Annotated in this window: 55 protein-coding genes (1 of these 55 only partly in view); 44 read left to right on the top strand and 11 right to left on the bottom strand. The window is 34.8% G+C overall.

The annotated features are described in order from the left end of the window. Nucleotides 1-8: 8 nt before the first annotated feature. The 3 genes from B9N53_RS08025 (at nt 9) to B9N53_RS08015 (ending at nt 1,790) form a co-directional block, all read left to right on the top strand. Nucleotides 9-836, top strand: coding sequence for a hypothetical protein (locus tag B9N53_RS08025; protein ID WP_094204475.1), 828 nt, complete (start codon nt 9-11; stop codon nt 834-836). Nucleotides 837-903: 67 nt separating this feature from the next. After that, entirely contained in the window at nt 904-1,398 is a 495-nt protein-coding gene (locus tag B9N53_RS08020) for a Panacea domain-containing protein (protein ID WP_094204474.1), read from the top strand. Nucleotides 1,399-1,400: 2 nt separating this feature from the next. After that, complete coding sequence (locus B9N53_RS08015) at nt 1,401-1,790, top strand: type II toxin-antitoxin system PemK/MazF family toxin (RefSeq protein ID WP_094204473.1); 390 nt, start codon at nt 1,401-1,403, stop codon at nt 1,788-1,790. Between the two features lie 100 nt (nt 1,791-1,890). Here the strand turns inward: B9N53_RS08015 and B9N53_RS08010 are convergent, their stop codons facing one another. After that, entirely contained in the window at nt 1,891-3,195 is a 1,305-nt protein-coding gene (locus B9N53_RS08010; protein ID WP_094204472.1) for a cell wall-binding repeat-containing protein, read from the bottom strand. A gap of 35 nt (nt 3,196-3,230) precedes the next feature. Further along, the gene (locus tag B9N53_RS08005) at nt 3,231-3,779 is read right to left on the bottom strand and encodes a hypothetical protein (protein ID WP_094204471.1); all 549 of its coding nucleotides are present in this window, start codon (nt 3,777-3,779) and stop codon (nt 3,231-3,233) included. 314 nt (nt 3,780-4,093) lie between these two features. Between B9N53_RS08005 and B9N53_RS08000 the strand changes: the two genes are divergently transcribed. Beyond that, nucleotides 4,094-10,561 (top strand): G5 domain-containing protein, encoded by a 6,468-nt coding sequence (locus B9N53_RS08000; protein WP_094204470.1) that lies wholly within the window; start codon nt 4,094-4,096, stop codon nt 10,559-10,561. Between the two features lie 112 nt (nt 10,562-10,673). Here B9N53_RS08000 and B9N53_RS07995 read toward each other — a convergent pair whose 3' ends face one another. Further along, on the bottom strand, nt 10,674-11,522 hold the full coding sequence (locus B9N53_RS07995; RefSeq protein ID WP_094204469.1) for a hypothetical protein: 849 nt from the start codon (nt 11,520-11,522) through the stop codon (nt 10,674-10,676). 300 nt (nt 11,523-11,822) lie between these two features. Between B9N53_RS07995 and B9N53_RS07990 the strand changes: the two genes are divergently transcribed. Further along, nucleotides 11,823-16,235, top strand: coding sequence for a leucine-rich repeat protein (locus tag B9N53_RS07990; RefSeq protein ID WP_094204468.1), 4,413 nt, complete (start codon nt 11,823-11,825; stop codon nt 16,233-16,235). Between the two features lie 146 nt (nt 16,236-16,381). Beyond that, nucleotides 16,382-17,260, top strand: coding sequence for a ribokinase (gene rbsK / locus B9N53_RS07985; RefSeq protein WP_094204467.1), 879 nt, complete (start codon nt 16,382-16,384; stop codon nt 17,258-17,260). A gap of 244 nt (nt 17,261-17,504) precedes the next feature. Here the strand turns inward: rbsK and B9N53_RS07980 are convergent, their stop codons facing one another. Next, on the bottom strand, nt 17,505-18,491 hold the full coding sequence (locus B9N53_RS07980) for an LLM class flavin-dependent oxidoreductase (protein ID WP_094204466.1): 987 nt from the start codon (nt 18,489-18,491) through the stop codon (nt 17,505-17,507). A 198-nt stretch (nt 18,492-18,689) separates the two neighbouring features. Between B9N53_RS07980 and B9N53_RS07975 the strand changes: the two genes are divergently transcribed. The 7 genes from B9N53_RS07975 (at nt 18,690) to B9N53_RS07945 (ending at nt 28,021) form a co-directional block, all read left to right on the top strand. Beyond that, nucleotides 18,690-19,544 carry a polyphosphate kinase 2 family protein gene (locus tag B9N53_RS07975; RefSeq protein ID WP_094204465.1) on the top strand — a complete coding sequence of 285 codons (855 nt, stop codon included), beginning with the start codon at nt 18,690-18,692 and terminating at the stop codon, nt 19,542-19,544. 31 nt (nt 19,545-19,575) lie between these two features. After that, a complete protein-coding gene (locus B9N53_RS07970; RefSeq protein ID WP_094204464.1) occupies nt 19,576-20,436 on the top strand; it encodes a beta-carotene 15,15'-monooxygenase in 861 nt (286 codons plus the stop codon). A gap of 110 nt (nt 20,437-20,546) precedes the next feature. Then, entirely contained in the window at nt 20,547-21,983 is a 1,437-nt protein-coding gene (locus B9N53_RS07965; protein ID WP_094204463.1) for a UDP-N-acetylmuramoyl-L-alanyl-D-glutamate--2,6-diaminopimelate ligase, read from the top strand. A gap of 638 nt (nt 21,984-22,621) precedes the next feature. Next, complete coding sequence (locus B9N53_RS07960) at nt 22,622-23,767, top strand: double-cubane-cluster-containing anaerobic reductase (protein WP_094204462.1); 1,146 nt, start codon at nt 22,622-22,624, stop codon at nt 23,765-23,767. Between the two features lie 188 nt (nt 23,768-23,955). After that, nucleotides 23,956-25,416 (top strand): flippase, encoded by a 1,461-nt coding sequence (locus tag B9N53_RS07955; RefSeq protein WP_094204461.1) that lies wholly within the window; start codon nt 23,956-23,958, stop codon nt 25,414-25,416. A 599-nt stretch (nt 25,417-26,015) separates the two neighbouring features. Beyond that, on the top strand, nt 26,016-26,744 hold the full coding sequence (locus B9N53_RS07950) for a LytR/AlgR family response regulator transcription factor (RefSeq protein ID WP_035109425.1): 729 nt from the start codon (nt 26,016-26,018) through the stop codon (nt 26,742-26,744). A gap of 155 nt (nt 26,745-26,899) precedes the next feature. Then, nucleotides 26,900-28,021 carry a GHKL domain-containing protein gene (locus tag B9N53_RS07945; RefSeq protein ID WP_158520796.1) on the top strand — a complete coding sequence of 374 codons (1,122 nt, stop codon included), beginning with the start codon at nt 26,900-26,902 and terminating at the stop codon, nt 28,019-28,021. 175 nt (nt 28,022-28,196) lie between these two features. On the opposite strand, the gene B9N53_RS09445 is transcribed toward B9N53_RS07945, so the two are convergent. Then, nucleotides 28,197-28,397, bottom strand: a complete 201-nt coding sequence (locus B9N53_RS09445) for a hypothetical protein (protein WP_158520795.1) — start codon at nt 28,395-28,397, stop codon at nt 28,197-28,199. Between B9N53_RS09445 and B9N53_RS09615 the strand changes: the two genes are divergently transcribed. The 12 genes from B9N53_RS09615 (at nt 28,333) to B9N53_RS07885 (ending at nt 36,187) form a co-directional block, all read left to right on the top strand. After that, nucleotides 28,333-28,797 carry a type II CAAX prenyl endopeptidase Rce1 family protein gene (locus tag B9N53_RS09615; RefSeq protein ID WP_420485236.1) on the top strand — a complete coding sequence of 155 codons (465 nt, stop codon included), beginning with the start codon at nt 28,333-28,335 and terminating at the stop codon, nt 28,795-28,797. The genes B9N53_RS09445 and B9N53_RS09615 overlap by 65 nt on opposite strands. Before the next feature lie 8 nt (nt 28,798-28,805). Next, nucleotides 28,806-29,249 carry a hypothetical protein gene (locus B9N53_RS07935; RefSeq protein WP_094204458.1) on the top strand — a complete coding sequence of 148 codons (444 nt, stop codon included), beginning with the start codon at nt 28,806-28,808 and terminating at the stop codon, nt 29,247-29,249. Next, nucleotides 29,233-29,484, top strand: a complete 252-nt coding sequence (locus tag B9N53_RS07930; RefSeq protein ID WP_094204457.1) for a hypothetical protein — start codon at nt 29,233-29,235, stop codon at nt 29,482-29,484. The genes B9N53_RS07935 and B9N53_RS07930 overlap by 17 nt, the downstream gene beginning before the upstream one ends. Next, on the top strand, nt 29,481-29,897 hold the full coding sequence (locus tag B9N53_RS07925) for an ABC transporter transmembrane domain-containing protein (RefSeq protein ID WP_094204456.1): 417 nt from the start codon (nt 29,481-29,483) through the stop codon (nt 29,895-29,897). The genes B9N53_RS07930 and B9N53_RS07925 overlap by 4 nt, the downstream gene beginning before the upstream one ends. Beyond that, a complete protein-coding gene (locus B9N53_RS07920; protein ID WP_094204455.1) occupies nt 29,848-30,171 on the top strand; it encodes a hypothetical protein in 324 nt (107 codons plus the stop codon). Before B9N53_RS07925 ends, B9N53_RS07920 begins: the two co-directional genes overlap by 50 nt. After that, complete coding sequence (locus tag B9N53_RS07915) at nt 30,149-31,033, top strand: ABC transporter ATP-binding protein (protein ID WP_094204454.1); 885 nt, start codon at nt 30,149-30,151, stop codon at nt 31,031-31,033. The genes B9N53_RS07920 and B9N53_RS07915 overlap by 23 nt, the downstream gene beginning before the upstream one ends. After that, nucleotides 31,017-31,766, top strand: coding sequence for an ABC transporter permease (locus B9N53_RS07910; RefSeq protein WP_158520793.1), 750 nt, complete (start codon nt 31,017-31,019; stop codon nt 31,764-31,766). Before B9N53_RS07915 ends, B9N53_RS07910 begins: the two co-directional genes overlap by 17 nt. Before the next feature lie 497 nt (nt 31,767-32,263). Continuing rightward, a complete protein-coding gene (locus B9N53_RS07905; protein ID WP_275542215.1) occupies nt 32,264-33,220 on the top strand; it encodes an AEC family transporter in 957 nt (318 codons plus the stop codon). A 107-nt stretch (nt 33,221-33,327) separates the two neighbouring features. Beyond that, nucleotides 33,328-33,798: a PTS sugar transporter subunit IIA gene (locus B9N53_RS07900; RefSeq protein ID WP_094204451.1), complete on the top strand. Its 471-nt coding sequence runs from the start codon at nt 33,328-33,330 to the stop codon at nt 33,796-33,798. Next, nucleotides 33,791-34,066 (top strand): PTS sugar transporter subunit IIB, encoded by a 276-nt coding sequence (locus B9N53_RS07895; RefSeq protein WP_094204450.1) that lies wholly within the window; start codon nt 33,791-33,793, stop codon nt 34,064-34,066. Before B9N53_RS07900 ends, B9N53_RS07895 begins: the two co-directional genes overlap by 8 nt. Before the next feature lie 24 nt (nt 34,067-34,090). After that, nucleotides 34,091-35,449, top strand: coding sequence for a PTS ascorbate transporter subunit IIC (locus B9N53_RS07890; RefSeq protein ID WP_094204449.1), 1,359 nt, complete (start codon nt 34,091-34,093; stop codon nt 35,447-35,449). Between the two features lie 27 nt (nt 35,450-35,476). After that, complete coding sequence (locus tag B9N53_RS07885) at nt 35,477-36,187, top strand: transaldolase (RefSeq protein ID WP_094204448.1); 711 nt, start codon at nt 35,477-35,479, stop codon at nt 36,185-36,187. Between the two features lie 288 nt (nt 36,188-36,475). Here B9N53_RS07885 and B9N53_RS07880 read toward each other — a convergent pair whose 3' ends face one another. Together B9N53_RS07880 and B9N53_RS07875 are read right to left on the bottom strand one after the other, a co-directional pair. After that, entirely contained in the window at nt 36,476-36,811 is a 336-nt protein-coding gene (locus tag B9N53_RS07880; protein ID WP_094204447.1) for a type II toxin-antitoxin system RelE/ParE family toxin, read from the bottom strand. Further along, nucleotides 36,808-37,116: a type II toxin-antitoxin system RelB/DinJ family antitoxin gene (locus tag B9N53_RS07875; RefSeq protein WP_094204446.1), complete on the bottom strand. Its 309-nt coding sequence runs from the start codon at nt 37,114-37,116 to the stop codon at nt 36,808-36,810. Before B9N53_RS07875 ends, B9N53_RS07880 begins: the two co-directional genes overlap by 4 nt. Before the next feature lie 620 nt (nt 37,117-37,736). Here B9N53_RS07875 and secA point away from each other — a divergent pair. From secA to B9N53_RS07820, 11 genes are all read left to right on the top strand, one after another. Further along, nucleotides 37,737-40,466 carry a preprotein translocase subunit SecA gene (gene secA / locus B9N53_RS07870; protein WP_094204445.1) on the top strand — a complete coding sequence of 910 codons (2,730 nt, stop codon included), beginning with the start codon at nt 37,737-37,739 and terminating at the stop codon, nt 40,464-40,466. Between the two features lie 82 nt (nt 40,467-40,548). After that, nucleotides 40,549-41,644, top strand: a protein-coding gene (gene prfB / locus B9N53_RS07865; protein WP_192867312.1) for a peptide chain release factor 2 whose coding sequence is annotated in 2 segments (ribosomal slippage) — nt 40,549-40,620 and nt 40,622-41,644 — 1,095 coding nt in all. Because the reading frame shifts where the segments join, the coding sequence is not laid out codon by codon here. A gap of 40 nt (nt 41,645-41,684) precedes the next feature. After that, nucleotides 41,685-42,803: a HipA domain-containing protein gene (locus tag B9N53_RS07860; RefSeq protein ID WP_094204443.1), complete on the top strand. Its 1,119-nt coding sequence runs from the start codon at nt 41,685-41,687 to the stop codon at nt 42,801-42,803. A gap of 64 nt (nt 42,804-42,867) precedes the next feature. Beyond that, nucleotides 42,868-44,259 carry a beta-Ala-His dipeptidase gene (gene pepD, locus B9N53_RS07855; RefSeq protein ID WP_094204442.1) on the top strand — a complete coding sequence of 464 codons (1,392 nt, stop codon included), beginning with the start codon at nt 42,868-42,870 and terminating at the stop codon, nt 44,257-44,259. Nucleotides 44,260-44,273: 14 nt separating this feature from the next. Then, on the top strand, nt 44,274-44,597 hold the full coding sequence (locus tag B9N53_RS07850; RefSeq protein WP_094204441.1) for a DUF1292 domain-containing protein: 324 nt from the start codon (nt 44,274-44,276) through the stop codon (nt 44,595-44,597). Beyond that, the gene (locus B9N53_RS07845) at nt 44,587-45,423 is read left to right on the top strand and encodes a Cof-type HAD-IIB family hydrolase (RefSeq protein WP_094204440.1); all 837 of its coding nucleotides are present in this window, start codon (nt 44,587-44,589) and stop codon (nt 45,421-45,423) included. The genes B9N53_RS07850 and B9N53_RS07845 overlap by 11 nt, the downstream gene beginning before the upstream one ends. Beyond that, nucleotides 45,416-45,856 carry a peroxiredoxin gene (locus B9N53_RS07840; RefSeq protein ID WP_094204439.1) on the top strand — a complete coding sequence of 147 codons (441 nt, stop codon included), beginning with the start codon at nt 45,416-45,418 and terminating at the stop codon, nt 45,854-45,856. Before B9N53_RS07845 ends, B9N53_RS07840 begins: the two co-directional genes overlap by 8 nt. Further along, nucleotides 45,849-46,784, top strand: coding sequence for a TIGR01212 family radical SAM protein (locus tag B9N53_RS07835; protein ID WP_094204438.1), 936 nt, complete (start codon nt 45,849-45,851; stop codon nt 46,782-46,784). The genes B9N53_RS07840 and B9N53_RS07835 overlap by 8 nt, the downstream gene beginning before the upstream one ends. Before the next feature lie 44 nt (nt 46,785-46,828). Continuing rightward, nucleotides 46,829-47,251: an ATP-binding protein gene (locus tag B9N53_RS07830; RefSeq protein ID WP_094204437.1), complete on the top strand. Its 423-nt coding sequence runs from the start codon at nt 46,829-46,831 to the stop codon at nt 47,249-47,251. Between the two features lie 464 nt (nt 47,252-47,715). After that, nucleotides 47,716-48,189 (top strand): site-2 protease family protein, encoded by a 474-nt coding sequence (locus B9N53_RS07825; RefSeq protein ID WP_094204436.1) that lies wholly within the window; start codon nt 47,716-47,718, stop codon nt 48,187-48,189. A 35-nt stretch (nt 48,190-48,224) separates the two neighbouring features. Further along, on the top strand, nt 48,225-48,722 hold the full coding sequence (locus B9N53_RS07820) for a M50 family metallopeptidase (RefSeq protein WP_094204435.1): 498 nt from the start codon (nt 48,225-48,227) through the stop codon (nt 48,720-48,722). A gap of 81 nt (nt 48,723-48,803) precedes the next feature. Here B9N53_RS07820 and B9N53_RS07815 read toward each other — a convergent pair whose 3' ends face one another. The 3 genes from B9N53_RS07815 to B9N53_RS07805 all read right to left on the bottom strand — a co-directional run bounded on the left by B9N53_RS07815 (nt 48,804) and on the right by B9N53_RS07805 (nt 50,857). Further along, nucleotides 48,804-49,925 carry an MFS transporter gene (locus B9N53_RS07815; protein ID WP_242432455.1) on the bottom strand — a complete coding sequence of 374 codons (1,122 nt, stop codon included), beginning with the start codon at nt 49,923-49,925 and terminating at the stop codon, nt 48,804-48,806. Between the two features lie 107 nt (nt 49,926-50,032). After that, nucleotides 50,033-50,245: a hypothetical protein gene (locus tag B9N53_RS07810; protein ID WP_094204433.1), complete on the bottom strand. Its 213-nt coding sequence runs from the start codon at nt 50,243-50,245 to the stop codon at nt 50,033-50,035. Nucleotides 50,246-50,305: 60 nt separating this feature from the next. Beyond that, entirely contained in the window at nt 50,306-50,857 is a 552-nt protein-coding gene (locus B9N53_RS07805) for a hypothetical protein (protein ID WP_094204432.1), read from the bottom strand. Between the two features lie 176 nt (nt 50,858-51,033). Here B9N53_RS07805 and B9N53_RS07800 point away from each other — a divergent pair, with 176 nt between their 5' ends. The 4 genes from B9N53_RS07800 (at nt 51,034) to B9N53_RS07795 (ending at nt 52,691) form a co-directional block, all read left to right on the top strand. Continuing rightward, nucleotides 51,034-51,264, top strand: coding sequence for a hypothetical protein (locus B9N53_RS07800; RefSeq protein ID WP_158520792.1), 231 nt, complete (start codon nt 51,034-51,036; stop codon nt 51,262-51,264). After that, nucleotides 51,258-51,329, top strand: coding sequence for a hypothetical protein (locus B9N53_RS09610; protein WP_420485235.1), 72 nt, complete (start codon nt 51,258-51,260; stop codon nt 51,327-51,329). The genes B9N53_RS07800 and B9N53_RS09610 overlap by 7 nt, the downstream gene beginning before the upstream one ends. 541 nt (nt 51,330-51,870) lie before the next feature. Beyond that, nucleotides 51,871-52,038 carry a hypothetical protein gene (locus B9N53_RS09440; RefSeq protein ID WP_242432454.1) on the top strand — a complete coding sequence of 56 codons (168 nt, stop codon included), beginning with the start codon at nt 51,871-51,873 and terminating at the stop codon, nt 52,036-52,038. An 11-nt stretch (nt 52,039-52,049) separates the two neighbouring features. Then, nucleotides 52,050-52,691, top strand: coding sequence for a group II intron maturase-specific domain-containing protein (locus B9N53_RS07795; RefSeq protein ID WP_242432453.1), 642 nt, complete (start codon nt 52,050-52,052; stop codon nt 52,689-52,691). Nucleotides 52,692-52,918: 227 nt separating this feature from the next. Here B9N53_RS07795 and B9N53_RS07790 read toward each other — a convergent pair whose 3' ends face one another. Further along, the gene (locus B9N53_RS07790; protein WP_094204431.1) at nt 52,919-53,374 is read right to left on the bottom strand and encodes a hypothetical protein; all 456 of its coding nucleotides are present in this window, start codon (nt 53,372-53,374) and stop codon (nt 52,919-52,921) included. A 237-nt stretch (nt 53,375-53,611) separates the two neighbouring features. On the opposite strand from B9N53_RS07790, the gene B9N53_RS07785 reads away from it, so the two are divergent. The 4 genes from B9N53_RS07785 to clpB form a co-directional block, all read left to right on the top strand. After that, nucleotides 53,612-54,151: a sigma-70 family RNA polymerase sigma factor gene (locus B9N53_RS07785; RefSeq protein ID WP_094204430.1), complete on the top strand. Its 540-nt coding sequence runs from the start codon at nt 53,612-53,614 to the stop codon at nt 54,149-54,151. A gap of 175 nt (nt 54,152-54,326) precedes the next feature. After that, the gene (locus B9N53_RS07780; protein ID WP_242432452.1) at nt 54,327-54,989 is read left to right on the top strand and encodes a nitroreductase family protein; all 663 of its coding nucleotides are present in this window, start codon (nt 54,327-54,329) and stop codon (nt 54,987-54,989) included. Between the two features lie 160 nt (nt 54,990-55,149). Further along, entirely contained in the window at nt 55,150-56,094 is a 945-nt protein-coding gene (locus tag B9N53_RS07775) for a DnaJ domain-containing protein (RefSeq protein ID WP_094204428.1), read from the top strand. Between the two features lie 18 nt (nt 56,095-56,112). Beyond that, a protein-coding gene (gene clpB / locus B9N53_RS07770) for an ATP-dependent chaperone ClpB (RefSeq protein ID WP_094204427.1) crosses the window boundary here: on the top strand, nt 56,113-57,671 show its 5' portion. 1,027 nt of this gene lie beyond the right edge of the window; only the first 1,559 of its 2,586 coding nucleotides appear in the window; the start codon lies at nt 56,113-56,115; its stop codon lies beyond the right edge, outside the window.

The raw sequence follows: 57,671 nt of genomic DNA, 5'->3' as shown, positions 1-57,671 counted from the left end.
AGGATAGTATGAATTATTTTAATTACTGGATTAGTGTTCTGGTGGTGTTTGCAATTATATTTTTGTTCGCCAGGACGATATCAAATGAAAAGCAAATTGTCGCGTTTTTTTCGAAATTAATCTACGTTGTGATTATTCCGGCGAATATTGCGATTAGTTTGAGTGAGCTTACGTACAAGAATTTCAACATTAAGCTCGGTGTGTTTTTTGTGTATTTGTGGATATTGTCTAAGATTATGACGATGATTTTCCAAATCAACACAAAGGATAAGGATTCGTTGGAACCTGCGTTTATTTTCTCAAATATTATCGTTATGAGGCCGTTTTTGCAAAATGTTATGGACAAGAATATTATGAACAATATGATTATAATTTCTTGTGTGATTTATCTTGTGTATATGCTTTACAAGAGGATTTTCAATGTGACGGACTTTTTGATGGCGATGGGATTTTCCTTAGCTTTTTGTATTTGTGCGATTTACAAGTTTTCATACGTACTAACTCCTCTGAAAATTATTCAATCGACAAGTTCAGTTGTGATCATAATCGCATTTGCACTTGCAATCTCAAGTATTGATATGAAAAGTTTGCTTGATTTGACTTCCCTAATGCTTGCCGTTGTGAATTTGCTGATAATTCCAGTGTTTACATACGTTGTGGTGAGTGCTGTGACGAATAATCAACAGTTGATCAAATCGATAATTATGTATGTTGCGATTGGGCCGTCATTTGTGATTTCGTCTGATTTTTACAAGAAAACCAAAACAAGAATTACGGAGCTTGGATTTTTATTGTCGGTCGTTACGGTGTATGTTTTGAATTATTTGTTCTTTTAAATACCAGAACATATGTTGCTATGTTGTGTTTGAAGTTATATAATGATGTTAATAGGAGGTGTAGAGAATGAAAAAAGAATTTGAAGTTACGAAATATTTGATTTATTCATATGAAAGACAAACTGGCAATAGAATTCAAAGCGAATTAAAATTGCAGAAACTAATGTATTTTTCACAAAGGGAATCTCTATGCTTGACTGGACATCAATTATTTGATGAAGAATTTGAAGGCTGGATACATGGACCAGTGTTGCCATCGTTGAGATATTGCTTAGAAAATTCGGAAGTGTTTGATATCAAAGGCGGATTTTCTTTGACAGAGGAAGAAAAATACGTGATTGACAACACTATTGCTCAGTACGCAAAATACGATGCGTGGTATTTGAGGGATTTGTCGCACGAAGAATATTGTTGGCAAAAAAGCAGGGAAGGATTAACTGACAAGCAACAAGGATTTAATAAGATAAAGCTTGATGATATAAGGGTGGATGCAAATAAGTTGAGACCTTACGATTCGGTTTTTGATATGTATGTAGACGAATTTGAAGATATTGAGGATTAAGTATGAATAATTCTAGTAAAGAATGGTCTATATACAAAGTAAGATTTCCTTATTACAATTCCAAGACTAACAGGATTGATTACAAATCCAGACCATTTTTGATTATAAAGGAAGCTGACGATAAATTTCCTAAAGATTATAACGCACTTCCAGTTTCCAAGATAACAGACAGAAGTAGAAGACATGTGAAGTATGATGTGGCAATCAATAAAAATGATTATCCCAATCTGAATCTAACTCAACCGATTAGTTTCATTAGAATTCACAAAATGCAAACAGTCAATGAAAAGGACTTGTATGCTGCAATTGTAACGGATATTGATGCAGAATATCCCACTCTAGTTGCAAATATCAAATTATTAATAGAAGAATATTATACAAATTTTAAATAGGCGATGGATGTCGCCTATTTTTTTGCATGAAAAAACCCCTTCATCCGTATTCCGGATTTTGGGGTTCAGGTCAAATGTCCTCTTTTAATTCATTTCCGCGTTATTCCAATGGTCTGTAATCTTCTGCCAATGCATCTCTCAAGTAAACGAACAGTTTGTCGTATTCTTTGATTGAATTGTAATATTTGTTGTTTGGAAGTACGTAGTATTTTTTGTAATCTTTTGTGAATGCTTTGATGAGGCCTTTTCCTTGTTTATCCAAAAGTGGCTTGTCGATGTCTAGTCCCGATATCAATATTACTTGTGTGGAGTAATTGTTCTTGGTAACTGTGTTGTATCCACCGATTGTAGTCAATTTGTAGATGGAGTTGGTGTCTTTCATATATTCTCTGACTGAAAGTGGTAGGACGTCTTTTTTCACAAGCAAGATTGGCGCTTTGATTTTTTGTGCAACTGTCGATGATACGAGTGCATCGGCGAATACTTCACCGCTTGTAGTGATGACTTCTGCTGGATTTGCGTTCACTCTCTTAGCGACTTCAACGCTGGATTCGTATCTGTCCACACCTGCAAGTCTTGTGACACGTTTTTTAGTCAGATTTTCGATTTGGTTTTTGACAGATTGATTTACAGATATTTCTCCACCGACGATGGTTACATTGTCGATATTTCCGATTGATTGTATAAATTTTCTCGTAGATTGTGATAATCCTTCGTTACTTACAAGCAAGATTGGGGCGTTTTGGTGTGCTGCAAGACTTGTAGCATACAATGCATCTGCATAATTTGTCCCTGCGGCAAATATCAAATTCGTAGTATTTGAACGTGTTTTCGCAGATTCTGCTGATGTGTCGTAGCGATTATTTCCCATAATTCTAGTGATTTTGGCGTGTGGGAAGTTCTTTCTCAACTTATTTTCAACATTTTTGCTGATAGTATTCACGCCACCCATCAGATAAATCTCGTCCAAGAACATCTTGTCAAGCGCTGATTTCGTTTCAACGGATAATGAATTCTTGCCAGTGTACAAAAGTGGGTATTTGCCCATAGACATATTCGTTGCACTGATTGCATCGGGATATGCGTTGTCATTGACAAGAATAACCTTGTTCGTATTCGCAAAGTAATGACGTTGCACATTAACTGCAGTCTTTGCTCTGTTTTCGCCTTGGAATCTTTGGTGAATCACATTTTTGAACACACCATCTTCGTTAGTGGTGATTTGTTCCTGTTTTTTCTCATTTTCATCCTTAGCCTTTGCATTAGCATCAGATTTTTTTGCAGTATCATTTGCATTTGCTTCAACCTTTTCCGAAGCCCCTTCATTTGGGCTATCCTTGTCTGCAATACTCACCACAGGAAAGCTCAACATACACACAAGCATCAAAGCCACCAATTTTTTCATAAAACACTCCTTATTAATTTCCAACTAACACACGACTAATTCAAAACGATGAAGAACAACAAAGTTGTACCCATCAGAAAACCAATCGCACTCATAACAATCTTCACAATAGCAGCCGTTACAGTAGCCTTGTTCAAAAAAGAAGGCTTAAATTTGTCATACATCACAACGCTGTACACAAACCCCGAAATGACATTCACAATCACACTTACAATCGGCATTCTCGTATTAAACACCGAAGACAGAACAATTGTAATCAAAGTGTACACACTAGCCTTTGCCAAAAACTCTGAATTCGAAACCTTAGTCACCATATCTTTTTTCAGAAAACTTGTCGCAATCCAAAAACTTAACACACAAGAAAAAGGTGTCAGCACAGTCTTCGAAAAATACGACAACGGAAGGGATAAACTCAGAAAATCTTGCGACGAATTAGGAGGACTTATCCTCATCCACAACATAAATGAAAGTAAACTAATTACCCCTGAAATAATCAGCGTGAACATCCACGCACCTTGTTTCTTTTCTATTGTTTTAATATGTTTTTGCAAACGTGAAAACACTTCACCATAAAATTTTTCCATAAAAACTCCTCTTAATTTATACATTTATTATAACCTAGTACAACAAAGCATTCAATAATCGGATTTCATAAGATTAATCACTAAATACATTTTTAAAACAATAGAATAACACGATACAACATTTTAAACACAAAATGAATAAAACAAAAACAAATCGTGCGAAAATTAAGAGAAAAAAGGGGTTTTGTTTGACGTTTGTATTCATTTTAAAGTATAATTTAAGTGGAACAAACTAAATATTTTTAAACTAGTAGTATTTTTCAAAAATAAAATAAATTACAAAGGAATTACAATAATTTAAGGAGGAAAATGTTTTGAAAATTAACAAAAAATTACTCATGGCAGCATTAGCCAGTGCAGTAATAGTATCGGCACCACAAGTGAAAACATACGCCGACACGCAAACAGATGACACACAAGCTGTCACAGAAAAATTAATAGACAATCAACTTGCAAAAGCAGCAGAATCTGCCGAACAAAGCAATTCAGAAAAAGTGCAAGCAGAAACAGAAGCAAACGCAGATGAAAAACAAAACCAACAAGAAAGCTCGCAATTACAATCAGAAAAGGAAACTGATTCCAAAAAAACAGGCTTCGGATCACAAGCATTAAATCATCCCGCACAAGCAACGGCAGTAAGTAATGTGGAAAATGAAGCAGATAATTCTGGACTTGAAGTGTCTGATGAAAAACCTGCAGAAGCACAAAAAGCTGAACCAGCTGAGCCAAACTATTCTGAAGAAGAAAAAAATATAAAAGACTATAGTGGCAGCGAACGTTATAAGCAAACTGACCTCCAATCAGGAGATACCAATCAAAGCTTAGTTAAGACTGATGAAAAGGTAGAAAAAGACGGCTTTAAGTTTGAACTTAAAAACCCATCACCAACTTCCCCAAGTAAGACTGAATATGGTTATGTAATTTCTATCGACAAGGAAACCGGCCAAAGGACCTATACCAAGGTTACTGTAACTGATTCTGGTCTTATTCCTGTAAATCCTGGAGATAAGCCAATGATGAATCAGGGAGATAAGTTAACTGCTGAATCTCCTGGTGTAAGCTACAAACCAATAGAAAATACAGAGTTAACAACTAGTGGGCGACAAAGAAACTTAAATTATGAAGCTAGTGAAGAAACCCTAAAGCATATCAATAACAAGGATAATGACTCTACTTCCTTTGGTTTTAAGGATAATTACACTCAAGCCACCCCGGGAACTAAGTTTTTCGGAAGTAACTTTGCTATAACCTACAAGGTCAACCCATGGCCTAATGAAAATGATAAGCTAGAGCTAATGAAGATAAGTGGCGAATACAATGAAAAAGTATTTGTCCAAGGTCAAGATATCAATACTGGTGTTAAGGTCGACAATATCGATGAAAACGCTAAGAAAAGACTAGTTGGACAAGTCTACAATCCTATAACAGGAGCAATTGTACCAGGGGCAAGCGCCTATATAGGTGATGATGGCAATATCCACATTCAAATGCCTAAGGGTGCTCTCAAGAAGGATGAAAATGGCAAATATGTCGTAGATAAAGAGTCTATTTTCAATAGTCCAGACTACAAGGCCCTTCAAAACCTAGATGTTAAATTCTTTGCTCGTCCAAGAACTTTAGAAGAATTTAAAGGAATTGCAGAAACACCAGATGACAATGGTGAAACTGGAATCTATGTAGAAACAGGTGCAGGAACTGGAACTATTAACCACAAGGGAACTGATGTCACAATCGACAAGCAAGGCATAGATCGCTACGACCACTACAACCTAATCGGTAAGCTTAAGATAAATCTTGATGATACTCGCTACTATAACCAAAGATTTGAAGACGGCAATAACGAAGATACTTCTACGATAACATCTTCAGCTGTAAAACCGGGTGAAGATTTTAAGGTTAAAATTGTACAACCAAATGATCCAACGGAAACTGATAAATCTGCACTAGATATGAATAAGGCTGAAAGCAAAGGAGAAGCTGCAGGTAATATAAACTTAGATTTTATCAATAAGGCAAATGAAGGCAAGGCAGAGAAGGATAAGTGGAAGGTAGATGTAAATCCAAATGATATTTCTAGTTTCACCGTAACTCCACCAAAATCTGCCAAGGCAGGCGACTTTGTTGCAATTCCTGTAGAATACACCTACACTAATGGCTCGAAAGACGTCCACTGGTTCCACTTTGTCGTACAAGAGTCAGACAATAACCTTCCGGAATACCATGCAGAGATTGGTTATAAGGGAGATACCTTAAGTCAAAAACCAGAACTTCCAAGTGATGAAGCGGCGACTAAGAAAAACCAACCAAAATCTTATGAATTAGTAATGCCAGAAGATGGCAGCAAATACAAAGATAGCGCCGGTAACGAATGGACAGATATTAAAGTCGACCCTAATACTGGTGCAGTAACAGCAGTAGTTCCTGAAGACGCTGACATTAAGGGCGGAGAAAACCTCTATGTCAATGTCAAGGTAAATTACATTGATGAAAAAACCGGCGAAGCAAAGGAAGAAATTGTAAAAGCACAATTTATAGCCAGACCGAAGTATAAAAAAGAAGTATCGAAGACATTTACAAGTGAAATACCTTTTGAAACAAAGGTAATTTACGATGATACTTTAGAAATAGGAAAAGTTGTAAAAACTGAAGGTAGAGTTGGAGAAATTGAAACTAGCTTTAAACAGGTAGTTATCAATGGAGAAAAGGGCATAATTGACGCAGATGGTAAATTCGTAAAAGATAAGGAAGCTGTTGAAACTAAAACTATAACCGAAAAAGTTGATGCAGAAATTAGAATTGGTACAAAACCAGCAGTAACTACTGTAACAATACCACCTGATACTGATTATGAAACTAGTGACTCTTTAGAAAAAGGCACAATCCAGTTAGATAAAGCTGGTGAAGAAGGCAAAGTAACAATTACTACAAGCAGAGATCCTGAAACAGGGGAAATAACTACAACGAAGGTTACAACTAAAGAAGCTAAAAACAAAAAAATACTAATCGGTACTAAGACTGAGAATACAATAGTTCACAAAGAAGAAATTCCTTTCGAATATGAAGTTACCTTTGATCCTTCCCTAAAACCGGGTCAAAAAGTAGTTGAGCAAGAAGGTAAACCTGGTAGCAAAACTACTACTTATAATATTGTAAATTCAAAAATTGTAGGAGATCCAACAGTTGAAGAAACCACACCTATTAAGGCTATAATAAGAGTTGGAGACCAAAAATTCACCGGTGAAACAAGTCATGAAGTGACAGAAGAAACAAAATATATAACAATTGTAGAAGAAGACTCAACTTTACCAGTAGGGGAAACTAGAGAAGTTCAAAAAGGTGTACGAGGATCTAAGACAACTAAGTACACACAAAAATTCGAAAATGGTGTACCAGGTGAAGTCAAAGAAGAAGTTGTAAGTGAAACACAACCTGTAAATCGTATTGTTAAAGTTGGTACTAAGACTGTAACAGAACACATTTCTAAGGAAATTACAGAAGAAATACCTTACAAGGTAGAAATAAAATATGATGATACTATGATAGCTGGAACAACTCGTGTAGAAACTCCAGGACAAGCAGGAAGTAAGACAACTGAGTATTATAGAAACCTTATAAATGGTAAGTTTGATGGAGACTTAAATACAAGAGAAGTGACAGATAAGTACAAAGCACCTGTTGATGAAGTTATAGTTGTAGGTACAAAGGTTGCTGAAAACAACAAAGACTACAACAATGATGTTGATGTCGAAATTGAATATGTAAAAGACGACAGTAAATATCTTGGATATGTCGAAAAAGGCGAATTGACAAAAGGTCATGTTGAAACAAAGATTGTCAATAAATTTGACCCAGAAACTGGTAAAATTATTACAACAGAAGAAGAAGTTGTAACTCCAGCAAAACAAAAAATTACTGTCGGTACAAAGGACTTTACTGGAGGATTTAGCCACAAAATAGAAAAAACTCTTCCATTTGAAACGGAAATTCAATTTGACGACACTATGGAAGCAGGAACAAAAGAAGTTACTCAAAAAGGCGTAAACGGAAGTGCTGAACAAACTGTTACTCAAAAATATACAAATGGAGTATTAGCTGAAAAAGAATATTCTAAAGAAGAAACAACAAAAGAACCGATTAAGGAAATTGTAAAAATTGGTACAAAACCAGTTACAAAAGTTGTAGAAAAACCATTCAACACAGAATATGTTTATGACAAAAACCTTGAAGCTGGAAAGACTGAAGAAGTAACTCCAGGTAAAAATGGCAAGGTTACTATTACAACAACTTATGACAAGGACCAAAAGAAGTTTGTAACTACTGAAACTGAAAAAGCTGGTCAAAATAGAGTTGTTAAAATCGGTGGAAAGACTAACGGAACTGAAAAAGTTACAGAAGAAATTCCATTTGAAGTAGAAGTTAAAAAAGATCCATCACTTAAGAAGGGCGAATGGAAGTATGCTACTGATGAAGATGGTAAGGAATTAAGAGGAGAAAAAGGTGAACAAGAAAAGACTCTTACTATCGTTAATTCAAAAGTAACTGAAACATCTGATCCAACAGTAACTAAACAACCTAAGAAAGCTGTAATCTTAGTTGGTGAAGGCACAAATGATGGAACTCATAAAATTACGGAAGAAGTAGATGTTCCATTTGAAACAAAAATAGAATTTGACGACTCTCTAAAACCAGGTGAACAAAAAGTAACCCAAGAAGGTGAACCAGGTAAGAAGAGTAGAGACATAACACTTACAATCCAAGATGGTAAGGTAACAAATACCGAAGAAGGCGAATTTACTCAAACTAAAGCACCTAAAGACAAAATTATTAAAGTAGGTAGAAATACTGAAGGTAAGGTAGAACACAAGGAAGAAATTCCATTTGGTTACAAGGTAGAAGAAGTAGAAGACCTAAAGAAGGGTGAATACAGAATTGTAAAACCTGGTAAGGTCGGAACTAAGATTACAACTTGGACAATAGAAAATTCAAAAGTAGTGGGTGAGCCTACTGAAGAAATTGTTCCTGCAGAAGATGCTCTTATCCAAGTAGGAAAGGGAACTAATGATGGAACTCATGACATAGTTGAAAAGAAAGAAATTCCTTTCGAAACTAGATATGAATATGACGATTCATTAGAACCAGGCGAAGAAAAAGTTGTAAGTGAAGGTTCACCAGGAGAAGCTGAAAGAACTAACACTATCGTAATCAAAGACGGTAAGGTTGTTGAAGTTAAAGAAGGTACGTTCGCTACAACAAAAGATCCTGTTGACAGAGTAATTAAGATTGGTAGAAAACCAACTGAAGGGGAAATCACAAAGAAAGTCGAAAGAGACATTCCTTTCGATACTAAGGTAATCTATGACGAAACCCTAGAAGCAGGTTCTCAAGTTATAGAAAAAGAAGGTAAGCTAGGTAAGGAAGAAGTAACTATCACTCAAAAGGTTAAGGATTCTAAGACAGTTGGTGAAGCTACAGAAACAACAAAGACTATCACAGAAAAAGAAGATAGGGTAGTTAGAATTGGTGTTAAACCAGTTGTAAAAGAAGTTGAACTTGGTCACGATACTGAATACAGATACAATCCAAACCTTAAAGAAGGCGAAACAAAAGTAATCGAAGAAGGTTCAAATGGTTCTGTAAAATATACAACTAAGTTCAACAAGGAAACTGGTAAGCTTGAAGTAATAGAAGAAAGAGTTGAGCCAACAAACAAGGTTGTAGAATATGGTTCTAAGACTGAAGGCGAGTTCAAGTACGAAAGCGAAAAAGCTTACGACATCATCATTAGAGAAAATTCAAATCTTGAAGCTGGAAAGACTAATGTTATCCAAGAAGGTATTGTAGGAAAAACTGAAACTACTGTTAAGATAGAAAACAGCAAGGAAGTTTCTAGAGATACAAAGACAATTACAGAAAAACAAGATAAGATTATCGAAATTGGAACTAAGAATGTTTGTGAAATCCCACCGGTAGATCCAAAGGATCCAACAGATCCGACAGATCCGACAGATCCGACAGATCCAAAAGACCCAACAGATCCAAAAGACCCAACAGATCCAAAGGATCCAACAGATCCAAAGAATCCAACAGATCCAAAGGACCCAACAGATCCAAAGGACCCAACGGATCCAACAGACCCAGGCAAAGATCCAGAACAACCAGGCGAAAAATCAGGAGACAAACCAGGAAAAGATGATCCAAAAGATCCAGGCAAGGAAAATCCAAAAGATCCAGAACAACCAGGTGGAAAAGATCCAAAAGACCCAGAAACACCGGGTGAAGATCCAAAAGATCCAGAAAAACCAGGCGAAGAAGATCCAAAAGATCCAGAAAAACCAGGAGACAAAGATCCAGAAAACCCAATAAAACCAGGAGAAAAGGATCCAGAAAAACCAGGAACACCAGGCGAAAAGCCAAACGAACCAGGAACACCAGGCGAAAAACCAAATGAACCAGGAACACCAGGTGAAACTCCAGAAAACAATGGAAAGACTCCAGAAAACAATGGAAAAACTCCTGAAAATAATGGCAAAACTCCTGAAAACAACGGAAAGACTCCTGACAATAGCGAAGGAGATTCTCCAAACAAACCAAATGAAACACCAAAAACACCTGAAACTACTGAACAAGGAAAACGCAAAGAAAAAGCAGACACTCCTAATAGAGAATCTGCCAATAAATTGCCAAAAGCAGGTAGCGAAAGTGAAATCATGATGCTATCAATGTCAGCATTGATGACAGCAGCAGGATTCGTAGGATTGAAGAAAAAACGTAAAGACAGATAATCTTTAATACAAGGGAAGTCTTATACAATAATCAAACAAAGCCTAACTCAATTGAGCTAGGCTTTTTTGAATGCACACAAAAACCCGACCTCAATTGAGATCGGGTCGAGTTTTATCTAATCATATTTGAAAATGAATTATAAATTAAAATTCCAACCAAAGCTACCAACAACATTTCCAATACGAAGACGATAACTTTGATTACTATTTGTGCGATGAATGATTTCAAACCAACCTTGAAGCTGTCCTTTTCCAAATACAAATCTAGGAAAGTCGCAGAGTAAGCTACCATTCCAGTGAAGCAGCCGATAATGCTACCGATAAATCCTAATGGAGTAAGTATGAACATAAACAAACCATTAATTATCGAAAACACGCCGCCCTTCACATCTCTTGTGCAAGGAGGTGGAGTTGGCCTCATGTGTTTTTTCGTAAACATGTATATGAATCTTGTCATCGCGTAGTTGATTAACGGTACTAAAATCAAAGTCATAATCGAAATCGTAGGTCTGTGGAAAACTTTCGACAATTCTCCAAGAGATCCTTGAGTTGTAACGCTAACCCACACTGCGCTAGTCAAAGCGGCGATCAATCCTGATGTCAAGAATGAATATATGATTCCGTGTTTTGTCGAAGCGTAAAAGTCGTAGATTTTGTCAGCATATACATTGATGAATTTTACGCATTTCAAATACCAATCAGGTGAATCGTTTTGCTTGTAGTTTTCATATTCTTCGTTATCTTCTTTTCGTTCTTTTTTAGTGTATTTTTGATTAATTTCTTCAAAATAATCGTCATTAGATTTTGTGGATTCTTGTGCCCCCGTTATATCTGACACCTTGTTCACATCATCTACATCTTCTACAGGTTTTTCTTCAAAGTAATCGTCAGGTTGAACAATCTTTTCATCCGATACATAACTTTTGAGATTCGATTTAAAATCTTGTTTCTTATCGTCCATGGTTTCCTCCAATTAATATTCTTATTTAATAATATACCCATTTGAAAAATATTAATTCACACTTTTGATTAATTAATGATTGTTTTCAGCGTGGCGTAAAACATTATAATGTAATAAATAAACGAAAAATATATTTATCAAACTTTTACAATTATATTTTTAAATTAATAAAATGTTGATTTTCCAACAAATTAATAATATAAAAAGTTTACAAAAATTTACATAAGGGTATAATAATACGGTAAACATATTGGTTTAACACAGATAGTAACGACTGTTACAAAAAATTAGGAGGAATATATGAATAGAAAAAGAGTTATTTCGTGGATACTCATTTTCGCTATGGTTATAGGATTTGCTCCTGTAAACATATACGCAAGTGATGTTCCACAAAAACAAGAAGTCACTGCAGAAAGTGATTTTGATTTTGATGCAAGTAGTGGAACTATTAAAAAGTACAAGGGTTTATCTACTGATGTAGTTATTCTAGAAAAAATTAAAGGAGTATTAGTAAAAGAAATTGGACAAAGAGCATTTGGTGCTAAGAAGCTTACATCAGTTGTTATTCCAGAAGGGGTTGAAACAATAGGACAAGGAGCTTTTATGGGCAACTTGTTCACGTCTATAAAGCTTCCTTCAACTGTTAAGAAAATTGATAATATGGCTTTTGCAGCAAATGCAAAATTAAGTAAAGTTGAATTAAATGAAGGCTTGGAATATATCGGTCAACAAGCATTTATGAGTGACAAGTCATTAACTGGAGAAGTTATCATTCCATCTACAGTAAAGACTGTTATGACAACTGCCTTCAACAAAACAGGCGTAACAGGATTGTTATTGAAAGGCGACAAAGATTCTAATGCTGTTAATTTACATTCTGGATTAAATGGCGATAAGATAGAATATGTAAAATCAGAAAGTCCTTTCAAGAAGATTAAAATTAATTTTAACTCTTTAGGAACTGCTGAAGCGGACAAATATGTCGATTTGGGTAAAGTGGAAGTTAATGTTAATAGCAAAGAAGAACTTTTAAAATGGCTTGATGATAATATTGACGCAGACTTTGTGGCAAATTATGTAAATAAAGACGACGGTTCAGGTTTAAATGATAAGGAAGTAGAACTTGAAAAGATTTGGAATTTGGATAAATTCGACACATCAAAAGAATTCGAAGTAATTGCAAGTATCGACAAAGAAAAAGCTTCAAAGCTTGAACAAATCGAAGGATATACAGCTCCATGTGTAACTTGTTCAGCTACAAATTTAATGATTAAACTAACTGTTAAACTTGGCGAATCTGAACAACCAGAACAACCTACTACTGATAAATGGTCGCAAGAGGATTTCACTTATGGACAATTCAAATACAAGGGTAGAATGGAAGAAGAATCTTATAGATTTGGAATTACTGGTTTTTCTGAAAAAGGCAAGGCTAAGTTAGCAAAGAATCCTGATTTGGTTATCCCAAAAGAAGTGACTATTGATGGAAAAACAAAACAAGTTGAAGGAATTAACGATAATTCATTCAAGAATCAAAAGATTAATAGCGTAACTTTCCCTAAGACTGATGTGGAATTTATCATCAAAGATTCTGCGTTTGCAAATTCAGGTATTACTAAGGTTACGTTTGAAGAAGGTTTGAAATCTATCGAATCACGTGCATTCCAAGATAATAAGCTTACTGAAGTTTACATTCCAAGCACTGTGTGGAAAACTGGTAGCGAATCTTTCATGAACAATCAAATTAGTAAGCTTGAAATTTCTGACGATGTAAACAGCATTCAAATCGACAACTATAGTTTTGCTAACAACAAACTTCAACTTGTAAAACTTCCTTACTCTATATTTAAGTTTAGGGATTTTGTGTTCAAGGATAATCCTGGATATGAAAATAGCAAGGTTGTAAGACTTGAAACTAGAAATCCTGAACATTTACAATCAGTAACTTATATCGTTCCAGAAAATGATTTTCATAAAGTAGTTTTGGTTTCAAATGTTGACAGAAGTAAACTTTTCAAGGAATTACAAACTGTCAAATCAATTGTAAAATCTGATTATAAACAAGAAAAAATAGACGAATTCGACAAAATATTACAAGAAGCAAAGAGAATTTTCAAGGACGAAAAATCAACACAAAAACAAGTAGACAAAGCTTTGAATGATTTGATTGAAGCTGAGGGTAATTTGAGAAAATCAGCTCCAGACAGATCAAAACTTAGAGATTCTATCAAAAAAGCAGAAGAATTTGTACCAGAAATGTTCGAAAAAGAATCCTTTGATTCTATGAAGAAAGAACTCGACAAGGCAAAGGAAGTCTTGGCTGATTTGGACAAGACACAAGATGAAGTGAAAAATGCGCAAGAAAGCTTGGACAAGGCTGTAGCTGCGTTGGTTATCAACAAAAATGCGTTGTACAAGAAAGAAGACTTCACTTACAAGGACAATGCTATTACTGGATTTAGCGACAGTGGTAAAGTAAAATTCAAGTTCAACAAGAATTTGGTTCTACCAGACACAACTTTAGATGGCAAAGATGTCGAAGTAATCGCAGAATCTGCGTTTGATTTGACTAAGGACAAGGGAGTTAAATTCGGTACAGATACGATAAGTTCTGCTGACGGTATGATTTCGTTAGAATTGCCAAAGAAAGTTAAGAGAATTGAAAAAGATGCGTTCAGATCCAACAACTTCAAAAATGTAGATTTCCCAAATACTTTGGAATTTATCGGAGGAACTGCATTTAATGGAAACAGATTAGAAAAAGTATATTTGCCAGATTCTGTAACTGATGTTGAAGGTGGAGCATTCTCGTTGAATCAAATAACTGAAGTTAGAATTTCTCCAAATATGGAAAAAATCGCAGGCGGAACATTCTCCAGAAACATCAAACTTGAAAAACTTGTAATACCAGAAGGTGTTAAAATTATCGAAGGATCAGCTTTCCAAGGAGCTCCATTAAAACAACTTACTATTTCAAAAACTGTCGAAGAAATCAAGGACAGAGCCTTCACAGGTCATCAACTTGAAGAATTGACAATTCCTGGAAATGTTAAGAAAATTGAAAGACAAGCTTTCGCTCACAATATTAAATGGAAGAGATTGAAGAAATTAACTCTTGAAGAAGGAATCGAAGAAATCGGAAATTCTGCATTCAGATTTAGTTTACTTAATGAAGTGAACTTACCAAAGAGTTTGAAGAAACTTTCAGATGATGCGTTCAAAGATGCTGAATCAACTGATAAGAAACATGTTGTAGTTAATTTGTACACTGAAAATTATGAACATGTGAGATTTAACAATGAAAAATCTTTGAAAAACCAAAAAGTTATATTTAAAGGCGAATTTAAACCAGGAACAATTGAAGAAATTCCAGCAGTAAAAGCAGAAGACATCGAAAAAGAAGTCGTAAAACAAGGTGACAAGATTGATGTAACAGACAACATCAAAAACCTACCAGAAAGCACAACAGTAAAAGACATTACAGACCCAATAATCGATACAAACAAACCTGGTGAATATACTGCAAAAGTAGAATTGACATTTGCAAATGGATCAAAGAGAGTTGTAGAAATACCTGTAGTTGTTGAAAAGAAAGAAACAAAACCAGAAAAACCAGTTGAACCAGAAAAACCAGTTGAACCAGAAAAACCAGTTGAGCCAGAAAAACCAGTTGAGCCAGAAAAACCAGTTGAGCCAGAAAAACCAGATCAACCAGAAAAACCAGTTGAACCAACAGATCCAGCAACACCAACAGATCCAACGACTCCTGTTCAACCAACGACACCAAAAGAAGACATCAAAGACACAGACACACTAGAAGAAATATTTGAAAAAATACCATCAACAAGAATAGCAGGAAAAAATCGTCAACTAACAGCAGTAGAAGTAAGCAAAACACTATTCAAACATGCAGATGTAGTAATCTTAACATCAAGCAACAAAATGGTGGATTCACTTGCAGCATCTCCTAAAGGAATAGCAATCAACGCACCAACATTATTTGTAGAAAAAGATTCAATAATGGATGAAGTTCTTCAAGAAATCAAAAGACTTAACCCATCTAAAATAATAATCGCTGGTGGCGAAGAATCAATCAGTGACGATGTTGCAAAACAATTACAACAATTAGGAATCAAACAACAAAGAGTAGCAGGAGCTGACAGATTCGAAACAGCAGTCAAATTAGGAGAAGAAATCAGACGCAACTCCTCAAACAAAACAGACGTAATCCTAGTAAACGGATACAACTCAATTGATGCATTAACAGCAGGAAGCTTAGCTGCAAAACTAAACATTCCAATACTATTAACAGGATCAGACCAATTAAACAAAACAACAGAAAAAGCATTGCAGAATTGGAACATCCAAAACGTAATAATAGTAGGTGGAAAAACTCAAGTATCAGAAACAATAGCATCACAACTTAAAAATGATGGAGTAAACACAAGTAGACTTGCAGGTAGAACACGTGTAGAAACAGCACTAGAAGTAGCAAAAGCAGTAAACAGTGACCCTGACAAAGTAATATTTGCAAACAAAGATGCATTTGCAGATGCACTACTCGCACCATATCTATCAAACGCCGAAAAAGCACCAATAGTATTGATAGATAAAGACGAAGCGTCAGTATCAGTAAAACAATACTTGAGAGACAATGAAATCAAAAACGGCATCATTTTAGGTGGAGAAAAAAGTATTGAAGAATACAAATAGTATTTAGAACAACAGCAATGTGATTGGATTTTCGAATTCAGTCACATTGTTTTTTTGTCTGAATTACAAAATCTGATTTGTATTGTATAATATAATGTAGATATTTATTAAAATTCTGAGAATTTGTGCAAAATAAGGAGAGATTTATGTCAATTTTAGTTATAGGAAGCGTGAATGTAGACACTACATATAATTTGGAAAATTTCCCAAAACCAGGGGAGACGATATCGTCGCTGTCAAAGAGCAGATCTGTCGGTGGCAAGGGAGCAAACCAAGCGATTGCTTGTCAAAAACTCGGTGGAGATGTGAAGTTTCTTGCATGTGTGGGAAATGATTTGGACGCTGATTTTATTTTTGAAAATATGCGTGAATACGGCGTAGATACATCGAACATCATCAAGAAAGATGTGGACACAGGCACTGCGCTTATAAATGTGGACAAAACTGGTCAAAACGAAATAGTTTTGGATCATGGGGCAAATTACGCGATTACAATTCAAGATATTGACGACAACATCGAACTTTTGGATGAGTGCGATATTTTAATTTTGCAAATGGAAATACCACAAGAAGTCAATGAATACGCGATTAAAAAAGCGAAGGAAAAGGGCGTTTTTGTGATATTAAACCCTGCTCCAAGTGAGTTCGAAGTGGAAGATATATTGGACAAGGTGGACTTGTTTGTGCCTAATGAAAATGAAATTTTGAGATATTCTAGCAAAAATAATTTAAAAGAAGCAGCAGATGAATTGCTGGACAAAAATGTCGGCTCCGTGATAATAACCTTGGGAGAAAATGGCTCCGAGTATTTTTCAAAAACAGAGCACATCAAACAAGAAGCCATCAAAGCAAAAGTCGTGGATACAACATCTGCAGGAGACAGCTACATCGGAGCGATGGCTGTCATGTTAGATCAGAAAAAATCCATCAAAGAAGCGATGGAGTTTGCCACAAAAGCATCATCAAAGACTGTAACCAGAAAAGGATCGGGAGAATCTATCCCAACAATCGATGAAATTATGTAGAACTTTCAGGATTTTCCTGAAAGTTTTGCTTTTTGGGAAAAAATAGTAGATAAACCATCATACACGAATATTGCCATTCACAAAAAGAAATAAATTTTTCTGAATGATATTCGCGCATGATGGTTTGCTTTTTTGTATGATTGGTTTACTACTTATATTATTTCGCGTTTCAGGAGGTACCTCCTGATTTTTTTATTAAACCACAAAACCATCCAGAATTGTCTGGATGGTTTTTCAATAAACTCTATTCGTTCAACGCCAAATCTTGTACGATTTCGTAGTTTTCTTTTAATAATTTGAAATCAGGAATGTAGGATGCGGCGATGATTTCGTCTGGGTTGTATTTTTGTTTTATTTCCATGAATTGGTCTTTTACAGAATTCACGTCTCCTTCGATTCGAAGACCCCTTGCAGTTCTTATCATGAATTTTTCGATTGATGTGAGTTCTGGGCTATTGTTAGGGTCTGCTTTTAAGAATGCATCTCTGTTGTTTCTATTTTGAATTTGCAAGAAGATGGAGATGGCTTGTTGTTTGATGTGCTCTGCGGCGTCTTTCTCGTAAGCTGCGTTTGCAGATACTCCAAGCATAACGTATGGTTTGTCCAAATATTTTGATGGTGTGAATTCTTCACGGTAGATTTTGAGTGCGACTTCAACTGTGTTTGGAGAAAAATGTCCTGCGAATGAGTAAGGTAGTCCCAATTGTGCTGCGATGTGAGCTGATGTCATGGAGCTTCCTAAAATATACACTGGAACGTGTGTGCCAACTCCAGGGTATGGACGCACTTTGAAGTTTTCCGCTTCGTCTTCAAAATAACTTAAAAGTGTTCTGATGGCTTCTTTGAAGTTATCTTCCTTGTATGTGTCGCGATAGATTAATTTCGCTGTTTCGATGTCTGTTCCCGGCGCTCTTCCAATTCCCAGATCAATTCTTTTAGGATACAATGTTTCGAGCGTTCCATATCTTTCTGCAACTTGGAATGGTGTGTGGTTAGAAAGCATTACGCCACCTGCTCCGACTTTTATTCTTTGTGTGTTTTCTAAAATATATCCGATAATCAAATCTGTTGCTGAGCATGAGATTGATTTGGAGTTGTGGTGTTCTGCAACCCAATATCTTTCGAAGTTTTGTCCGTCTGCCCATTTTGCAAGTTCCAACCCACGATCGATGGATTGTTTTGTTGTTTCATCTATAAATCTTGGTATTAAATTGAGTATTGATATTTTCATAAATTATCCCCTTTCTGTTAATATGAATTTATTATATAAAATGATGAATGTCAAATAAATTTTACATAATACTAATGTGATAGTAAACTATTGAAGAAAAATTGAACAAATGATATAATTAATTCAGTAAATGAAATTGTTTTATTTTTACCCGATTTGGATAAATATATAGTAACGATATTAAAAAGGAAGTAAGTTATGGATATTAAAAAATACAGGGTAAAACCTAACAAAAAAGTTGATTTGGAAAAATTTAGCACAAGAAAAGACGATTCTTATTCTAAGCAAGAAGTGAAGGAAGAAATTCTTCCACAAAATTTGGAAAAGATGTTTGAATTTCAAGAAAAATTATACGCTGAAAACAAGAGAGGAATTTTGGTTGTGCTTCAAGCGATGGATGCTGCTGGTAAGGACAGTTTGGTGAAAAAAGTGTTCACAGCGCTTAATCCTGCTGGATGCAAGGTTACAAGCTTCAAGCAACCTTCAACTGAAGAATTGGATCACGATTATTTGTGGAGAATTACGAAGGCTACTCCTGCGTATGGAGAGGTTGGGATTTTCAACAGATCACACTACGAAGATGTTTTGGTAACGAGAGTTCACAATTTGGTTAATAAGAAAAACGACGACGATTTTTGGAATAAAAGATTCGAAGATATCAATGCGTTCGAAAAATATTTGGACAATAATGGTATCAAGGTTGTGAAGTTTTTCTTGCATGTTTCCAAGGACGAACAAAAAGAGAGACTATTGGATAGGATTAACTTGGACGATAAACATTGGAAGTTTGCAGCAAGTGATATTTTGGAAAGAGAAAACTGGGACGATTATCACAAGGCTTACGAAGATATGTTGGAGCACACTTCGACAGATTATGCACCATGGTATGTGGTTCCTGCTGACAACAAGTGGTACACAAGATTAGTTGTGAGTGAGGTTATGTTGGATTTGTTCGAAAAATTGGATCCTCAAACGCCGAAACTTTCCAAGGAAGAAGAATCGCAACTTGAAAAATGGAAGAAAGTTTTGTTGGAACAAGACGAAGAGGACTAAAAAGAATAGCAGAAATAAATAGGAGGAGATTATGTCAGACGATAGAGATTACAAAGGTTTTGAAAATGACGACAGCGAATACACTAATGACGGGAATTATTTTAGCGAAAAGGAAAATGTAAGAGGCGGATTTAGAGAAGATAAGGAAAGTTATTCCGACAGGAATAGCAATTATTTCGAAGATTCACAAGAAGATAATTATTCTAATATGAATGAAGAACACGATCATTACGAAAAAGCAGACGACAGTTTTTTCTTTGAAGGACAAGACGACGAAGAAGAATACATCGAAGACTACACTCAAAGGGAAAGTTCTGGTTATGCTGGTTTCTGCCAAAAGATTTTCTCTATGTTACATGGACTTATTGAAAAATTCAATAAAAAGGGTGCGTTTGTAATATTGTTCTTGTTGTATGGAGTGTTCACATATATTGCATCAATCGTGCAATACAAGCTTCACCCAGAACAAGCACAACAATTGGAACAAGTAACAAAAACTGGATTGAGTTTGACAGCTTTCAGTATAATAACTGCTGTTGTATCAATGTTTTTCTACTATGCAGTGTGTAGAATTATATTCCATTTCACAAAAAAAGATATGTCACCAGTTCCAAATCCTGTAGAAAGAGATGCAAGACTTGGAGTGTATGTAGCTTGTGAAGCGTTGATTAATATTTTATTGATGGCACTTCCAACAACGTTCATTCCATCAATCGTCGGCATGATAATTGGAGTTATCCTTTACTCATCAGTATTCTACGACAGAATTTCTGATGAAAGAATGCTTGCCGTTGGTGTGAAATCAGCGATAGTAAGTATTGTCGCAGGACTTGTGTTTGGACTTATCATTGGAATCGCAGCAATAGCAATCGCAGTAGCTGTTATGAAATAGAAAATTTGTAGACTGATCACTTGGCTAGGCTGGGTGGTCAGTTTTTGTTTTTAAATATGTAGGTCGATGTTATATAATAATATATAAATGAAAACCAAAGGGGAAAATAAATGAACTTAACTGATATTATAAATAAAATTGATTATATAGATTATACGAAAAACAACGACGATGAGATTACAAATGTGACGAATGACTCCAGAAAAATCGAAAAAGGTGGGGTGTTCGTGGCGATTTCTGGGATGGAATTTGATGGACACCGATTTATCGACAAGGCGATTGAAAACGGAGCAAACACTATTGTAGTTACAAAAGATGTAACACAAAATGACGGCATCAACTACATCAAAGTCGACGATGCAAGGGTTGCTCTCGCACAAATCTCAAATGTGGTGTGTGATTTTCCATCGAAGAAGCTTCGCGTGATAGGAGTAACTGGGACAAATGGCAAAACGACGACATCTTCTATGATTAGTCATATCTTGGAGAATTTGGACTCACCATGCACAAACATTGGCACGAACGGAACTTTTATCGCTGGAGAAAAATACGAAACGCCAAACACGACTCCAGAAATCTCAGAAATCGACAAGATTTTGAAGCTTTCGGTGGACAAAAAAATCGACAACGCTGTTGTGGAATGTTCCAGCCACGGATTGTATTTGCACAGACTAGAAGGGATTGATTTCGATGTGGCTGTGTTTAACAATTTATCGATGGAACACATGGATTTTCACAAAAACATGGAGAATTATTTCGATGCTAAGATGATTTTGTTCGAAAACGCCAAGAAAAAAATCGCAAACGTAGATGATGAATACGGAAGGAAAGCGAAGGCACGATTTGAAGACGCATACACATTCTCACTTGAAAATGAATCCGATTTTAGGGCAGAAAATATCGAATTGATTGATGGCAAGATGCATTTTGAAATCAAAAACGTGAAATTCGTACTGAACAGATTTGCGCTGTTTGATGTTTACAATGCGGTGGCTGCGATTGCTGCGGTGAATTTATTGGGATACGAATTGGAAGATATTGCCAAAGCTTTGGAAAGTTTTACAGGCGTTGAGGCGCGATTTGAATTCGTAAAGAATGATATGGGAATAAATATTGTGATTGATTTTGCACACACTCCAAAAGCGTTCGAAAATATTTACAAATCTGTGCCAAACGACAAACGAAAAATCGCAGTTTATGGAATGAGTGGCGACAGAACGAGCGAAATCAGACACGAAGTTGGCAAGATTTCTGCGGAAAACAACGTGTTCTCGGTGGTTACGACTGATGATCCGAAATTTGACACATACGAAAACATTGCAGATGACATCATAAGCGGAATTGAGGAAGAAAACGGTGAGTCCATCAGAATCAAAGACAGAAAATCTGCCATTAAACATGCGATAGAAATGGCAAATGAGGGAGATTTTGTTCTACTTTTGGGAAAAGGACAAGAAAACTTCATCAAACTCAAAGGAAATGAAAAGACACCTTATTCTGAAAAGGAAACAGTCAACGAAGTGTTGGATGAATTGAAGGATAAATAAAGAAGTAAAGATACGAACATATCTTCAATAAAAGCAAAAATAGACACCGAATTGTCGTAGACAGTTTCAAAAATTGCTAAGCAGAAAACCAATTTGCACGAATATCTAGACTACGAAAATAAATAAACTCTAAGCTTGTGAACCTAAAATTGTGAACTCGTGCTACGCACTCAAACAGCACAATTTTTTAACGGTTCACTTCGCTTGATTTTATGATTATTTTCTCCGTATGATATTCTTAGCAAAACTGGTTTTTTGCTTTTTTCATTGCAACAAGAACGCAGGACATTTACGCTTGACAAGGAGATATGAAGCAGAAAACCAATTTGCGCGAATATCTAAACTACGAAAATAAATAAACTCTAAGCTTGTGAATCTAAAATCGCAAACTCGCTAACGCTCAGACAGTGCGATTTCTTAACGATTCACTTCGCTTGAATTTAAAACAATTTTTTCCGTATGATATTCTAACCGTATCGGTTTGTCTATTTTACTTCAAACAAAAACCTGTTTTCATTTCCCCAAATCATCCATGTGAGAGAGGGAAGGGAGGTCATTTATAGAGAAAATCTATAAATAACGATTATCATTTTGATATATTGGCGATTAAATGATATTATTTGTTACGAGGTGATTAGATGGTTGATTTAAAGAAGGAATTACCAGAAGTTTTTAACGATTTTGCAGAAAGTCGTCAAAATGCTTTTTTGAAGGTAAAAGAAATAAAGGATAAGGATATTCCTGTTATAGGAATTTTTTGTACGTTTTTTCCACAAGAGTTAGCTGTTGCAGCTGGTGCTACTTGTGTTAGTTTGTGTGCTACAAGTGACGAAACTATTCAAGATGCTGAGAGGGATTTGCCTAAAAACTTATGCCCACTTATCAAATCTTCTTATGGTTTTGCGTTGACTGACAAGTGTCCGTTCTTCTATTTTTCTGATTTGGTTGTCGGAGAGACTACTTGCGATGGCAAGAAGAAGATGTACGAATATTTGGGAGAATTCAAGCCAGTTCACGTGATGGAACTTCCAAACAAGAACACTGAGCAAGGTCTTATTTTGTGGAAAGAAGAAATCAGAAAGATGATTAAGACTATCGAAGATTTATTCGGCGTTGAAATCACTGAAGAAAAATTGAGACATGGAATTGAAGTGAAAAACGCTGAGAGATCAGCTGTAAAGGACTTCTATTCTATAATGAAGGCTGATGATTTGCCAATCACAGGTGGAGAATTGTGGCATGTTTTAAATGGTGTGCAATTTGATTTCGATAAGGAACAAATTCCACAAATGCTTGAAGAATTAAAAGCTAGGGTTATGTCTGAACACAAGCACATCAATGGCAAGCCAAGAATTTTGATTACTGGCTGTCCTATTGGTGGTGCTACTGAAAAAGTTATCGAAGCTGTTGAAAACAACGGTGCAGTTGTGGTTAGCTACGAAAACTGTGGCGGCGCTAAGGCTATTGATGAAAATGTAGATGTAGACAATCCAGATATGATTGATGCGATTGCTAGAAAATACATGAACATCGGTTGCGCTTGTGTGAGTCCAAACGAAAACAGACTTAAATTGTTGGACAAATTAATCGACGAATACAAGGTTGACGGAGTTATCGACATGCATTTACAAGCTTGTACTCCTTACCAAGTTGAAGGTTTGTCAATTAAGAGATTCTGCAACGATAAGAAGAATGTTCCATACATCGCTGTAGAAACTGATTATTCAAAATCAGATATCGGACAATTAAATACAAGAATTGGAGCTTTTATTGAAATGTTATAACATTTTTTGAAAAATGTGATATAATAGTTTCAGCAAAGTCCATACGGGTATTACCTGGGAAATAATCGTCATTGTTTTGAAGTGACGGTTATTTTTTTGTTGGAAATTTTGAAATGTTGTAATAATCTATCTAGCTAGGTGTGATACAATATAGTAAGTATAAATTTTGCACATAGGAGAGGAAAAACTTGGCAAAGCAAAAATCACTTAAATTAAACGCGATGCTTAATTTAATCAAAGTTGGGCTGAGCGTTGTGTACCCGTTGATAACTTTTCCTTACGCTACGAGAATTTTGCAAGTAGCAAACATGGGAAAGGTCAGTTACGGGGATTCAATTATTAAAATATTCATGCTGATTGCATCGCTTGGAATTACCAATTACGCAGTCAGAGAGGGTTCCAAATACAGAGAAAATAGAACAAAACTCAATCAATTTTCGAGGGAAGTTTTCTCCATCAACTTGTTGTCTACGTTGATTTCTTACATTTGTTTGGCTGTATTCTGTGTAGTTTCTGTGAAAATGCACGACTATGCAACGCTTGTTTTCATTCAAAGTTTGAGCATAATCTTCGCCACGCTTGGAGTTGAATGGGTCAACGCAATCCACGAGGATTATTTGTACATTACAATCAGAAGTATCATAATTCAAACTATTGGTGTAATTTTATTATTTTTCGTAGTAAAAACCAAAGACGATTACTTAAAATACGCTGGACTTACGGTTTTCGTAAATGGTTTGGTGTGTGTTTCAAATATGTTACATGTAAGAAGATATGTAAGCTTGAAACCAACTCTCAAACTAAATCTGAAAAGACACTTGAAGCCTATCATGCTTTTCTTTTCAAACAGCATCGCAGTTTTGGTGTATGTCAGCGCAGACATGACAATGCTTGGCTGGATTTCTGGAGATTTTTACACAGGACTATATGCAGTAAGCGTAAAGGTATATTCCGTTGTAAAGCAAATGCTAGGTGCGATTTACATGGTTACAATTCCAAGGCTTTCCAAGGCAGCGACATTAGATGATAAAACAGAATTCAGACATTTGTTAACAGAAATCTCAAGTTTTTTGCTATTATTAATGATACCAATGTGCATGGGACTTGGAGTATTATCTAAAAACATCGTATACATTCTCTCTGGGGAAAAATTTATTGCGGCGACACTTTCGTTGCAAATTCTAGCAGTGTCAGTATTTTTCGCAATAACTGGTGGTGTAATCACAACGTGTATGAACGTTCCATTGGGGAAAGAAGCGTTGAACTTGAAAGCGACGACGATATCAGCGTTCGTAAATGTAGGGTTAAATCTAGTTTTTATACCACTTTGGCAACAAAATGGTGCAGCAATGACTACGGCGCTCTCCGAATTAGTAGTAGTTCTTGTGTGCTTATTTGAATTCAAAGAAGCAAAATTCTACTTTGAAATGGACAAATTATTCTACACAGCGAAATTCGCAGTCGCAGGTGCGTTGTGGATACTTTTGACAAAAATTGTAATCACAAAATTTATCACGAATTACACACTTAACTTATTGGCTGTATTCTTCATCAGCGTCATCGGCTACACATTGATATTGTTCTTCGGCAAAAATGAAGTATTTATCGAAACATTGAAGAAAACACCACTCAAAAAATTAGTGAAATAAATTATGAGAGCATCACGTGATGCTCTTTTTTGATTGTGACAAAGTCGCAGGACATTTACACTTTACAGGGACACGCAAAAATAGACACGGATACGAACGAAAAAACCACAAAAACTCGTAAATCGCTCATCTGTCTACCAAAATTGTCGTAGGCAGTTTCAAAATTTACGAATCAGAAAACCAGTTTGCACGAACATCTAGACTACGAAAATAAATAAACTCTAAGCTTGTGAACCTAAAATTGTGAACTCGTGCTACGCACTCAAACAGCACAATTTTTTAACGGTTCACTTCGCTTGAATTTATGATTATTTTCTCCGTATGATATTCTTAGCAAAACTGATAATCTGATTTATTCATTGCAACAAAACGCAGGACATTTACACTTTACAGGGACATACAAAAATAGACACCGATACGAACGAAAAAAACCACAAAAACTCGTAACTCGATCTTTTGTCTGAACAATGTAACAAAATGAGATTATAATGACAAAGTTTGTGTTGAATTTGAAAATTGAATTTTATATAATAAAAAAAGAATAACAATGAATCAAGAGTGTAAATTGAGTACATAAAAAACTTATGTTAGGAGGCACAATGAATATAGCTATCTGTGATGATGATCTTAAACATATAAATTTAATAGAAGATATGATATATGATTTATCTCAAAAATTAGATAATTTTAAACCTGATATAGATGCTTATTTAAGTGGTGAAGAACTACTTAGATTGATAGATGTGAAAGATTTTCCATCTATTTTATTTATAGATGTTGAAATGCCAGGACTTAATGGAATTCAAACGGCTAGAGAACTCAGAAAGCTCTCCGAACAAGTTTTGATAATTTATGTTACAAGTTACGAAACTTATACCTTGGAATCTTTTGAAGTTAGACCTTTTCGATATTTGTTAAAGCCTATTGATACGAAAAAGTTTGCCAGAGCTTTTTATGATGCTATTGAATACATAAATAATTCCAATAGTTATGTATTTTTTAAAAAAGGCAAGGATCACATTCAAATAGATAGTTCGTCTATAATATCTATATTCTCGGAATCGGGGAGAAAATTAAGGGTGAAAACTAACAATGAATTAGATGACGAAGTATTTTATGGAAAAATCAAGAATATAGAAAAAGAACTCAATCCTTTAAGTTTTGTTAAAATAAACAGCGGAACCATTATCAACTTAAAAAGAGTCAAGATTTTAAACGCTCATGAGGTAATAATGATAGATGGTTCAATATTACCAATTAGTAAAAACAGAAAGAAAAGTGTCATTGATTTGTATTCTAGTTTTATTTCTAAAGAGGTCGGAATATGAGTATCACAGCTATTAAAGTTCTGGTTACATTTTTAGTTATCGTGCTTTTGCAAACGACAATTTCTTATGTTTTTTTTAATGAATATTTTATCAATATAAGGAAAAACAGTATTCTTTTCTTCAGCTTTTTTATTATCATACTTCTGGATAAATTTATGGGAAATTCTACTTTTCTTAAATTGTCGTTTTTAACTGTCGCAAATCTGGCTATCTCATTTATGTTTTTTGATGGGACAGCTTACAAGAAAGTATTTTATGTCATCAGTTTTATCTGTAATTTCACTTTATACGAAGTTGTTGGACTAAGCTTTTCGTATTCAAGCATATACAAGGATTTTTTTGGCATAGATTTTTCTTTTTATTACATAATTTTGTATTTAGCTTTTTTGATATTGTTTTATGTGTACATAAAATTCATAAAAGATGGCAGTTACGAAAATTTTGACTTAGACAATACTGAATATTTGATTCTTACTATTGTATTTCTTTGTAACCTTGTAATGCTCATGGTACTAGGAGATTATTCTTATAAAATAAGTATTGTTTTAATATTCGTTGCGATTCTTTCGGATTTTTGTTATGTTTTTTTTCACAGGAAAATCAAAGAAAAGAATTTGATTCTGTCTAAATATCAAGTTGTAGATGAACAAAACAAAATCCTAAAAAGAGAGATAGAAAATGAAGCGAATTTTAGGAGATTAAAACATGATTTAAAAAACACTTTGCTTCAGGTTGATATGAATATCAAAAGTGGTGACACTAATCTTGCAATAGCTCAAATTGAAAATATAGTCGGACAAAAACTGGACAATCCAACTTATCTTAGTGGATTGACAGAGATTGACTATCTATTAAGCATGAAAATTCAAAAAATGGAACAACTAAATATAAAACATAAAATATCACTTCAAATCCCAAAGGACTTAAATATCAAGGAAATCTCGATAGATTTGTCTGCAATAATAGGAAATTTAATTGACAATGCTATTGAGGCGGTTGAACGACTTGGAGATGTCGACTCTCCGATTATAATAAAACTGATATATCGAGATGAAAAAATATATGTGTATACTGAAAATCCTTCTGAAAAACTTGAGGAAGATTTCTCGAAAGACTTTATAAAGTCTTCAAAATCGGATAGATTTGGAGTTGGGATAAAAAGTATAAAGTTGCGTTTAGAAAAATTAAAAGGATTTTATAATTTTAAATATGAAGATGGCTCTTTTAAGGTTTTGATTATTGTACCTTGTAAACTGCAAAAACCAAAATCTTCATAAAAAATCGAAGAATTAAACGAGTATTGAAAATTAGATTAAAAACTAATTTTTGATGCTCGTTTTTTAATACAACTTTTTAGGCTATTTAATACATTTTGAAAATCCAATTAAAAATCCATTGTATAATCAATTTGAAAGTAGAGGTGAGGTGTATGGAGATAAAAAAACGCAGAAATTATGATTTTAGTTTTTTAAATGTAAATGAGAGAAATCCCTTAGTAATAGCGATGTCATTGGTAGTCATAAATTTGTTATCACTGTTAACGCTTATAATTCTTTTATCGTTCGTAAAAGTATCTAATCCGTTTTTAATGTTGACAGTACCAACTGTGATTTCATTTATTATACTTCCAAAATTATTATTAAAATTTCTCAATATTGAAGATAATCTGGATGTATTCAGGTATTTAAAAACTTCTAGTGTAATTTTTATATCTTTTATAGCCGTCTATCTTTTAATATTTAGATCGAAACTTGATATGACATTTGTGGGTTTTTGGATAGTACATTATCTAATTGTTGCCACAGGCGAGGAGTACATATACAGGCATCTTTTAATTAGTCTGTTATCTAAAAAAATGAGTATCATTATTTCTTGTATTATATCAAGTATTGTTTTCGCATTTATCATTCATAATAACGAAGATTTTGTAACAAACTTAGTAATCAGACTACCTTTGGCGCTTGGATTATCGGGAATTTATGTCAAAACAAAAAGTTTAAGTTTACCTATTGTCATACACGCAATCTACAATTTATTAGTAATGATTGTTTAGGAGGATTTATGAAAAAAAATATTGTAGTTTTAGTAATATCTTTAGTAGCGTTGAGCTTTTTGGCTGTAAAGGTATCAACTACTGTAAATTCATTAAATGTTGTGACGTTTTTAGTTTTTGGAGCTATTTTACCTGCGTTGGTTTCATCAATAATGGGCTGTTCACTTATAAATATTTTAAAAATTCAAAAAGATAAAATAAGAATGATAGGGTCTGGAATTTTTGCCCTTGTATATTCAGTTTGTTATTTTATTTTTATAAAATTGATCAATTTGGATTTTACAGCTATAGCTAGAAATTCTCAGAGTTTATCTAACAATTCTTCAATACAAATTAACTCTGTAAGCAGTCAGTCGGTACTTATAACAGGTTTGATTAATTTCTTCTTGGTATTTTCTTTAATAGTAATATTTTTAAAAATAAAAGAAAAAGCAGGTGAAAGATATTTATAAAAATCCTAATGTTAAAACAGAAAAATTTAACGGAGCAAATCTTCTGATTAATACAGCAAATTCAGCTGTATTAGGGCTTGATGATAAAACTTATGAAGAATATCTGGAAATTTTACAAGATAAAAATGTCAATGAAGATTTGTATGAGTTTTTAGTAGAAAATGAATCCATTAAAAAAGTTAATGAGTTTACAAAAGGTGTCAATGCTAAAAATGCTTACATACACATAACATAGATGAATTAAGCGCGAAGTATTCAAAAAATAAAGATAAATTTCTGGAAAAGATTAAGGATGTTTTTGAATCAATGGATTTAATACATACTTATGGAATAGAATCAAAAATTCTAAAACAATTTGATACGTCTTTGGAAGAATTAGAAAGGTCATTATACTTGTTCAACACTAGCTTAGGACTTTATTCACAGATAATTGGTCTAGGCAACTACATCATAATAGCCATCTCATTTTCTCTTGGAGGATATTTTGTAATAAATGGGAAATTAACAGTAGGTGGCCTTATTGCGATAACACAAATCATAAATATCATGATGGGTCCAATAGGAGAATCTACAACAGAATTCAAACTTAAAGGATACTTTGTCAGGTGGCGAAAGGAAGAAAATTGGACTTGCAAGAGCGATTCTTAACGATACAGATGTAATTCTATTAGATGAATTGAACTCGTCTCTTGATTCTACTAGTTCGAAAATTTTAGAGGATAGGATTTTTGATTTGGAAGACAAAACAATCGTCATGGTTACTCATAAGATTAATTATCATAATTTAGTTAAAGCAGATGAAATAATCTGTATGGATGATGGAGAGATTGTAGAAAACGGAAACTTGGAAGAATTATTGGAAAAGAAGGGTTATTTTTATAGGAATTTTGGAGAATTATATGGAAAATATTTTAGAGATTAATAATTTAAGTAAGTCTTACAAAGATGTGTTGATTTTGGATGATGTGAATTTTACTCTTAAACCTAAAGAGATTGTGGGTTTAGTAGGAGCAAATGGAGCAGGAAAAACAACTTTGATGAAGACGATATTGGGATTTATTTTTAAAGATAGTGGCGAGATAAAATTTTTAAACGATCAATCTTATAGCAATAAACATGAATTAATGAGTAAGATAGGATTTTTAGTCGACACAAGACTTTATGAGAATTTAACAGCAGAGGAAAATATTCAAATTCAAATTCTTTACAGAAATTTGAAAAACGAAAAAGAAACCTGGGATAGAGCCAACTATTTATTGGAACTTGTGGGGCTAAAAGGTGTCAAGAAAAAGGTGTCTGATTATTCGTTTGGGATGAAACAAAGACTAAGTCTAACTTTGGCGCTACTTGGAGATGTGAAGTTACTTATATTAGATGAGCCCTTTGTGGGACTTGATCCGAATGGTATAAATGGAGTTAAGAAATTTATTAAGGAGATTGTTGAAAAAGAAGAGATTGCACTTCTGATTTCTTCGCATCAAATGAAGGAAATAGACGAATTGTGTGATAGGTTTTTATTCTTAGAAAACAAAAAAATAAGAAATCACAACTTAAACAAAGAAAAAATGTATGTAATAGAAATTTCAAACAAAACACCAAACTTAGAAATAAACGACAAGAACATTGTCTTAAAAGACAACAAAATACTTGTAAGTGATAAAAATCAACTAAACAAAACCTTTAAGTTATTGGCGGATAAAAATATTGAGATAAAGGACATTTTAATTGAATCGGATTCTATAAACAAGTTATTTGATGGGGTGGAAAATGAAAAAAATAGTTAAAGCAGAATTATTGAAGCTGAAAAAGAGTAAGGCTTTCTTGTTGATTTTATTATTGAATCTTGTTTCGATATTGTATGGAGCTGGTGTTAAATTTGGATGGAGTTTTGTGGCTTTTAAAGGTCAATTTGACATATGCAGATACGTATTTTCAATATGGCAATTGTACTTCATATTGGGAGTTCCAATGATAATTTTGATGTATTCTGGATCGAAAATATTAGGAGATGAAATTCAAAAAGGTCAAATCATTCTGGAAGTAGCTCCTGTAGCAGACAGAAAAAAACTTATCTGCGGGAAATTTATATCTATGATTTGCATGACTCTTTTTTATTTCATCACGAATATAGCATTCAATGTTTTAGCTTATTTAATTTTTGTGAAGGGGACAAATTATGCTGTAAGTGGCAATTTGTTTACTAAAGATAACTTCGACATTTTAGTTCAGATATTGTTTGGGTTTTTAGAAGTTTATTTTATGGTAATCTCGGCGATGTTAGTTTCCATCGATAAAGGAGCGATAGTCGGAACATTAAGTTCGATGGGATTATATGTTGTTACATCGCTATTAACCAGAGCGAAAACAATAGATAAGTTTATCATAGGATATTTTAATTTAAAATCAGATAATGTCATAAACCCAGAAACTATAATGATTCAATTAGTCGTATTCGCAGTATGTATAAGTTTAATAATTTATGTTTCTGTTCGAAAATTTAGACAGAAAGATTTATAGTAAATAATTAACAACACAGCAATCCATTGCATTAAATTTTATTTAAAGATTTATGCGATGGATTTTTTCATGAGTGATGTTGTTTTTTTGATCGGAGCAGGGGTGTGTAGTAAGAGGTGACTTCAGAAAACAAAAGCAGAAAACTAATCTTTACAAGAAATTTGATATTACAAAACAAAAAACATCGTAAAGGAGCGAATCATTCGAAAAAAATTGTTTTAAATTCAATCGAAGAAATCCGTCCAAAATTTGACCGCGTAAGCGAAGCGTGCTTCAAATTTTAGGATTTCGAGATTAGAATTTATCAATTTTTGTAGACAGATGAGCGATTTACGAGTTTTTGTGGTTTTATTCGTTCGTAGTCTAGATATTCGTGCAAACTGGTTTTCTGCTTTCTTTTTTTATGAAACTACCTACTACAATCAATCCCTCATTTCACGCATAAACTCCCTAAACTACTACTAGAAAATTTTCACAATGATGGTATAATAAAATAATTGAGTATTAAGGAGTGGTTTTTTATTTTTTTAGTTACGTTGCAGCAGATTTTGATTATGTTTGTGTTCATGTCGATGGGCTACATTTTTGCGAAAACGGGGTTTTTCAGTAGAGAAACTATCAGAGAGATGACTGGGTTTGTAATGTATGTTGTGGGTTCAAGTGTTATTATCAACGCGTTTAATAGACCCGTTACGCCAGTGCTTTTGAACAATTTTACAATGACTGCCTTTGCTGCGGTGGTTTTGATGGGTTCATCTATTTTGATTTCTCATTTTTTATTCAAATTTGATAGATTTTCCAAAAACGAAAACTTAAGTACATACAAATTCGCATCTGTATACAGCAATTGTGGTTTCATGGGGATTCCTTTGATTGAAGCATTGTTTGGTGCTGATGGTACTTTTTTTGCAATTCCTTATTTGGCAGTGTTCAATATTTTGTTGTGGAGTCATGGAATTGGTCTGTACGAGATGAATGGAAATGGCAAGATTCAATGGAACAAAGTTGTGAAAAATCCTTGTATTATTTCTTCTGTTTTGGGATTTGTTTTGTTCTTCTTCGGTGTTATTTATAAAATGCCGAATGTTGTGACAAAACCCGTTTTTTATTTGGCTAGTATGAATACTCCTCTTAGCATGATAATTATCGGTGCAAATTTCGTGAGTATTACTGAGCCTTTTCATAGGGATAAAATGGCGTGGGAAGTTTCTTTTATCAGAAATATTTTGTTTCCGTTGATTTATATCGCGATTTTGTTCGTTATTCCGATGAAAACAGATGCAAAGATTGCAACGTTGGCGATGGCGTCAGCTCCGATTGCAGGAGTGAGTGTGCTTTTCTGTTTGATGTTTGACAAATCTACGGATTTTCCTTCTAGGGCTTTGTGTTTATCGACGATATTTTCAGTGGTGACTTTGCCGGTGATAATTTCGATTGGCAGTTTATTCCTTTAAATTGGCAAAATTTTTTGAAGTGCTTATATGTTCCGATGTGAAAATATGGTAAAATAAGGTTAACAATACTTTTGTTAACCAATATTTTTTTGTAGAGAGGTGATAGTTTGAGCGATTTAATAAAAAAAGAATTGATAAGAATTGAAGATTATGCAAATGATTGGGAGGATGCAATCAGAATTGCGGCAAAAAGTTTGTTGGACAATGGTTACATTAACGAACAATATGTTGCTGACATGATAAAAAGCGTTGAGGATGCTGGACCTTACATTGTACTTGCTCCGAATGTTGCAGTTCCTCATGCAAGACCAAACGGCAATGTAGACAAAATGGCGATTAGTTTGACAAAATTAAATGAGCCTGTGAATTTTAGAAACGAGGAAGAGGATGAGGACAACTGGGTAAGAATTTTGTTCTGTTTGGCAGCGGTGGATTCTTCATCACACATTGTAGCACTTCAACAATTGGCAGTGCTTTTGGATTCGGACGAAATCACAGATGAGCTTATCGACGCAAAATCTGAGGACGAAATGTTGGATATTATTAACAAAAAATTAGAGGAGGGAAATAATGATTAATATTGTTACTGTATGTGGTAATGGAATTGGAAGTAGTCTTCTTTTGAAAATGAAGGTTGAAACTATTTGCAAGGAAATGGGAATTGAAGCGAACGTTGAATCTTGTGATTCTAACGCAGCTGTAGGAAAAGGCGCTGATCTTTTCGTAACTGTTAAGGAATTCAAATCAATTTTCTCAGATGATCAAAAAGTAGCTATCGTTAAAAGCTACACTAACAAGAAAAAAATCGAAGAAGATTTGGTTCCTGTATTAGAAGAATTCAAATAAAATTTAAAAATTTAGGAGGAATTTATGGGATTTTTAAACGTATTAAAGGATATTTTATCTGAACCTGCGTTTTTGATGGGTCTTATCGCGATGGTAGGTCTTATCGCTCTTAAAAAACCAGCTCACAAGGTAATGACTGGTACATTAGGTCCAATCTTAGGATATTTAATGTTGGCTGCAGGTGCAAATGTCATCACGACTAACTTGGATCCATTGAGTCAAATGATTCAACACGGATTCAACATCACAGGTGTTGTTCCTAATAACGAAGCTATCACATCTGTTGCGCAAAAAGTTTTGGGCGTAGAAACAATGTCAATTTTGTTAGTAGGACTTATTTTTAACTTATTAATAGCAAGATTTACAAGATACAAATATATTTTCTTAACTGGTCATCACAGCTTCTTCATGGCTTGTCTATTGTCAGCAACTTTAGGTGCAATCGGATTTAAGGGCGTCGCTTTGGTATTGGCTGGTGGATTTATATTAGGAGCTTGGAGTTCAATCTCTCCAGCAATCGGACAAAAATACACTTTGAAGGCTACTGATGGAGATGAGATAGCTCTTGGTCACTTTGGCTCATTGGGATATTATTTGTCGGCGTTCATCGGTTCATTAGTTGGAAAAGATTCCAAATCAACTGAAGATATCGAAATTCCAGAAAAATGGGGTTTCTTGAGAAACACAACAATTTCAACAGCGTTGACAATGATAGTGTTCTATCTAATCGCAAGTATCAAAGCTGGTCCAGATTTCGTTGGAAAAATGTCTAACGGACAAAACCCATATTTGTTTGCAATCATCTCTGCGTTAAACTTTGCAGTTGGTGTAGCAATCGTGTATGCCGGTGTTAGAATGATTTTGGCAGACTTGATTCCTGCATTCGAAGGTATCGCTACGAAATTAATTCCAAACTCTGTTCCTGCAGTTGACTGTGCAGTATTTTTCCCATACGCACCAACGGCAGTTATTTTAGGATTTGCATGTAGTTTTGTCGGTGGATTAATCGGTATGTTTATTTTGGGAGCTATAGGTGGAGTATTAATCATTCCTGGACTTGTTCCTCACTTCTTCTGCGGTGCAACTGCTGGTATTTACGGTAACGCAACTGGTGGTAGAAGAGGAGCTATGGTAGGTTCATTCATCAACGGATTATTCTTAGCATTCCTTCCAGCATTCTTGCTTCCAGTTTTGGGACAATTAGGATTTAACAATACAACATTCGGAGATTTTGACTTCGGAGTTTTGGGAATTTTATTAGGAAAAATCGGTAACGCTATGGGAAATGTCGGAGTTTACATTATTATCGCTGTTTTAGCAGTAGTTTTAATTGCTCCTTCAATAATCACTAAGAAAGACACAGCAATCAACAACGAACAATAATTTGAACTACACAAGAAAGAGGTTGAAATGAATAAAATTAACACAAAAATTTACTCAGACGGTGCAGTATTAGAAGATATGCTAGAATCATTGGCATCAAAAAAAGTAACAGGATTCACAACTAATCCATCATTGATGAAAAAAGCTGGAATCACTGATTACGTTGAATTTGCCAAGAAAGTTCTAGAAGAAATCACAGAATATCCAGTATCATTTGAAGTATTCGCAGATGATTTGGAAACAATGGAAAAAGAAGCAGATAAAATCTCTTCACTAGGCGACAATGTTTACGTCAAAATTCCTGTAACTACAAGCGATGGAACATCAACAGCTCCATTATTGAAAAAACTTAGTTCAAAAGGAATCAAACTTAACGTAACAGCAATCTTCACAGTGGATCAAGTAAGAGAAGTTGTAGACAACTTGACTGAAAATGTTCCAAGCATTGTTTCAGTATTTGCTGGAAGAATTGCAGACACTGGCGTTGATCCAATGCCAGTCATGAAAGAAGCTTTGGAAATTTGCAAAACTAAAAAAGGTTGCGAATTGTTATGGGCATCTCCAAGAGAAGTGTTCAACATTTACCAAGCAAATGAATTGGGAGTAGACATCATCACATGCACTCCTGCAATCATCAAGAAACTTTCATTGATGGGAAAAGACTTAAACGAATACTCACTAGACACAGTGAAAACATTCTGCAAAGACTCAAAAGAATTAGGATTTTCAATCCTTTAATAAATACAAGGGCTTACAAAAGGCTCGTTGAATTAGGAATTTAAAACTAAATTAGACAGTCTTTAGGTGGCAAGTTAAAAGGCTAAGAGCAGAGATGCTCTTAGCCTTTTTAATTTGATTAATTATATAATGACAGCTTTCAATTGGCATGACGTATCTTCTATGGTACGGGAGTATGTGTAAGAAAAAAAGAAAGTTAAGAATGAAACAAGAAATTTTGAAAATATTATAAACAACGGTTAATGCAATTTCTAATCATTACATCAACCTCATAAATTCCACTTTGCTCTACTTCTCGTATTTCGTGTATTTGTTAAGTTGAACATCAATATCACGACCTAAATACATCACTCGCATGATGGAAACTGTTGTATCATCATTATCTACAATATATAGAATGCAATAATTATCTACCGGAACAATATGAAGTCCACGACTTTTCCACGGTTCGCTATCATAAAAACGATGGCGCTCTGGCATATCGTAAAGACTCATAATACACTTTTCAATTCTGTCCAGCTGACCATTGGCATTCTCAGGTGACTGCAATTCGTAGGCAATATATTCATATATATTACGAATACCATTATCAGCTTGGTAAGTGATTTTGATTTCATAAATCATAGGTTATAATCCTTACGGATGTCTGCAAAAACTGCGCTTGCTTCTCTTGCTCTTCCTGCTTTGATATCCGCATATCCTTTCTCAAGCTCTTCGTTCAGTTCTGTTTCTGATAAAAAGGACATATCTACAGGGCGAGAAGATGGCAGTTTCACTTCAAAAGGAAGTCCTTTCTGAAGAATTATCTGTTTATAAAACATATTAATAGCACTGGATGCAGGAATACCAAGTGCAGATAAAATACTTTCTGCCTTTTCTTTTACCTCCGGTTCAATACGAGCATAAAGATTTGCTGATTTTGCTGCCATATAAAGCACCACCTTTCTGATATTTTTATAATATTATTATATCAAAATGTGCGTACAACAGCAATACAAATAATATATATTTCCAACTTAATAATCTTATTCAGACACAACACAGATCAAGCATTTTGCACGAATATTTAAGCTACGGCAAACATCTCGCAGAATATCTTGGTGAAAATTTAATGATCTTATTCGCGAAAAATCACAGTTCAAGCATTTTGCACGAATATCTGGACTACGAAAATTTGTGATTTCTAAATCTCAAAATCCTGAAATCGCAAGCTCGCTTACGCTCAAGCGGTGCGATTTCTGGCGGATTTTTTCGATTTGAAATCAAGAAAATTTTCTCCGTATTATATTCTTAGCAAAAGGCTTGACTGTTTACACAAATTGAGGATATTCAGCTCGATCGTTTGCTTTAAATTTTCCGATGATTGCGGAGTGCATTTTAACTTAAACGGGGAGTGGGGGCGAATTTTACCTAAAATTATATGCTCTGTAATTTATTTGAAAATTTTATGAGTGATTTCCTTTAAATGTTGATGTTTTTGTTGTAAATGATGTGTTTTAATGTTAAAATAAAAGGTAGTATTTATAGATATTAAAGTAAGGAGATTTATATGGGAGTATTTGAATCTATTTTTGGCTCAGCTAATAAAAAAGAGCTAAAGAAGATAGAACCAATTATTAAAAAAATTGAATCATATGATAAGTCTATGCAACAATTATCAGATGATGAATTAAAGCATAAAACTGTTGAATTCAAGGAAAGATTAAAAAACGGCGAAACTTTGGACGATATTTTACCAGAAGCATTTGCTGTAGTTAGAGAAGCCAGCTACAGAGTTTTAGGTATGAAACAATATCGTGTGCAATTAATCGGTGGTATTGTTTTACACCAAGGTAGAATTGCAGAAATGAAGACTGGTGAAGGTAAGACTTTGGTTGCAACTTTACCTGCATATTTGAATGCGCTTAGTGGAAAGGGCGTTCACGTGGTTACTGTCAATGATTATCTTGCAAAGAGAGATAAAGAATGGATGGGAAAGGTTCACGAATTTTTGGGATTAACTGTAGGCGTTATCGTTTATGGTTTGGACAATGATGAAAGACGTGAAAACTACGCTTGTGATATTACTTATGGTACTAATAACCAATACGGTTTCGATTATTTGCGTGACAACATGGTTATTTACAAAAAAGACAAGGTTCAAAGAGGCCTTAACTTTGCAATCGTGGACGAAGTTGACTCTATCTTAATAGATGAAGCTAGAACTCCACTTATTATTTCTGGTCAAGGCGACGAATCTACAGATATGTACATGAGAGCAAATATGTTTGCTAATGGTTTGACTGGACGTATTATGGATCCAGAAGAAGACAAGCCAGATATTTTCGATCGTGAATTCAAGGATGAAACTGTTGATTTCTTGGTTGACGAAAAGAGAAAGACTGCCAGTCTTACAGAAATTGGTACTAAAAAAGCTGAAGAATATTTCGGCGTAGAAAACTTGTCTGATCCTAACAACATGGAATTGGCTCACCACATCAACCAAGCTTTGAAGGCTAACAATACAATGAAAAGAGACATTGATTATGTAGTAAAGGATGACGAAATCCTTATCGTCGATGAATTTACTGGTCGTATCATGGAAGGTAGAAGATATTCTGATGGTCTTCATCAAGCTATCGAAGCAAAAGAAGGTGTTGAAGTTAAGAGCGAATCCAAAACTTTGGCAACAGTTACATTCCAAAACTACTTCAGAATGTACAACAAATTAAGTGGTATGACTGGTACTGCCAAGACTGAAGAAGCAGAATTCAACGAAATCTACAAGATGGACGTTGTTGAAATCCCTACTAACAAACCAGTAGCCAGAGTTGACGAACAAGACAGAGTTTACATCAACGAAAATGCTAAGTTCAACGCAATCGTTGAAGAAATAAAAGAAATTCACAAAACTGGACAACCAATTCTAGTTGGTACTATTTCAATTGAAGTATCAGAAAAATTGTCCAAATTGTTGAAGAAAAACGGAATCAAACACGACGTATTGAACGCTAAGCAACACGAACGTGAAGCAGAAATCGTAGCACAAGCAGGTATGTTTGACAAAGTTACTATCGCGACAAACATGGCCGGCCGTGGTACCGACATTCTTTTAGGTGGTAACCCAGATTTCTTAGCAAAACACGACATGAAAAAACAAGGTTACGGAGAATACGTAATCGAAAGTTTGGATTCATTCTTGCCAAGCACAGACGAAGAATTAGTTGCAGCAAGAAATGTTTACAACGAATTATACAAAAAATACAAAAAAATGACAGACGAAGATAAGAAGAAAGTTCTTGAAGTCGGTGGATTATACATTATCGGTACTGAACGTCACGAATCACGTCGTATCGACAACCAATTGCGTGGTCGTTCTGGTCGTCAAGGTGACCCTGGTAGATCAAGATTCTTCGTATCATTAGGCGACAACTTAATGAGATTGTTCGGTGGAGAAACTATCCAAAAATACGCTGAATCTGGCAAATTCCCAGAAGACGAACCAATGGAATTCAGAACAATCACAAAAGCGATCGAAAGAGCGCAAACAAAGGTTGAATCTAACAACTTCGGTATCAGAAAGAACGTATTGAAATATGACGACGTTATGAATGCACAACGTAAAGTAATTTATACTGAAAGGGATAAAGTACTTGACGGTGAAGACATGCACGAATCTATCGTAGCTATGATTAAGGACATCATTGCAAACGCAATCGACACATATTGCCAAGATGCTAAATCAGAAAATTGGGAAATGGAAGCATTGATGACTTACTTGAATACATTCATTCCAGAAGGAACATTGGATCTTACAAGACTTAACAGCTACAACAAGAAAACTTTCACAGATTATGTAACACAAAAAGCATTGGAAGTTTATGGAGAAAAAGAAGAAGCCATCGGCAAAGAAAAATTCAGAGAAATCGAACGTGTAATTCTTCTTATGGTTGTAGATAGAAAATGGATGGATCACATTGATGCGATGGATCAATTGCGTCAAGGTATCGGTCTAAGAGCATTCGGTCAACAAGACCCAGTAAGAGCTTACAACAACGAAGGTTTCGAAATGTTTGAAGATATGAACCACTCTATCAAAGAAGACACAGTTAGAGGAATGTTCAACGTTCAACCAGTTGAAGAAATCGAAAGAAAACAAGTAGCTCACGAAACTTCTGCATCAAGTGGTGAAGAAGAAATCAACAAACCAGTAGTAAAAGGTAAGAAAATCGGTAGAAACGATCCATGTCCATGCGGAAGTGGTAAGAAATACAAAAACTGCTGTGGTAAAAACAGATAATAAATAAAAACAAATACAAACACATCAAGGAGGAGAAATCCTCCTTTTTTGTTCAAAAAATATATGCAATTGGAGGATAAAAATGGACGTATTTTTAATTAACGAAAAAATAGAAAGTTTATCTCAAAATCTAAAAGAAATAAAGGAGTCTCTTTGACTTAGATAATTTAAGAAAAAAATTAGATGAATTGCAACAAGAAACATTGAAACCGGGCTTTTGGGATGACAGCGACAAAGCACAAGAAATCTTCGACGAATTAAATTCTGTAAAAGACGATGTCGAAAACTACGACGATATCGAAGAAAAAATCGAAGAAGTAAGAATGATGCTCGAAATCAGCAAGGAAGACAACACCGAAGAATACGAAAAAGAGATCTCCAAAACGCTCAAAAATTTGGAAGAAAAAGTCGACGAATTTAAAATCAAAACTCTCTTGGTGGGAGAATACGACAAAAATAATGCGATATTGTCCATTCACGCAGGTGCAGGTGGGACTGAGGCGCAAGATTGGGCGGAAATGTTACTGAGAATGTACACTAGGTGGATTGCAGACAAGAAATATTCCTACAAAATCACCGACTACAATCAAGACACAGAAGGCGGCATCAAATCCGTATCGTTAATCGTACAAGGAATTAACGCGTATGGGTTTTTGAAAAGCGAAAAAGGAGTCCACAGACTTGTCAGGATTTCTCCATTTGATCAACAAAAACGTCGCCACACATCATTTGCATCAGTGGACGTCTTCCCAGAAATCAAAGACAGCCACAACATCCAAATCGACGACAAAGATTTGAAAGTGGACACTTACAGAGCATCCGGTGCCGGTGGACAACACGTCAACATGACAGACTCTGCAGTTAGAATCACACACATTCCAACAGGAGTCACAGTCCAATGTCAAACAGAAAGATCGCAAATCGCCAACAGAAAATACGCCATGGATATGCTTATCGCCAAGCTTATAATGATAAAAGAAGAAGAAAAGCGAGAAAAAATCGAAGACATCCAAGGCAAATACAACCAAATCGCGTGGGGCTCACAAATCAGATCCTACGTCTTCCAACCATACACATTAGTAAAAGATCACAGGACAAACTGCGAAAGCTCACAAGTGCAAGACGTGTTGGATGGTGATTTGGATAAATTCATTAATGCGTATTTGAGCCACAATTAAACAACCCAAATATAGTACAATATAGAAAAGGAGGGATAGAATGGAATATGTTATTTTCAATAAAAACACGCCAGTATTTTCATTTGAAATGCGTCACGGCAAAATTATCAAAATCATAGAAGTATTAAATCCAGAATATAGGCCATTGCAAGTGAAATACAACAGAAGTAAAAATATAATCGAAAAAAACAGCTTCGAGCATTTTCTAAAAGGAAGAAGAATTCCAGACACCAGACAGGACAAGGACATTCTTCTAGAAAACCTTCAAGGCAAATCTCTTTACGAACTTAGCTTGGCGTATTACGGACTATCTCTTTCTGATCAATATTGGATAAAATCAAAAAACGACAGCGTAGAGTGGAAAGATATCAACTTTTTCCAAAATGATTTTTCACAAGATATGGGACTGTTTATGTTTGGCAAATCCGACAGCTCATTTTCTTTGAAAACTCCGAACAACACATCAGATGGTTGGCTTAAAAAAGCGTGGATTATAGATGATGACAAAAGAATTCTTGTCAAAGGCTCATCCAAGCCATATTACCAAGAAGCTTTTAACGAAAAAATCGCATACGAAATTTCACAAATTCTAGGAATCAATCATATAAAATACGAAATAAAAAATATTGGAGATAAATATTGTTCAGTGTGTGAGAATTTCGTTGACGAAAACACTGAACTCATTCCAGTTAATGCGATCGTCCAAAACACTCAAAAACCTAACCACATATCGATGTATGATTTCGTGGTAGAAGAATTGCAAAAACTTGGGATATCTGATGCAAAAACCAAAATCGATGATATGCTTCTTCTAGATTATATAATTTTCAACGAGGACAGACATTTCAATAATTTTGGCTTCATTAGGGATGTTGAAACGCTTGAAATCAAAAACATGGCACCTATCTATGATTCTGGAACAAGCCTGTTCTACAACACACTTGACACTGCGATAAAATTTTGCAATCCAGATGTAAAGCCATTCTACACTGATAGACAAAAGCAGTTTGAACTAATCGAAGGAAAAATCGACAAAAAAATTGATGCGAATAAAATTCATAAAATAATCGTAGACGTACTTTCAGAAAGTGATTATCTCGAAGAATTTGCACCTGATAGGAAAAAAATAATCGCGGACAGAGTAGCAAATTCTTTATAATTAATGCATAAAATTTGTGGTTTTTAATTTCATAATGGGTATATAAATCTTGAGGTGTAATTCAATGAAAAATGTAGTATTAGAAAATTTTAGAGAATTGTCGAATGTTCCTCGTTGTTCATTTGACCAAAAAAGAATTAACGAATACTTAGTAAATAAAGCGAAACAATTGGGGCTTGAATACGATGTTGATGATGAATTAAACATCGTAATCAGAAAATCTGCAACAGAAGATAAAAAAGGTCATCCAGGAGTTATTTTGCAAGGTCACATGGACATGGTTTGCGAAAAAGAAGATGACAGCGATCACGATTTTACAAAAGATCCGATCGAGTTCATCGAAAAGGATGGCAAATTAACTGCCAACAAGACAACACTTGGAGCCGACAACGGAATAGCAGTTGCGATGGGAATTGCTATTTTGGAAGATGAAAACTTGTCACATCCTGATTTGGAATTGATGGTTACGACGAACGAAGAAGTGGGACTTATCGGTGCGAATGCCGTAAGCGAAGACTTCTTAAAAGGCAAATACCTTATCAACGTCGACAGCGAAGAAGAAGGAATCATGACTTGTGGTTGTGCTGGTGGAAACACTTTGAATTCTGAATTCGCAATCAAACGCGAAGATTTTGGAAAATATTTCTACAGAATTGCAATCAATGGTTTCAGAGGTGGTCACAGTGGTCAAGATATCAACAAAAATCACCTAAACGCCATAGAATCCACAGTTAAAATCCTAAAAGAATTGTCGACACGTCACAATTTGAGGATCGTTTCATTAAATGGTGGAACAAAACACAACGCAATACCAAGAAATTGTGAGCTTATCATTGCAAGTGAAGACGAAATCAAAGACGACGAAATCAACATCGATGGTTTCAAACAAGTCGAAGAAAAAATGGAATTTAAGTTTGAACAAGTAGATGGAAAGACTCCAATGGATGCACAATCTACTGAACGTATCTTGAATTTCCTAACGACAATTCCAAACGGAGTTTTGGATATGGTAAAAGGAAACGATGATTTGGTAGAAACATCGCTTAACCAATCAATTGCAACAACAGAAGATGACAAATTCGTGTTTATGGTATCAATCAGATCTTCAGTTTTGGATAAGATAAAAGAAGTTGAAGATTTGATTACAAATACAACAAAATCAAACAGTGGAATAGTTAAATCTGAAGGGTTCTACGAACCTTGGGAATACCGCGAAGATAGCGAACTAAGAGACAAATGTTTGAAAGTTTACAAGGAAGTCACAGGAAAAGACATGCAAGTGAATGTTATTCACGCAGGACTTGAATGTGCAGTATTTTCAAAGAAATATCCGGACATGGACATGATTTCCATCGGCCCTGATATGACGGGAGTTCACACACCAAAAGAAACTTTGGATTTAAAATCCACAGATAGAGTGTACGAATTCTTGAAGAAATTATTAGAATCATTATAAAATGGAGGATAAAAATGAGTGACGAAAGAAATTTAGAAAACGAAGAATTAAACGAAGAAATGTATGATGAAGAAGAGTTAGATACAATCGTACTAACATTAGAAGATGGTGGCGAAATCGAATGCGGAATCCTTGGAGTATTCGAAGTTGAAGGTTACGACAGTGATTATATCGCACTTGTATCTGAAGAAGACAACGAAATTATGATTTACAAATACGAAGAAATCAACGAAGAAGAAGCTAACTTGGATGTTATCGAAGACGATGCTGAATACGAAAAAGCAAAAGAAACATTCGAATCTCTTTTCGTAGATTTTGACGGAGAAGATGAAGAATAATTTCAAGGCTGTTATGATTGATCTGGACGGAACTCTTCTGACAGATGATAAAAAAATTACTGATTTCAGTAATCAAATTTTACAAAAACTTTATGACAACGGCATAAAGATTATTATTGCAACAGGAAGAGGTCTATCCAGAGCTAAGCAATTAACCGAAAAATTAGATTTTGACAAAATAATCCTTGCAAATAATGGAGCTATTATTCATAGTAGCTCCAGTATTGCAACGGATGAGGATTTGAAGTTGGAATCTAATGTGGTGGATGAGCTTAGCGCTCTATCAAAAGAGTATGGGATAAGACCGTATTTTTTTGTGGAAAACAAATGCGCACTTCTCATCCAAGATGAAGATGACAAGAAGCTTTTTGTGGATAGCGTGGGAGATGTCGGTGAGATAATGACAGTGTCTGAGAGGAATTTGCCGATAGATGACTGCGTGAGCATGATTATGATTGCGAGAAAAGACCGTATTTACGATATTGTTGATCACATCAAGGACAACCCAAATGTGACATATCACATTCACACGAAATATTTTTCCAAAAACATCAGAATGCTTGAAGTGCAAAACGTTAACACGGACAAATACAAAAGGGCAATTCATGTGCTTGAACATTTTGGAATAAAAAGTGACGAAGTGGTTGCAATTGGCGATGCGCACAACGATTTGGAAATGGTTGTTAACAGTGGGCTTGGAGTTGCTATGAAAAACTCCGACGATATTTTGAAACAAAATGCAGACATCATAACACAATACACGAACGAAGAAGACGGACTGGCAAAATTTTTAGAAGAACTATTTGAGTTGAGGGATTATGAATAATTTAAAAGAATTTTTGAATGAAGAATATTATGACAAATACAAAGGCAAAAACTTGGTAGTCTACATCTATCCAAAAGACAACACAAGTGGATGCACGATCGAAGCGGACGGATTTTCTGAAGTTTACGACGAATTTCAAAAGCTTAACACAGAAGTTGTAGGAATCAGCAAGGACACAGAAAAAACACACGAAAATTTCAGAAAAAAACAAGGGCTAAAACAAGAATTGATATCCGACCCAGAAAGAATATTCTTGAACAATTTTGGTTGCGTGTACAAGGGCAAAATGTTCGGCAAAGAAGTTACCAAAACAGAAAGAAGCACGTTTGTATTTGACAAGGATATGAATTTGGTCAAAGAATTCAGAAAAGTAAAACCAGACGAAAATCCACAAGAAGTGTTGGATTTCGTACGAGATAACCTAAATGACTGATAGATATAACATTTACAGCAAATATCTAAAAGAACATTACGGAGAAAAAGTCTACAAACTTCCCATAAAACTGGATTTGACTTGTCCCAACAGAGACGGAAGGTTGGGGCGTGGTGGTTGCATATATTGTCACGAAGAAGGTGGAAGCTTCGAAAACAAGGAAAAACACCTTTCAATTCGTGAACAATTGGAAAAGGACAAACAAACCATCGAAAACAAATACAACGCCCACAAATTCATATCGTATTTTCAAAATTATTCCAACACATACATGCCGCTTGAATTGTTCAGGCAATACGTCAACGAAGCAGTAGTGGAAAATGTCGTTGCAGTCAGCGTATCCACAAGACCGGATTGCATAGCACGTGAACATTTGGAAATATTGAAACAACTTCAAGACGAAAAACACGTCGACATCATCATAGAACTTGGACTTCAAACATCGAACAACAGAACATTGAAGATAATCAACAGACAACACACAGTCGCGGATTTCGTTCGTGCTTGTTTGATGATAAAAGAATACGGATTTAGAATTTGCACACACGTAATATTGGCACTTCCATGGGATGACATGGACGATGTCAGAGAAACGGCGAAGCTATTATCGGTACTCAAAATCGACGAATGCAAAATCCATTCCCTATACATTCCAAAACACACGATACTTGCGAAGTGGTATGAAGAAGGAAAAGTACAGCTCAAATCACTGGACGATTACGTAAATGAAGTTTGTGAATTTTTGAAATATTTGGATAAGGATATCCTGATTCAACGCCTAGTCGGCAGAATGCCCGAAGAGGATTCCGTGTTTTGCAACTGGAATACAAGTCACTGGAAGATTCAAGATATGATAATCGAAAAAATGGAACGAGAAAATATTTTCCAAGGTGATAATTTTGATAAAAGAATGGGTATAATAATATAAAGTAAATTAAACTTTTTAAAATGGTTTAAGAAAGGATGATAATAATGGTTAAATTTGTAGTAGGTCCTAAAGGCAGCGGAAAAACAAAATGGTTGATCGACAAGGCCAACGACGAAAAGAAAAACAAAAACGGTAACATAATATTTATAGACTCTGATGACAAGCACATCTTCTCGCTTGATCACTCAGTAAGACTTATAGATGCATCGACATTCCACATCTCAAGTCCAGAAAGTTTGTATGGATTTTTGGCAGGAATAATGTCAAGAGATTTCGATATCGAAACAATTTACGTAGACGGAATTTACTCAATCGTTGAAATGACAGAACAACAATTAGAAGAATTCCTAGAAAACTTGGAAGTTTTATCAAAAGAAGCCAACGTTAATTTCTTCATTGGAATGAACAAAGAAAAATCAAGCTTACCAGCAAAATACCACGAAGACACAGTGGAATTGCACGAATAATACACTCACGATAGACCCTTTTATAGGGTCTATTTTTTGTGGCGGCTCAAGAAAAATCAGAAAACTGTTTTGCACGAATATTTGGCTTACGAAAATAAGTCGTTGCACAAAAATACGGAATAAAAGCCGTAACACGCATCGTCTAGCTTACGTAAATTGGCAAATTCTAATCTCGAAATTCTAAAATCTCAAACTCGTGCTACGCACTCAGACAATGAGATTTTTTAACGAATTTCTTCGATTGAATTTGACACAATTTTCTCCAGATGACTCGCTTAGTTACGATCTTTTATTTGAGTGCTAATTTTTTTTTTAGCAAAAGCAGTAATCTGATTGTTTCACTGATAAGGAAAAGACACCATGCGCCATCTACTCCCTAAATGCATAATTTTTCACAAAATACTTGACAAAAAATAGTGGGAAGGGTTAGAATGAAATCGTAATCATAGATTTAGGAGGATATAATGATTTTAGAACTAATAATTAAATACTTGATAATAATTACTCTTGTATTCTGCCATGAAATGGGACATATTTTAATGTGTATTATCTTCTTTAAATGTAAAGATTGGGAAATAGATATGGGAATTGGTAAGGTTTTATTTGAAACTAAAAGGTTAATTATAAGACCTATAATTGTTGTTGGAAAAATACTCCCACAGTTAGATTGGGAATATTATAATAGCAAGAGCAAATTACAAAAAATAATGATTCCATTAGGTGGACCATTATTTAATTTAGTAGTACTGATTGTTACAATTCCATTATTAATAAATGAAGGGAAAATGATAGCTGGATATTCACATCTTTTTCAAGAATCAATAAAGTTTTTGTTGCGATTTAATATGGCACAACTTTTCTGGACTTTATTGCCAATTTATTATAAAAGAGATGTTCCTAGCGACGGTAGAAGAATAATTGAAATAATTAAGAACTAATTTATAATTGTATAATTTACATAATCGAGGTTATAATGCTTAACTTATTAATGAAAATCGTAATATTTTATTTTGTTTATCAAGTCTCACAAATTCTGCATGAGATAGGACATGCTGTTGCTTATAGAGTAGTATACAAATCAAAAAAATGGAGAATCGAAACAGGAAGAGGCAAGGAGATATTCAAATCCAAAAGAATTAAAATATGTTTATCACTAGCTGACGGAGTATGTTACTTTGATGATGATTATGAAGAATGGTATTTTAAGAGAAATTTTATTGTCTTTTTAGCGGGGCCACTTGTCAACATCATTTTGTTTGTATGTATGATTCCTTTTATCTATGATATCAACCATTCCGCTGATATAGGTAGTTTTTACCGAAATATAGTATTTATTACATTTTATGTTAATCTCTGGAAGGCTTTTTTTAGCTTATTACCAAAAGAATACGAAGGTGTTAGAGCAAAACAATCTGACGGACTTCAATGCCTAAATGCAATAAAAGGAATGAAAAAAACAACGAAAATCTAATACTATTAAACACACCAAAAATCCCTTGCCATCTGACAAGGGATTATTATAATTTACATCATACACACCTAAGCTTACAAATCATGATACAGAGGTTACGGTATTATCATTTCTAAGCATAATTGCACTCAACAAGAGTGATGCAGCTATAAACACGAAGATGTATTTGTAATTGAACGATGAAATATACGAGTTTGCCAACAGGAAGACTACTTCGAACACGTCTGCGAAGAAGCTAAATGCTGATAGCATGGTTGCTCTGTGATTTTTGAAGCCTATTGTGTCTATATAATTGTTTTGGATTTTTTCGATAAATATTCCCAAAACTGACAAAACAGTTGGAAGTATAATCATCAATAATACTACAGGTTTTCCAGATATCACACATAATCCAGCAAAGAACAATGATGCAATAACTGAAAATAATCGAACTTCGTTCCATGCTTTTTGTTCTCCCAGATATTTTATTATGAATGTTTGTGAAAGTTGAAGTCCTGAGTAAGCTAGAATGAGTGGCGACACTATGTTTTCCGAATATCCGTTGTCGATTATGACTTTTACATAGAAGAAGTTGATCAACAAAAATGACAAATTAAACAACGACACGATTAAGACGATTACTCTGAAAGTTTTATCGTGTACCAATAGTTTCAATGTTTTTGACAAATCAAATTGTTCCTCATTATCACTTGAGTTGTCGGTATCTGGAATAAAAATCGAAATCATAGTTGCGACTGTATTTGCAATTATGGTTACCCAAATCAAAGCGTTAATGTTCCATCTTGAATTAATAAAAGGAAACATTACAGTTGATATGATGAATGCGATAGTTCCCCAATTATAGAACTTCGAAATATTATTACTGTAATTATCATCGCCGAAAAGCTTGTATATGTACGCACTTATTGTTCCGGAATTCAGTGCAAAAGCAATTCCTTCAAGCAAGGCTTCTACTGCAAAAAGCATAAAATTATTGGATATCAGTAAAAACATCCTGGCAGTTAGCATCGTAAACTGTGCGAGAACAATTGACTTTTTTAGCCCGATTTTATCGGTCAACACACCCAATGGAAATTCAAAAACCATGCAAGTAACAGACAGTATCGCTTGCAACACGAAAAACTGCGACAAGCTAATTCCTCTATTCGTCCTAACCAACAACGCAACAGGCGCATAAAATATTAAATTGGAAAATAAATTCATTGCGTATATTTTTCTTGAAGTTTTCATGCATACATTATAACGCTTTTTCCAACTAAAACTACTTTATCCCACCAAAAAATCCCTTATCACATGACAAGGGATTACAATTATAATTTAGATCTATCGTTATCTGAGTTCATCAACAATTGATAAACTTGGATTTCTCCGATTAACTTCAATTCTTCAAAGCCACGGCGGCGAAGTTCATCACGATCGTGTTCGTTTTCGTAATTTGCATCTGTTTTGAAATAATTTTCCAAAATTTCTGAAACTTTTTCCTTATTATTCGCGTTTTTAAGTACTTCTTCTCTAATATACATAACATACCTCCTACAATTGTTGTTATCTTACATATATTTATACCCCAAAAACTCACAAATCTACCTTATTATATTAACTCCGTCTTCAACCGCGTATTCCAAATCACAACCACTCAATAAACCATCAAGCCATGCACGGCGAAACTCATCATAAACTTCAGAAGACTCACCGTAAATGTAATACTGTTCGTGCACATCAATTCTCTTAATCCAACGGAATTCTCCATCATTTGATTCCACTGGCAAATTCGCCATATCACAAGGCATCCCGTCCAAGAACTTCTCAGACATAAATTGAAACGCATCAGAAGCATCACCCGAGAAATCTTCCTTTGCACCAAAATCATACGCAATTTTAAGAGCATCTTCAAGCTTTTCTTCTTTTTTAAGTTCACTCAAAACCTTCGCCAAATTATCTTCCACAATTGCTACTCTCACCTGTAACCATCCGTGAATATTGTCCGTGTCGATCAAATCCTCCAACGCTCCACTTTCAATATTTTTCAAATCGACATTTTCATCCAACATCTCACTCATCGAACGCGTAATCTCATCAACGTAATTTATCTTATCAAACATTATATAATGAATTTTTCCTAAAAATCTTGACATATTATCCCTCCATTTATTTGATTTTATTATACAGATAAGAGTTACAATAATCCGTAACCATTGTTACGTGATATAATTAAATGGAAAAGGAAAATTCGTAGAATTAGCATATAAAGCTAAGAAAGCTTTAGAAAATGATCCAATTAACAAATCATACACTATAAGACAAGGTGCTAATGGCAGATACTACTACATATTATCACCAATCGAAGCTGAAACTCCAGAAACTCCAGCTGAACCATCAACACCAGAAGAAGGACAAAAACCTGAAGAAGGAAAACCTGGTAAGGAAGAAAAACCTGAAAAAGAAGACAAACCAGCTAAAGAAGATAAAGAAAACACTGATTCTCCAAAGAAAAAAGACAAGGCTGAATTACCAAAAGCTGGTAGCGAAGCTGAAATCTTAACATTAGCAGCAGTAGCTTTATCAACAACGGCAGGTGCTTATGTTTCAATCAGAAAACGTAAATAATTAATCTTAGTATAAAAATGATTATTTAAAAATGGGACTAATTTTGGTCCCATTTTTCATTGTATGACGGGCATGTTCTAATGCTGGGGTGAAAATCCCTACAGAGCGTAGTTACCGACGAATCTAATAGCGACTTGCAAGTTTTAGATGGCGACATCTAGGAGAGAAGAACGGGTAGCGAAATCGTGGCTTGACGAACAGAAACAGAATATAAGGCGTAACAGGTGGGCAAGCTAGCCATGGATAACAAAGACCCTAAAGGTAACCGTAAACCCAAAGCGTAGATTCTGCAAGTAAACGATGAAAGTATTAGGGCTTATCCCGTGAGGTCTCATAGACGATATAGTAGTAACAACGAACTATGAGAAGTCAGCAGAAGTCATAGTAGGTGGAAACGCCGAAGGACAGAACAATTTAACAGCACAAGTAAAATGTATGTTGCATAACAAATCTGACAGAGAAAGTAGAAAAAAACGTAAATGAAATCAAAATCTCACACTTAAGAAAAAAGTTATGCAAGCGGAAAGGAGCAAGTACGCACATGGAAGATAAATTAATAAATCAAATCCTAAATCCAGAAAACATGCACCAAGCCAAACTAAAAGTCATCTCAAACAGAGGAGCATCAGGAATAGATGGCATAAGTGTAAATGAAATAGATGAATACATCAAAGACAACTGGACAAGGATAAGACAAGAAATTATCTAAAAGCGGGAATAATGAACAAAGGTGTATACGAAAAAAGTGAAATAGGAACCCCACAATGTGGAAATCTATCACAACTACTAAGCAACATTATGCTAGACAAACTAGACAAAGAACTAGAAGCAAGAAGACTTAGATATACTAGATACGCAGACGATTGTCTAATATTTGTAGGGAGCAAAGCAGCAGCAACAAGAGTAATGCACTCCGTAATAAGATTCATAGAAAACAAACTTGGACTAAAAGTAAATGCAGAAAAAAGTAAAATAACAAGACCAAGTAAAATTAAATATCTAGGATTTGGCTACTGGAAAGACAACAAAACAAATCAATGGAGAGCACGAGTCCATGAAACGTCATTTAATAGATTTAAAGACAAAATAAAGAACCTAACCACAAGAAAGTGGTCAGTTCCTTTTGACTACAGAATCAAGAAATTAAATGAAGTAACAAGAGGATGGATAAATTACTTTAGGATTGCAGATATGAAAAGCAAACTAAAAAGATTTAGTGAACAGTTAAGGACCAGACTCAGAATAATCTGTTGGAAAATATGGAAAGTACCAAAGAAAAGACAATGGGCGTTAATGAAGATGGGAGTAGGAAAAGACCTAGCAAGATTAACAGCTTATTGTGAGATAGGTATTATTTTGTAGCAACAAAAACCTGCTTAGTAAGAGCAATTACAAAGGAAAGACTAACCAAAACAGGTTTAGTCGACCCGTATGATTACTATACAAGCAGGTAATGTGTAGATTAAATTGAACCGCCGTATGCCGAACGGGCACGTACGGTGGTGTGAGAGGGCTATTTATTTAGCCCTACTCGATCAAAAAACTGATACAAATAAGGTGAACCATAAAGTGTATCAGTTTTTTTATGGTTATTTGTTTGTGAGTATATCCAAGTTTCTCGTATGATCGTCTATTAAAAGTCTGGCGAGTTTTGCTTTTTGGATTTTGTCTTCGATGCTTTTCTTGGATTCTAGTGTTGTGATTTTTTGGTTGTTCGCAAGTATTATGTGGCCTGTTTTGATTTCTTCGATGGAGTCGATGTTGAACAGTCCATAACTTCCATCGTTTTTGGATATTGGTTTTCTAACTTTGATCATGCAGTACGTTCCGTTTTTAAAACAAATAGGAGGATTTTTGGTTATGTTCAAGGATTTTTTGATTAGTTTCTTGGCCTCTATGATGTCTATTAATTGGTTGCGGGCGATTTTTTTGATGCAACAATCCAATGAACAATAATTGGTAGTGGTGAAATCATTAAAATAAAGTTGGACTGCATTGCCGATATTGTCTATGTATATTGGAATGATTGCTTGTAATTGTTTCATTGATTCTCCTTTTATTTTATGATAATTTTATTATAACAGAACATACGTTCCCATTCAAGCGTTTTCGATTTGAATTTACAATGAATTGGTTTGTTTTGTGAAGAATGGTGATGATTTTTCATTTATTTTCAAATGGTTCACGCTGTTACTATTTGTTTTGGTGTGGTTTTTCGTTTCATTCTTGATTTATAAAATCTTCTGGTCGATTGTAAAATTGAGAAAAAGGAGATGGAAATCATGAATTACAAAGAGATAGATTATATTGTGAACAACAAAATTTTGGATGATGAGAGAATTTATAAGGCTTTTGAGCCTTTGATTATTAGTAGTATCAAAAATTATTATGATAGGGCGGATATTTTCGAAGAGCTTATCGATGATGGTAAGACTGAGATTATGTATGCGATTATGGAGTATGATGGTTCAAAGAATGTGCCGTTCAATTATTATTTGAAGCAGAGGTTGAGGTTTTTCTATTTGAAGAAGAATCCGAGAAGAAGTGTTCAGTCGTTGAATTTTACTAATGAGGATGGTGTTGAGCTGATGAATTTGATTGAATCTGATGAGAATATTGAACAGGATTTTGAGGATAGGTTGGAGATTAAGGAGCTTTATGAGAAGGTGCGTAAGCTTCCGGAAAAGCAACAGAAGATTATTTACGAGAATTTCCTTCGTGAAAAAAGTGCGAGGGTGATTTGCAAGGAATTGAATATGAAACAGTCCACTTTCTACAACACGAGAAGCAAGGCGTTGGAGAATTTGCACAAGATGTATTGAGCTATGGGTGTGGATTGGGTGGGTTAATATAGATGGAATCAGTGTGATTCCATTTTTTTGTGAAAATTTACGTATGTTTTCTGATAAGGTGATTCGTTGTATTTGTCAATTATGAATGATTTGGTGCTATTTGTGGTATATTATAATAAGTATATATTTTAATGAGGGGAACAAGGTGGATATTTTAGAGTTGATGCACAAGAGGCATTCTGTTAGAAAATACTTAGATGAAGAGATTGATATTTCTGTGAAGAAGATTATCGAAGAGAAGGTCGATGAAGTTAATCGTGAATCTAATTTGAATATAAAGGCTGTGTTTGATGACAAGGAAGGGTTTAATTCAAGGCTTGCGAAGTACGGAAAGTTTGAAAATGTGAATAATTTTCTGATTATGAAGGGCGTGGGCAATGATTTGAGTGAGACTTGTGGATATTACGGCGAGAAGCTTGTGATGGAGCTGATGAATTTGGATTTAGGTTCGTGCTGGGTTGCTCTTACATATAATAAGAAGAATATTAAAAAATACATAGAGCCAAACGAAAATTTGGTGATTGTGATTTCGTTCGGAATTCCTGCGAACTTGGGTTACAATCGCAAAAGCAAACTTCCAAAGCAAGTGTCAAATGTGAATGACGATTCGCCACAATGGTTTAAGGACGGTGTGGATTGTGCTTTGAATGCTCCAACTGCGATTAATCAACAAAAATTTATGTTGACTTTGGTCGATGATAAGGTGAAAGCGAAGGCGAAATTTGCTCCGTCAGCAAAGGTCGATTTGGGAATTGTAAAATATCATTTCGAAGTGGGTAGTGGCAAGGATCATTCTATATGGATATAATGATTTAATTTTCGAATCAAAATAAAAATCAAAAGTCAAAAATAAAATTTAAAAGTCAAAGATATTGCAAAGATTGCAAATACTATTGATTATGCGCTCGTAAGGGTGTATAATAATATCAAGGTCAAAGAAAGTCAAAAACAAATTACGGGAGGTTTTTATGGAATATAAAGATTATTACAAAGTTTTGGGGGTGGATAAAAAGGCGAGCTCCCAAGAAATTAAAAAAGCATACAGAAAACTCGCCAAGAAATATCACCCTGATTTAAATAAAGGCGATGAGAAATCACAGGAAAAATTCAAGGAAATCAACGAGGCTTACGAGGTTTTAGGCAACGAAGATAAGCGTAAAAAATACGATATGTTTGGCTCCAATTATAATTTCCAAGGCGGACAAAACTTCGATCCGAATGCGTACGATTTTGGCGGGTTCGGTGGATTCGGTGGTTTCGGCAAGAATTCTGGTTCGTACACTTACACAACTGGTGGCAGTGGCGGAGGATTCTCGGACTTTTTCAATGCGTTTTTCTCGGGTGGACAAGGTAGCGGCGGAGGTTTCTCCGATATTTTCGGCGGATTCAAAGGCGCTGGAAGAAAATCACAACCAAGGCAAAGATACGACACGGATATTTCCGTTTCCCTATCAGATATCTACAATGGTGTAGAAAAAAGATTGGGACTTATGATTGGAGATAAAAGTGTCAATTTGAATTTGAAAATTCCAAAAGGGATTTTGCCTGGCAAGAAGATTAAGGTCAAGGGCGAAAAATTCGGCGTTGACGGGGACATTTACGTGAAGATTAACTTGGTTGATGTGTACAACAAGCTTGAAGATCACAATATTATCAAGAAGGTTGAACTTAAACCATGGGAAGCTTATTTTGGAAAATCAATCAATGTTGAAACGATTAGTGGAGAGAGGATCAAGGTTAAGATTCCGAAAAATATCAAGGCTAATCAAAGAATTAGGATTAAAGATAAGGGATTCGTGGATATGAAAGGTGTCAAAGGTGATTTGTATCTTGAAATTTCCATAGTAAATCCTACAAAATTAAACGAAGAACAAGAAAAATTATACAAAAAATTATACGATATTTCTGAATAATGTTAGGGGGTAAGGATTATGGATTTAAACAAATTCACACAAAAATCTGTTCAAGCAATTCAAGATGCGCAAAATACAGCTATAAAATTGGGCAATCCAGAAGTTACGGATGTTCATTTAAGCTATTGCTTATTGTCTGATTCAGATTCAATAGTTGCAAAGACTATTCAAAAAATCGGCGCTGATTACAAAAAAATCGTGAGCGCTTTTAATCAAAAAATAGATTCTCTTCCAAAAAACGACAGTCAATCTAGTGTGTACCCAAGCACTGCTTTTCAAAGAATTTTGTTGAAGGCAGAAGACGAAGCAAAGTCCATGGGAGACAGTTTCATTTCTGTTGAACACATTTTTATGAGTATTTTGGGAGAAAAAAATACTGTTAGTGCAGTTTTGTTGAAAGATTTTAATGTCAACAAACAAAACTTCACATCTAATTTGAAAGATTTGAGAGGAAATCAAAAGGTAGATTCTGACAATCCAGAAGATACAACTGATGTGTTGACAAAATACGGTCGTAATTTGACTGATTTGGCAAAAGAAGGCAAGCTTGATCCAGTTATCGGTCGTGACGATGAAATCAGACACAGCGTTAGGATTTTGAGTCGTAGAACGAAGAACAATCCTGTGTTGATTGGTCAACCTGGTGTTGGTAAAACTGCGATTGTGGAAGGCTTGGCGCTTAGAATTGTCAATGACGATGTTCCAGAAACTTTGAGAAACAAATCTATTTTTGCATTGGATATGGGAAGTTTGATTGCCGGTGCGAAATTTAGAGGAGAATTCGAAGAAAGATTGAAGGCTGTATTGAAAGAAGTTGCAGATTCTGACGGCAAAATCATTATGTTTATCGATGAGATTCACACTTTGGTTGGAGCCGGCAAATCAGAAGGCGCAATGGATGCTGCAAACTTGTTGAAGCCAATGTTAGCACGTGGTGAAATAAGAACAATCGGCGCTACAACGTTGGATGAATACAGAAAATACATCGAAACAGATGGCGCATTGGAAAGAAGATTCCAAAAAGTTTTGGTTGAAGAACCTTCAGTTGAAGACACAATTTCGATATTGCGTGGTATCAAGGACAAATACGAGATTTATCACGGAATCAAAATCACTGACAACGCTGTAATCGCTGCGGCAACTTTGTCGGACAGATATATTACCGACAGATTTTTGCCAGACAAGGCAATTGATTTGATGGACGAAGCGAGTGCGATGGTTAGAACTGAGATTGATTCTATGCCTGAAAGCATCGACGAAACTAAGAGAAAAATATTGCAACTTGAAATCGAACGTGCTGCTTTGAACAAAGAAGACGATGAAATGAGTAAAATCAGACTCGAAAATTTGGAAAAAGAATTACAAGACACTAAAAACGAGTTTGATGCGATGTATATGGAATGGACTCAACAAAAATCCAAGGTCGATGAAATCAAGGAGACAAAATCTGAAATCGAAGCCGTTAAACACGAAATGGAAGAAGCTCAAAGAAAATACGATTTTGAAAAATTGTCTGAATTAAAATACGGAAAATTAGTCGAACTTGAAAACAAGCTTGAAGAATTGAACAAGAAAAT

The organism is Finegoldia magna (assembly GCF_002243175.1).
Lineage (GTDB): Bacteria > Bacillota > Clostridia > Tissierellales > Peptoniphilaceae > Finegoldia > Finegoldia magna_J.
Note: the sequence above shows the minus strand (reverse complement) of the source record. Positions and strands in the feature narration are given on the sequence as shown.

What these genes read in the sequence shown, in the direction of transcription:
- B9N53_RS07935 (WP_094204458.1), top strand. Translation starts at nt 28,806, where the DNA reads ATGAAAAAAAATATTGTAGTTTTAGTAATATCTTTAGTAGCGTTGAGC.
- B9N53_RS08015 (WP_094204473.1), top strand. Translation starts at nt 1,401, where the DNA reads ATGAATAATTCTAGTAAAGAATGGTCTATATACAAAGTAAGATTTCCT.
- B9N53_RS07895 (WP_094204450.1), top strand. Translation starts at nt 33,791, where the DNA reads ATGATTAATATTGTTACTGTATGTGGTAATGGAATTGGAAGTAGTCTT.
- B9N53_RS07795 (WP_242432453.1), top strand. Translation starts at nt 52,050, where the DNA reads ATGAACAAAGGTGTATACGAAAAAAGTGAAATAGGAACCCCACAATGT.
- secA (WP_094204445.1), top strand. Translation starts at nt 37,737, where the DNA reads ATGGGAGTATTTGAATCTATTTTTGGCTCAGCTAATAAAAAAGAGCTA.
- B9N53_RS07970 (WP_094204464.1), top strand. Translation starts at nt 19,576, where the DNA reads ATGTCAGACGATAGAGATTACAAAGGTTTTGAAAATGACGACAGCGAA.
- B9N53_RS09440 (WP_242432454.1), top strand. Translation starts at nt 51,871, where the DNA reads ATGGAAGATAAATTAATAAATCAAATCCTAAATCCAGAAAACATGCAC.
- B9N53_RS07775 (WP_094204428.1), top strand. Translation starts at nt 55,150, where the DNA reads ATGGAATATAAAGATTATTACAAAGTTTTGGGGGTGGATAAAAAGGCG.
- B9N53_RS07850 (WP_094204441.1), top strand. Translation starts at nt 44,274, where the DNA reads ATGAGTGACGAAAGAAATTTAGAAAACGAAGAATTAAACGAAGAAATG.
- B9N53_RS07840 (WP_094204439.1), top strand. Translation starts at nt 45,416, where the DNA reads ATGAATAATTTAAAAGAATTTTTGAATGAAGAATATTATGACAAATAC.
- B9N53_RS07885 (WP_094204448.1), top strand. Translation starts at nt 35,477, where the DNA reads ATGAATAAAATTAACACAAAAATTTACTCAGACGGTGCAGTATTAGAA.
- B9N53_RS07815 (WP_242432455.1), bottom strand. Translation starts at nt 49,925, where the DNA reads ATGAATTTATTTTCCAATTTAATATTTTATGCGCCTGTTGCGTTGTTG.
- B9N53_RS07810 (WP_094204433.1), bottom strand. Translation starts at nt 50,245, where the DNA reads ATGTATATTAGAGAAGAAGTACTTAAAAACGCGAATAATAAGGAAAAA.
- pepD (WP_094204442.1), top strand. Translation starts at nt 42,868, where the DNA reads ATGAAAAATGTAGTATTAGAAAATTTTAGAGAATTGTCGAATGTTCCT.
- B9N53_RS08010 (WP_094204472.1), bottom strand. Translation starts at nt 3,195, where the DNA reads ATGAAAAAATTGGTGGCTTTGATGCTTGTGTGTATGTTGAGCTTTCCT.
- B9N53_RS07890 (WP_094204449.1), top strand. Translation starts at nt 34,091, where the DNA reads ATGGGATTTTTAAACGTATTAAAGGATATTTTATCTGAACCTGCGTTT.
- rbsK (WP_094204467.1), top strand. Translation starts at nt 16,382, where the DNA reads ATGTCAATTTTAGTTATAGGAAGCGTGAATGTAGACACTACATATAAT.
- B9N53_RS07995 (WP_094204469.1), bottom strand. Translation starts at nt 11,522, where the DNA reads ATGGACGATAAGAAACAAGATTTTAAATCGAATCTCAAAAGTTATGTA.
- B9N53_RS07980 (WP_094204466.1), bottom strand. Translation starts at nt 18,491, where the DNA reads ATGAAAATATCAATACTCAATTTAATACCAAGATTTATAGATGAAACA.
- B9N53_RS07915 (WP_094204454.1), top strand. Translation starts at nt 30,149, where the DNA reads ATGGAAAATATTTTAGAGATTAATAATTTAAGTAAGTCTTACAAAGAT.
- B9N53_RS07845 (WP_094204440.1), top strand. Translation starts at nt 44,587, where the DNA reads ATGAAGAATAATTTCAAGGCTGTTATGATTGATCTGGACGGAACTCTT.
- B9N53_RS07875 (WP_094204446.1), bottom strand. Translation starts at nt 37,116, where the DNA reads ATGGCAGCAAAATCAGCAAATCTTTATGCTCGTATTGAACCGGAGGTA.
- B9N53_RS08025 (WP_094204475.1), top strand. Translation starts at nt 9, where the DNA reads ATGAATTATTTTAATTACTGGATTAGTGTTCTGGTGGTGTTTGCAATT.
- B9N53_RS07990 (WP_094204468.1), top strand. Translation starts at nt 11,823, where the DNA reads ATGAATAGAAAAAGAGTTATTTCGTGGATACTCATTTTCGCTATGGTT.
- B9N53_RS08005 (WP_094204471.1), bottom strand. Translation starts at nt 3,779, where the DNA reads ATGGAAAAATTTTATGGTGAAGTGTTTTCACGTTTGCAAAAACATATT.
- B9N53_RS09615 (WP_420485236.1), top strand. Translation starts at nt 28,333, where the DNA reads ATGTTGACAGTACCAACTGTGATTTCATTTATTATACTTCCAAAATTA.
- B9N53_RS07975 (WP_094204465.1), top strand. Translation starts at nt 18,690, where the DNA reads ATGGATATTAAAAAATACAGGGTAAAACCTAACAAAAAAGTTGATTTG.
- B9N53_RS07950 (WP_035109425.1), top strand. Translation starts at nt 26,016, where the DNA reads ATGAATATAGCTATCTGTGATGATGATCTTAAACATATAAATTTAATA.
- B9N53_RS07830 (WP_094204437.1), top strand. Translation starts at nt 46,829, where the DNA reads ATGGTTAAATTTGTAGTAGGTCCTAAAGGCAGCGGAAAAACAAAATGG.
- B9N53_RS07800 (WP_158520792.1), top strand. Translation starts at nt 51,034, where the DNA reads ATGGCAGATACTACTACATATTATCACCAATCGAAGCTGAAACTCCAG.
- B9N53_RS07880 (WP_094204447.1), bottom strand. Translation starts at nt 36,811, where the DNA reads ATGATTTATGAAATCAAAATCACTTACCAAGCTGATAATGGTATTCGT.
- B9N53_RS07860 (WP_094204443.1), top strand. Translation starts at nt 41,685, where the DNA reads ATGGAATATGTTATTTTCAATAAAAACACGCCAGTATTTTCATTTGAA.
- B9N53_RS07805 (WP_094204432.1), bottom strand. Translation starts at nt 50,857, where the DNA reads ATGTCAAGATTTTTAGGAAAAATTCATTATATAATGTTTGATAAGATA.
- B9N53_RS07825 (WP_094204436.1), top strand. Translation starts at nt 47,716, where the DNA reads ATGATTTTAGAACTAATAATTAAATACTTGATAATAATTACTCTTGTA.
- B9N53_RS07965 (WP_094204463.1), top strand. Translation starts at nt 20,547, where the DNA reads ATGAACTTAACTGATATTATAAATAAAATTGATTATATAGATTATACG.
- B9N53_RS07790 (WP_094204431.1), bottom strand. Translation starts at nt 53,374, where the DNA reads ATGAAACAATTACAAGCAATCATTCCAATATACATAGACAATATCGGC.
- B9N53_RS07910 (WP_158520793.1), top strand. Translation starts at nt 31,017, where the DNA reads ATGAAAAAAATAGTTAAAGCAGAATTATTGAAGCTGAAAAAGAGTAAG.
- B9N53_RS07820 (WP_094204435.1), top strand. Translation starts at nt 48,225, where the DNA reads ATGCTTAACTTATTAATGAAAATCGTAATATTTTATTTTGTTTATCAA.
- B9N53_RS07835 (WP_094204438.1), top strand. Translation starts at nt 45,849, where the DNA reads ATGACTGATAGATATAACATTTACAGCAAATATCTAAAAGAACATTAC.
- B9N53_RS08020 (WP_094204474.1), top strand. Translation starts at nt 904, where the DNA reads ATGAAAAAAGAATTTGAAGTTACGAAATATTTGATTTATTCATATGAA.
- B9N53_RS07945 (WP_158520796.1), top strand. Translation starts at nt 26,900, where the DNA reads ATGGGAAATTCTACTTTTCTTAAATTGTCGTTTTTAACTGTCGCAAAT.
- B9N53_RS07785 (WP_094204430.1), top strand. Translation starts at nt 53,612, where the DNA reads ATGAATTACAAAGAGATAGATTATATTGTGAACAACAAAATTTTGGAT.
- B9N53_RS07960 (WP_094204462.1), top strand. Translation starts at nt 22,622, where the DNA reads ATGGTTGATTTAAAGAAGGAATTACCAGAAGTTTTTAACGATTTTGCA.